Source organism: Streptomyces sp. NPDC006879, from assembly GCF_042869595.1.
Classification (GTDB): Bacteria; Actinomycetota; Actinomycetes; order Streptomycetales; family Streptomycetaceae; genus Streptomyces.
In genome coordinates, this window is record NZ_JBIAGC010000037.1 from 1 (window position 1) to 57,671 (window position 57,671).

General features: G+C 69.5%; 38 protein-coding genes and 1 pseudogene (1 of these 39 running past the window's edge). 23 read left to right on the forward strand and 16 right to left on the reverse strand.

The window, feature by feature from the left end; translation table 11 throughout:
* Nucleotides 1–224: 224 nt before the first annotated feature.
* The 3 genes and pseudogenes from ACFYMC_RS22985 to ACFYMC_RS22995 form a co-directional block, all read left to right on the forward strand.
* Nucleotides 225–359, forward strand: a pseudogene (locus tag ACFYMC_RS22985) (tRNA-dependent cyclodipeptide synthase); the annotation flags it as partial.
* 49 nt (nucleotides 360–408) lie between these two features.
* On the forward strand, nucleotides 409–945 hold the full coding sequence (locus ACFYMC_RS22990; RefSeq protein WP_388528350.1) for a tRNA-dependent cyclodipeptide synthase: 537 nt from the start codon (nucleotides 409–411) through the stop codon (nucleotides 943–945).
* Between the two features lie 4 nt (nucleotides 946–949).
* Nucleotides 950–2,167, forward strand: a complete 1,218-nt coding sequence (locus ACFYMC_RS22995; protein ID WP_388528352.1) for a cytochrome P450 — start codon at nucleotides 950–952, stop codon at nucleotides 2,165–2,167.
* Between the two features lie 64 nt (nucleotides 2,168–2,231).
* Here ACFYMC_RS22995 and ACFYMC_RS23000 read toward each other — a convergent pair whose 3' ends face one another.
* The 7 genes from ACFYMC_RS23000 to ACFYMC_RS23030 all read right to left on the reverse strand — a co-directional run bounded on the left by ACFYMC_RS23000 (nucleotide 2,232) and on the right by ACFYMC_RS23030 (nucleotide 11,791).
* On the reverse strand, nucleotides 2,232–3,416 hold the full coding sequence (locus ACFYMC_RS23000; protein WP_388528354.1) for a YncE family protein: 1,185 nt from the start codon (nucleotides 3,414–3,416) through the stop codon (nucleotides 2,232–2,234).
* On the reverse strand, nucleotides 3,416–4,207 hold the full coding sequence (locus ACFYMC_RS23005) for a polysaccharide deacetylase family protein (protein WP_388528356.1): 792 nt from the start codon (nucleotides 4,205–4,207) through the stop codon (nucleotides 3,416–3,418). The genes ACFYMC_RS23000 and ACFYMC_RS23005 overlap by 1 nt, the downstream gene beginning before the upstream one ends.
* 322 nt (nucleotides 4,208–4,529) lie before the next feature.
* Nucleotides 4,530–5,075, reverse strand: a complete 546-nt coding sequence (locus tag ACFYMC_RS23010) for an ATP-binding protein (RefSeq protein ID WP_388528358.1) — start codon at nucleotides 5,073–5,075, stop codon at nucleotides 4,530–4,532.
* Between the two features lie 171 nt (nucleotides 5,076–5,246).
* Nucleotides 5,247–6,014 carry an enoyl-CoA hydratase/isomerase family protein gene (locus tag ACFYMC_RS23015; protein WP_388528360.1) on the reverse strand — a complete coding sequence of 256 codons (768 nt, stop codon included), beginning with the start codon at nucleotides 6,012–6,014 and terminating at the stop codon, nucleotides 5,247–5,249.
* Between the two features lie 282 nt (nucleotides 6,015–6,296).
* Nucleotides 6,297–7,547, reverse strand: coding sequence for an Ig-like domain-containing protein (locus tag ACFYMC_RS23020; protein WP_388528362.1), 1,251 nt, complete (start codon nucleotides 7,545–7,547; stop codon nucleotides 6,297–6,299).
* A gap of 576 nt (nucleotides 7,548–8,123) precedes the next feature.
* Nucleotides 8,124–10,292 (reverse strand): choice-of-anchor A family protein, encoded by a 2,169-nt coding sequence (locus ACFYMC_RS23025; protein WP_388528364.1) that lies wholly within the window; start codon nucleotides 10,290–10,292, stop codon nucleotides 8,124–8,126.
* Between the two features lie 251 nt (nucleotides 10,293–10,543).
* Entirely contained in the window at nucleotides 10,544–11,791 is a 1,248-nt protein-coding gene (locus tag ACFYMC_RS23030; RefSeq protein WP_388528366.1) for an Ig-like domain-containing protein, read from the reverse strand.
* 175 nt (nucleotides 11,792–11,966) lie between these two features.
* Here ACFYMC_RS23030 and glgX point away from each other — a divergent pair, with 175 nt between their 5' ends.
* The 4 genes from glgX (at nucleotide 11,967) to ACFYMC_RS23050 (ending at nucleotide 19,018) form a co-directional block, all read left to right on the forward strand.
* Entirely contained in the window at nucleotides 11,967–14,177 is a 2,211-nt protein-coding gene (gene glgX / locus ACFYMC_RS23035; protein WP_388528421.1) for a glycogen debranching protein GlgX, read from the forward strand.
* A gap of 188 nt (nucleotides 14,178–14,365) precedes the next feature.
* Complete coding sequence (locus tag ACFYMC_RS23040) at nucleotides 14,366–16,192, forward strand: ABC transporter ATP-binding protein (RefSeq protein WP_388528368.1); 1,827 nt, start codon at nucleotides 14,366–14,368, stop codon at nucleotides 16,190–16,192.
* Complete coding sequence (locus ACFYMC_RS23045) at nucleotides 16,189–18,114, forward strand: ABC transporter ATP-binding protein (protein WP_388528370.1); 1,926 nt, start codon at nucleotides 16,189–16,191, stop codon at nucleotides 18,112–18,114. The genes ACFYMC_RS23040 and ACFYMC_RS23045 overlap by 4 nt, the downstream gene beginning before the upstream one ends.
* Before the next feature lie 163 nt (nucleotides 18,115–18,277).
* Entirely contained in the window at nucleotides 18,278–19,018 is a 741-nt protein-coding gene (locus tag ACFYMC_RS23050) for a CDP-alcohol phosphatidyltransferase family protein (protein WP_388528372.1), read from the forward strand.
* 31 nt (nucleotides 19,019–19,049) lie between these two features.
* Here the strand turns inward: ACFYMC_RS23050 and ACFYMC_RS23055 are convergent, their stop codons facing one another.
* Nucleotides 19,050–19,538, reverse strand: coding sequence for an adenylyltransferase/cytidyltransferase family protein (locus ACFYMC_RS23055; protein ID WP_388528374.1), 489 nt, complete (start codon nucleotides 19,536–19,538; stop codon nucleotides 19,050–19,052).
* 178 nt (nucleotides 19,539–19,716) lie between these two features.
* On the opposite strand from ACFYMC_RS23055, the gene ACFYMC_RS23060 reads away from it, so the two are divergent.
* From ACFYMC_RS23060 to ACFYMC_RS23070, 3 genes are read left to right on the forward strand one after another with little or no spacing between them, the layout of a single operon-like run.
* The gene (locus ACFYMC_RS23060) at nucleotides 19,717–20,922 is read left to right on the forward strand and encodes a glycosyltransferase (protein WP_388528423.1); all 1,206 of its coding nucleotides are present in this window, start codon (nucleotides 19,717–19,719) and stop codon (nucleotides 20,920–20,922) included.
* Nucleotides 20,919–22,658: a lipopolysaccharide biosynthesis protein gene (locus ACFYMC_RS23065; RefSeq protein WP_388528375.1), complete on the forward strand. Its 1,740-nt coding sequence runs from the start codon at nucleotides 20,919–20,921 to the stop codon at nucleotides 22,656–22,658. The genes ACFYMC_RS23060 and ACFYMC_RS23065 overlap by 4 nt, the downstream gene beginning before the upstream one ends.
* The gene (locus ACFYMC_RS23070; RefSeq protein WP_388528377.1) at nucleotides 22,655–23,896 is read left to right on the forward strand and encodes a hypothetical protein; all 1,242 of its coding nucleotides are present in this window, start codon (nucleotides 22,655–22,657) and stop codon (nucleotides 23,894–23,896) included. The genes ACFYMC_RS23065 and ACFYMC_RS23070 overlap by 4 nt, the downstream gene beginning before the upstream one ends.
* Before the next feature lie 115 nt (nucleotides 23,897–24,011).
* On the opposite strand, the gene ACFYMC_RS23075 is transcribed toward ACFYMC_RS23070, so the two are convergent.
* Nucleotides 24,012–25,493, reverse strand: coding sequence for a hypothetical protein (locus tag ACFYMC_RS23075; protein WP_388528425.1), 1,482 nt, complete (start codon nucleotides 25,491–25,493; stop codon nucleotides 24,012–24,014).
* A 193-nt stretch (nucleotides 25,494–25,686) separates the two neighbouring features.
* Between ACFYMC_RS23075 and ACFYMC_RS23080 the strand changes: the two genes are divergently transcribed.
* The gene (locus tag ACFYMC_RS23080; RefSeq protein WP_388528379.1) at nucleotides 25,687–26,226 is read left to right on the forward strand and encodes a WcaF family extracellular polysaccharide biosynthesis acetyltransferase; all 540 of its coding nucleotides are present in this window, start codon (nucleotides 25,687–25,689) and stop codon (nucleotides 26,224–26,226) included.
* Nucleotides 26,223–27,344, forward strand: a complete 1,122-nt coding sequence (locus tag ACFYMC_RS23085) for a glycosyltransferase (RefSeq protein WP_388528381.1) — start codon at nucleotides 26,223–26,225, stop codon at nucleotides 27,342–27,344. Before ACFYMC_RS23080 ends, ACFYMC_RS23085 begins: the two co-directional genes overlap by 4 nt.
* Nucleotides 27,345–27,430: 86 nt before the next feature.
* Here the strand turns inward: ACFYMC_RS23085 and ACFYMC_RS23090 are convergent, their stop codons facing one another.
* The 3 genes from ACFYMC_RS23090 to gmd form a co-directional block, all read right to left on the reverse strand.
* The gene (locus ACFYMC_RS23090) at nucleotides 27,431–28,117 is read right to left on the reverse strand and encodes a hypothetical protein (RefSeq protein ID WP_388528383.1); all 687 of its coding nucleotides are present in this window, start codon (nucleotides 28,115–28,117) and stop codon (nucleotides 27,431–27,433) included.
* 81 nt (nucleotides 28,118–28,198) lie between these two features.
* On the reverse strand, nucleotides 28,199–30,943 hold the full coding sequence (locus tag ACFYMC_RS23095) for a DNRLRE domain-containing protein (RefSeq protein ID WP_388528385.1): 2,745 nt from the start codon (nucleotides 30,941–30,943) through the stop codon (nucleotides 28,199–28,201).
* Between the two features lie 259 nt (nucleotides 30,944–31,202).
* A complete protein-coding gene (gene gmd / locus ACFYMC_RS23100; protein WP_388528387.1) occupies nucleotides 31,203–32,216 on the reverse strand; it encodes a GDP-mannose 4,6-dehydratase in 1,014 nt (337 codons plus the stop codon).
* A gap of 89 nt (nucleotides 32,217–32,305) precedes the next feature.
* On the opposite strand from gmd, the gene ACFYMC_RS23105 reads away from it, so the two are divergent.
* Complete coding sequence (locus ACFYMC_RS23105; protein ID WP_388528389.1) at nucleotides 32,306–33,250, forward strand: GDP-L-fucose synthase family protein; 945 nt, start codon at nucleotides 32,306–32,308, stop codon at nucleotides 33,248–33,250.
* A gap of 19 nt (nucleotides 33,251–33,269) precedes the next feature.
* Here the strand turns inward: ACFYMC_RS23105 and ACFYMC_RS23110 are convergent, their stop codons facing one another.
* Nucleotides 33,270–34,715 (reverse strand): sugar transferase, encoded by a 1,446-nt coding sequence (locus tag ACFYMC_RS23110; protein WP_388528391.1) that lies wholly within the window; start codon nucleotides 34,713–34,715, stop codon nucleotides 33,270–33,272.
* A gap of 408 nt (nucleotides 34,716–35,123) precedes the next feature.
* Here ACFYMC_RS23110 and ACFYMC_RS23115 point away from each other — a divergent pair, with 408 nt between their 5' ends.
* Nucleotides 35,124–37,394, forward strand: a complete 2,271-nt coding sequence (locus tag ACFYMC_RS23115) for a M4 family metallopeptidase (RefSeq protein WP_388528393.1) — start codon at nucleotides 35,124–35,126, stop codon at nucleotides 37,392–37,394.
* A gap of 299 nt (nucleotides 37,395–37,693) precedes the next feature.
* Here the strand turns inward: ACFYMC_RS23115 and glgP are convergent, their stop codons facing one another.
* Entirely contained in the window at nucleotides 37,694–40,342 is a 2,649-nt protein-coding gene (gene glgP / locus ACFYMC_RS23120) for an alpha-glucan family phosphorylase (RefSeq protein ID WP_388528395.1), read from the reverse strand.
* A 439-nt stretch (nucleotides 40,343–40,781) separates the two neighbouring features.
* Between glgP and ACFYMC_RS23125 the strand changes: the two genes are divergently transcribed.
* The 4 genes from ACFYMC_RS23125 (at nucleotide 40,782) to glgB (ending at nucleotide 48,664) form a co-directional block, all read left to right on the forward strand.
* Complete coding sequence (locus tag ACFYMC_RS23125) at nucleotides 40,782–42,833, forward strand: maltotransferase domain-containing protein (RefSeq protein ID WP_388528397.1); 2,052 nt, start codon at nucleotides 40,782–40,784, stop codon at nucleotides 42,831–42,833.
* Entirely contained in the window at nucleotides 42,830–44,554 is a 1,725-nt protein-coding gene (gene treS / locus ACFYMC_RS23130; protein WP_388528399.1) for a maltose alpha-D-glucosyltransferase, read from the forward strand. Before ACFYMC_RS23125 ends, treS begins: the two co-directional genes overlap by 4 nt.
* 208 nt (nucleotides 44,555–44,762) lie before the next feature.
* Nucleotides 44,763–46,301, forward strand: coding sequence for a maltokinase (locus ACFYMC_RS23135; RefSeq protein ID WP_388528401.1), 1,539 nt, complete (start codon nucleotides 44,763–44,765; stop codon nucleotides 46,299–46,301).
* On the forward strand, nucleotides 46,298–48,664 hold the full coding sequence (glgB, locus tag ACFYMC_RS23140; RefSeq protein ID WP_388528403.1) for a 1,4-alpha-glucan branching enzyme: 2,367 nt from the start codon (nucleotides 46,298–46,300) through the stop codon (nucleotides 48,662–48,664). Before ACFYMC_RS23135 ends, glgB begins: the two co-directional genes overlap by 4 nt.
* Before the next feature lie 71 nt (nucleotides 48,665–48,735).
* On the opposite strand, the gene ACFYMC_RS23145 is transcribed toward glgB, so the two are convergent.
* Nucleotides 48,736–49,428 (reverse strand): maleylpyruvate isomerase family mycothiol-dependent enzyme, encoded by a 693-nt coding sequence (locus ACFYMC_RS23145; RefSeq protein ID WP_388528405.1) that lies wholly within the window; start codon nucleotides 49,426–49,428, stop codon nucleotides 48,736–48,738.
* Nucleotides 49,429–49,687: 259 nt separating this feature from the next.
* On the opposite strand from ACFYMC_RS23145, the gene ACFYMC_RS23150 reads away from it, so the two are divergent.
* Nucleotides 49,688–50,365, forward strand: coding sequence for an XRE family transcriptional regulator (locus tag ACFYMC_RS23150; protein WP_388528407.1), 678 nt, complete (start codon nucleotides 49,688–49,690; stop codon nucleotides 50,363–50,365).
* A gap of 29 nt (nucleotides 50,366–50,394) precedes the next feature.
* Here the strand turns inward: ACFYMC_RS23150 and ACFYMC_RS23155 are convergent, their stop codons facing one another.
* Entirely contained in the window at nucleotides 50,395–51,420 is a 1,026-nt protein-coding gene (locus ACFYMC_RS23155; protein ID WP_388528409.1) for an ATP-dependent 6-phosphofructokinase, read from the reverse strand.
* Nucleotides 51,421–51,709: 289 nt separating this feature from the next.
* Between ACFYMC_RS23155 and pta the strand changes: the two genes are divergently transcribed.
* The 4 genes from pta to ACFYMC_RS23175 form a co-directional block, all read left to right on the forward strand.
* Nucleotides 51,710–53,800, forward strand: coding sequence for a phosphate acetyltransferase (gene pta / locus ACFYMC_RS23160; RefSeq protein WP_388528411.1), 2,091 nt, complete (start codon nucleotides 51,710–51,712; stop codon nucleotides 53,798–53,800).
* 33 nt (nucleotides 53,801–53,833) lie between these two features.
* Nucleotides 53,834–55,033, forward strand: coding sequence for an acetate kinase (locus ACFYMC_RS23165; protein ID WP_388528413.1), 1,200 nt, complete (start codon nucleotides 53,834–53,836; stop codon nucleotides 55,031–55,033).
* A gap of 62 nt (nucleotides 55,034–55,095) precedes the next feature.
* Nucleotides 55,096–56,520, forward strand: coding sequence for a pyruvate kinase (pyk, locus tag ACFYMC_RS23170; RefSeq protein ID WP_388528415.1), 1,425 nt, complete (start codon nucleotides 55,096–55,098; stop codon nucleotides 56,518–56,520).
* A 546-nt stretch (nucleotides 56,521–57,066) separates the two neighbouring features.
* On the forward strand, nucleotides 57,067–57,671 hold the start of the coding sequence (locus ACFYMC_RS23175) for a hypothetical protein (RefSeq protein ID WP_388528417.1). 2,113 nt of this gene lie beyond the right edge of the window; 605 of the gene's 2,718 nt are visible here — the first part of the coding sequence; its start codon is at nucleotides 57,067–57,069; its stop codon lies off the right edge, out of view.

A 57,671-nucleotide genomic window follows, 5' to 3' on the forward strand; every position in this document is an offset into this window, starting at 1 on the left:
CCCACAGATCATCAGGAACCAGCCGCTGCGACAAATCGGCACCCACGAAGAGACATCATGCCGCACCGGCGTCACACCACGTGAGACATCCTCTTAGTTATTCCGGCCGCATTCCCAGAGAGCACTTGTCGCGCTGAGGCATCGGCGACAGTTTATCCGTCACCGCCGCCACACCAGGAGCACAGGGCTCCCAGGGACATGCTGCCCCAAGGGCGTTCAAACAGGTGACCATCACATCTGACGCACAGTTCGAAGTTCTGCCCTTCACACGAATCTGCCGACTCATCTGGGAAGACGGCGACCACGTCCTCATCGGCGTCAGTCCTGGAAACAGCTACTTCACCGCCGAACGGATAGCGCGCCTCGCCCGCTGGACGAAGGACCACTTCGCGCAGGTCGACTTCGTCGATGCGGACCTCCACGTTGACCGCGTTTTTCGCCGCCTTCGGGTACGACCCGGGCCATGCGGAAAGACGGGCGAACAAGGAGGTCAAAGCAGTACGCAGAAGGGTCCTCAAAGGAGTCGAGGAAGCCGGTTCGCCACTGGGTGAAATACGCGTGCGTCCCCTCTCCGCGTTCACGGAGAACGAGGTGTACCAAATCCACCGTAGACGCGTTGAGCACTTTTTCGCCACGGGCGACGAATTCCGCAAGGGCGCCGAAGAAATGGCACTGTATTTCCTGGGTCCGAAACTACCGGAAGGCGCATGCGTATCGGACGAACAACTCCAGGTGTGCTACGACTACATCGCCGCGGAGCTACCGTTCTTTCTCGACACACCCGGAATTCTGGGCGTCCCCTCCTCCGTCTCCGCTTATCACACGCACATGCCAATCACCGAGGTCCTCTACGGGCGCGGAGGCGGCCTGCGCGCCAACCGCAACCAGGCCTACGCGGTGGTGCGACCGGAAGGGAGCGAGCACGTTGAGAACCGGGCAGCCTGAGACCGTGGCCACCCACGCGCCCCGGCCGGGCGGCCAGGACGAGCCGGTCCTCGACTTCCCGCTCTCCCGCCGCGGCGACGCACTCCCCGCACAGGGCTCCTGGCTGCGCGAACGGGTACCGGTGGCCAAGGTGCGCACCCTCACCGGCGATACCGGCTGGCTGGTCAGCAGCCACGCGTTGGCCAAACAGGTGCTGGAGGACGAGAGGTTCAGCCTCAAGGACACCGCGAACGAAGGGGCGCCCCGCCAGTACGCCCTGACGATCCCGCCCGAGGTCGTCAACAACATGGGCAACATCACCAGTGCCGGTCTACGTACCGCGGTTGTGCAGGCGCTCAACCCCCGTCAGCCAGGACTCCAAGCGTGGTTGCGTGAGCGGGCCCACGAACTGCTCGACGAGTTCCTCAGCGAGGGGGCTCCGGTCGACTTCCGAGCGGGGTTCGCCGACCCGTTCTCGGCCGCCTTGCACTGCCGGGTGCTCGGTGTGCCCTTCGCCGACTGGCGGCGGCTGATGTCCTCGCTCGACATCGCCTTCATGACGCCGGCCGCGCCCTTCGAGGACTCCGCTCTCAACTGGTACAAAGACGTCGGCTACATGACCGAACTCCTCAATGCGCCCGCGGCGCGGCGCAGTGGGCTCCTCGGGCGGCTCGCCGAGCTGCGTGCGGAGCCGGAGTCGGCGCACCTGAGCGAGGAGATGCTGGCCACCGTCGCGGTGTCACTGTTCGGCGCGGGTGCGGTCTCCACCTCGTCCTTCCTGGTGCTCGCCGTACTCGCCCTGCTCCAGCACCCCGGGCTCGTCGACTACCTGCGGGCCCGTCCCGAGCGGACCGGCGCGGCCGTGGACGAGCTGCTGCGCTGGAACCTGTCCATCGGCGACGGGCTGCCCCGGCTGGCCCTTCAGGACGTACGGCTCGGTGACGTACTGGTGCGCAGGGGCGAGTTGGTGCTGGTTCTGGTCGAGGCCGCCAACTTCGACCCCACGGTGTTCGAGCAGCCCGAGCGGCTGGACTTCGAGCGGGCGCGGAATCCGCATCTCTCCTTCGGAGCTGGGCGCCACTTCTGCCCCGCCTCGGCGCTGGGTCGGGCTCAGGCCGAGATCGCCCTGTCCGCCCTGGTGGAGCGGCTTCCCCGGTTGCGGCTCGCCGTTCCCGTGGAGCAGTTGGTGTGGCGGACCGGTTTCATCAAGCGGCTTCCGGAGCGGCTGCCCGTCGCCTGGTAGCAGGTACCTGCCCGCGTGGGCCCGGAGGCGGAGCTCCTCGGGCCCGCGCGGCGACCGATGCGGTTCAGCGGAAGATACCGGTGTGTCCCAGCGAGTAGCGCCCGGGCTGGGGGTAGACCGCCAGGCCGTGCGGGCCCCCACCGACCGGGATCCGAGCGAGCTGTTTGCCGCTGGTGGTGTCGATGGCGTACACCTCCGAGTCGTAACGGCCGGAGAGCCACAGCACCCGGCCGTCAGCGGAAACCCCACCCATATCGGGGCTGCCGCCGTCGGGTAGCGTCCACTTCTTGGTCAGTTTGCCACTGGGGAAGTCGAAGACCGAGATCGTGCCCTCACCACGGTTGGAGATGTACATCTCCTTGGAGTCCCGGCTGATGTACAGGCCGTGGCAACCCTTGCCGGTGGGCAACAGCCTGGGCTCGGTGAACTTCTCCCCGTCCAGGACCCACATGCCGTGCGCCATCATGTCGGCGATGTAGAAGGTCTTGCCGTCCGGGGAGATCTTCACGTCCTGGGGCATGGCCCCCTCGAAGGGGAGCTTCTGCTGGCCCACGACCTCCATCTTCTCGGTGTCGACCTTCAACAGCTCGCCCGAGAACTCGCAGGAGACCACGAAGTAGCGGCCGTCGGCGCTGAAGTCGGCGTGGTTGACGCCATAGCAGGTGACCGGCACCGTCTTGACCCGTTCCATGGTCCGCGGGTCGCGGAAGACCAGCTCACGGTCCATGGAAGCCATCACGACGGCGTACTTGCCGTTGGGGGTGAAGTACAGGTTGTAGGGGTCGTGGACCTCGACGGGCGGGCCTGCCTGCCCGGTGGCGGGGTCGATGGGGGTCAGGGTGTGCCCGCGGTTGTTGTTGACCCACAGCGTCTTCAGGTCCCAGGAAGGAACCACGTGCTGGGGTTGGACGCCCACCGGGATGGTGTCGACGATCTGGTACGTGGCCGGGTCGATCACCGTGACCGTGTTGGAGTTGGTGTTGGGAACGTAGACCCGGGGTGGGAAGTCCTTGACCACCGGGGAGAGTTTGCCCGGTCGGTCCGCGGCGTAGACGTCGTTGGGGTCGAGCAGTGGCGGCATCCCCGCCAGTCCCGGCGGGACTGCCGGGACCGCCTTGCGGGGCGGCGCGGCGCCGGCGGATCCCAGGGCCTCCGGCTTCCCCTTCTCCGCGGGGGTGCCGCAGGCGGCGAGCATCGCGGCCAGGGTGAGGCCGGCCAGGGCCGTGGTGGTGTTTCGGTAGGCGTTCATCAGGTCAGCAGCTCCGTGGTGGTGACCGCGCGGAGTCGGCGGCGGGCGAGTTCTTCGAGGAGTGCGGGCAGCGCGTCGACGGTGTCCGCGTAGCCGAAGTGCAGGCTCACCACGGAACCGGGTCGGATCTCGCCCATCACGTTGCGGACGACGGCCGGGGCGCCGGGTGAGGTGAAGTCCCGGGAGTCCACGTCGTAGGCCAGGACATGGGGGTAGCCGACCCGTGCGGCCAGCCGTTCGACGAGGGGGGTGGCCCGGCGGGCCCGCGAGGGACGGAACCAGCTGCCGATGGAACCGGTGAGGCGGCGCAGTCGCTTGGCGCAGGCGTCGATCTCCTCGTACGCCTCAGCTTCGGGCATGGTGCAGACATCGAGATGACGCTGGGTGTGGTTGCCCAGTTCGTGGCCGCCGTCCAAGATCCTGCGGGCCAGTTCCGGGTACTCGTCCAGCCAGCTGCCGACGGCCAGCACGCTCACCCGGGCGCCGGCCCGCTCCGCTTCCGCGAGCACGGACCGCGCGGTGGCGGGGTCTCCGTTGCCGTGGAAGGTGAGTGCGACCTCGGACGAGTCGGTCCGGCCGTGTTCGATCTGGACGGGCTGGCCGGGGAAGGTGCGGGGAGCGGGGGCGGGTACGGGCCGTGGCACGCTGCGGGCCGCAGCCGGGGCTGGCCCCACCCGTGGTCGGTCGGGGTCAGGCGGAGTGGTTCGGGCACCACAGGCGGTCAGGTGGCCCGCGACGGTCGCGGCGGCGACCGTTCGCAGCAGTCCGCGGCGGTCGGGATGTCTGGGCACGGGCCCATTTAAGGGGCAGTGCGCCCTATATATAACGATTGACACATTTTACGGGGTGCATGACATCCCGTTGGCCTAGCCCATCCACACGGTCGATCAACGAATCAACCGGCGGAGGCCATACCTATTCACTGAAAGTGAGGCACGTGGCCGAGATCACCTAGGATTCAGTGGAGAACTTTTAGCATTTGAACCCTTATGTCCAAGTTGGGACTTTTGGCGGCAAGCGTCGTGTCTGACATAGTCGTGGCATACGGCTTCCCGTTGACCCGAGCGAAGCCCTCCCGCCGGGGACCACACCCCACCAACGGTCCTCGGCGCACTACTGAAGCCCCCGCGGCGCCCCATCCCGGCGCAAGGGGGCTTCCGTGTAGTCCGACACCCGCATCTCGAACCAAGTGGTCTTGCCCCGGGGAAGCAGGTCGGCTCCCCACCGGTCCGAAAGCTTGTCGACCAGGAACAGACCGCGCCCGCTGACGTCCAGCTCACGCACGGGTAACAGACACGGTAGTCCGCGCGAGGGATCACGCACCTCGATCCGGATCCAGCCCCGGCGGCGTAACATCCGCAACCCGAACACCCTGGCACCGGTGTGCCGCACCGCGTTGCCCACCAGCTCCGAGACCAGCAACACGGCATGCTCGGCGATCTGCGTGGAGAGCCCCCACTGACGCACCACCACACACTGGGTGAGTCGGCGGGCCGCGCCCGCCGACTCGGGACGGGAGGGCAGACACACCTCCGCCTCCGCGGGATTCCCGAAGGACTCAAAAGCGGCAAGGGCACGCTCGTCCTCCAGCGCCGACGTCCGTAATGCGGCGGCGCCGACGCGCTGCCGTGGTTGCTCCACACCCTCAAGGCCCGCCATGGCCCCATCATGGCGAACTGGGGTGGCCCGTGGTGGCGTTCTGCGGCAATGCGATCCCACATACCCGCCGGTAGCCGGGCCTTAAGGCCTCCTTAAGGCCCGGCTAATGCACCCGCACGGGTGGCACGGAAATCCGGAGGACCGGAAATTCCGGCTTCAACCACCCATCCCTCAAACGAACTTGGCCTTACCAGGACCTTCCTCCACGAAACTGCGCATGCCCCGCTCCCGGTCCTCGGTGGCGAACAGACCCGCGAACCAGTTGCGCTCGATGGCCAGCCCCGTGTCAATGTCCGCTTCCAGGCCCGCGTCAACGCACTCCTTGGCCGCGCGCAACGCGATCGACGGTCCCTGGGCCAACCGGGCCGCCCAGGCGTGCGCTTCCTCGTACACCTTCTCCGCCGGCACGAGTCGGTCCACCAAACCCAGCGAGAGCGCCTCCTCGGCCTTGACCATGCGTCCGGTGAAGATGAGGTCCTTTGCCCGGGAGGGGCCGATCAATCGGGACAACCGCTGGGTACCACCGGCGCCGGGAATCAGCCCCAGCAAGATCTCCGGCTGCCCGAGCTTGGCGTTCTCGGCGGCGATCCGGTAGTCGGCGCAGAGCGCGAGTTCACAGCCACCCCCCAGGGCATAGCCGGTGATGGCGGCCACCACGGGCTTGGGGATGCGGGCGACCGCGGTGAAGGCGTCCTGCAGGCCACGGGACCGGGCGACCATCGCCGCGTGGTCCATGACCTGCATCTCCTTGATGTCCGCGCCAGCGGCGAAAACCTTCTCGCCGCCGTACAACACGACCGTCCGGACATCGGTGCGGTCGGTGGCCTCGTGTGCCAGCTCGCGGAGCGCGTCCTGGGTTTCGATGTCCAGCGCGTTCATGGGCGGGCGGTCCAGACGGATGGTGCCTACGCCTTCGGAGACTTCCAGAGAGATGGTCATGGGGGAAGGCTAGTGGCGCCGGTCCCGGAGGTGAGCCCCTGCCATGACGCCACCTGCACGAGGGCCCGGTGCCGTGCGTCACAGCACCGGGCTCCGTCCATCCGGTCGAGCTGCGTCCACGGGCGCTCCCGTAGTCCGCGGTGGATCGGCGTGAGGCATCGGATGCGGTGCCCCGCGAGGCGGCGGGGCACCTCCGTACCGGGCACATCCAGGTGGTCCGACAGTGCGGCGAGGTACCGAGGCCGTCGCCCTGCGCGCTCGCCGGGAACTACGGGAGGGCCCTCAGGCGATCCACTGCGCCCAGGGCATGTTCCAACCGTTGAGACCGTTCTCGGGGGTGATCTGCTTGTCATGGGAGTTCTTCACGATCACCACGTCACCGATCAGCGAGTTCTCGTAGAACCAGGCCGCCGGAGACTGCGGGTCCCCGGCTCCGCGTACGTCGCGCAGGCCCACACAACCGTGACTGACGTTCGCAGAACCGAACGTGCCGGCAGAGGCCCAGTAGTTGCCGTGCACGAAGGTGCCCGAGTTCGAAAGCCGCATCGCGTGCGGAACGTCCTTGATGTCGTACTCGCCGCCGTAGCCGACGGTGGCACCGTTCATCCGGGTCACCCGGTACTTCTCGCTGATGACCATCTGCCCGTTGTACGTGGTGGTGGAAGGGGCACCCGCGGTGATCGGCAGGTCCTTGAGCACCCTGCCGTCACGGACCACCGCCATCCGGTGGCTGGACGCGTCCACGGTGGAGACCTGCGAACGCCCGATGGTGAAGCGCACCGTCCGGGTCTGCTTGCCGTACACACCCGGTCGTCCCTCGACACCGTCCAGGCCGAGCTTCAGCGTCACCTTAGTGCCGGGGGTCCAGTACTTCTCCGGACGGAAGTCCAGGCGGTCGTTGCCGAACCAGTGGCCCTCGATCGGCACGGCCGGCTCGGCCGTCACGGAGATGGCCCGCTCCACGGCAGCGGGATCGGTGATACCACGGTTGAAGTTGATGGACACCGGCATGCCCACGCCGACGGTCGAGCCATCCTCGGGGGTGTAGCGGCCGATGAACGTGTTCTTCGGAGTCAGGGTGGTAAAGGTGACGTCCTTCGCCGCCTCACGGCCCTCGGTGTCCTGAGCCACCACGTGCACCTTGTACTCGTTGGCAGCGCCCAGATGGCGCTGCGGCTCCCAACGCGAGCGGTCCGCGTTGAACACGCCCTCCACCGTGTTGCCCTTGGTGTCCACCACTGCGACCGTGGTCAGCTTGCCACCGACCGCCGTGATCTTCAGCGCGCCGCTGGTGGCGACCTCCTTCGCGCCGTCAGCCGGCACGATCGTCACCATCGCCTTCGACGCCTCAGTGCCGACCGGCTTGCCCGGCGCCGGATTCTTGTCGCTGACACCACCGGCCGGCACAGTCGAGTTGCACGCCGTCACGAGCAGGAGCAGCGCTCCCACCAACAGCGCGAGCAGGCCGGTGGCACCCTGCGGACGGCGGACCGATATCGCCGCCCCCGCCCCCGAATTACGCAGCCCGTCCACGATGCCTCTTCTCCCCTCGCACGGCCCGGACCCGCCCGGTCCGCCCCCGCTGCGCGACCGAACGCGCGCACGGCGAAAGGTAACCATGCCGATACGCGCGGATACGGCACGGATTTGTCACCGTTCCGTTCCAACTGGCTGGTGAACGGGGGATGAGCTGCGGACTCCGGGCAGGGAGAGGAACTGGGCAGGCTCAGGAAGGAGCCCGCCCAGTCCTTCATGCCCGGCTTGACGCCCAAGTCGGGGGCCTCGTCACCGACCCCACCGCCTCGCGGTGCCCGAGACTCGAAGGATCACGCAACCCGCCATGCCGCCACCGCCGAGGAGGTCGCCGGAACGTGCCCGCAGGGCCTGCCCTTTGTCGAAGCACGAGACGTGGGGCGCGGGGCGCCCTTGACACTCTCCCCCGACGCGGAACAAAGAGTCCGGGGCGGGAACCACGCGCCGGGCGCGGCCAGGGCCGCGGGGCCCGGACCGTCCGGCCGCACCCGCACAGCCGGCCACCGCCCCGAACCAATGGGTCCAGGACGGCGGCCAGTACGCACGAGCACCAGGGCGCCGCGCTCCTGAACGGCGCTAGAACCTCTCGCGGGGCTTGCGGGGCTTGTCCTTGTCTCCCTTGCCGGACTCGCCACGCTTGTTGCTCAGCTCCACCAGCAACGCGCCGTCGTCGCCCGAGACGGTGAGCGGGCCGGTCACCCGGTCAGCCGGCGGGAGGTAGCCCTCAGGGGTGTCCGTCTCCACCAGGTAGTACGAACCGAGGGGCAGTTCGGCCCACGTGCAGCCACCCCTCGCATCAGTGGCACACGCGGCGCCGGCACGGCGGTCCGGAGTGGAACCGCCGGTCTGCAAGCCGGGCACGTTGTTGCTCTCCGCCCACAGCTCGAACACCGCTCTGGGCAGCGGGCGGCCGGTCTTGTCGTCCTTCTTGAGCAACTCGATGGCACCGGTCACGGGCGGACGGGGCGTACGCGTGTTCCTCATCGTGATGGTGGCTCCCCGAACGGCGTTCTCCTCGGTGAGCCGCACCTCGCGCACGGTGTCAGCGGGCAGGTCATACCCCTGCGGAGCAGCCGTCTCCCGCCAGTAGTACGTCCCCAACTCCACCATCCGCGAGCACACACCATCCGCGCCCGTCACACAGTCCTGCCCCACCTTCACATCAGCATCAGACCCCTCGGCCTGCAAACCATCCACACCATTCGACTCACGCCACAACTCAAACCGCGCACCCGACAACTCCACCCCCTCCCCATCCGTCTTACGAACCCGCACCTCACCCGTGGTCTCCACCGGCGTCATCGCATTGACCGCCTCAACCACCACACCCCCATCCGCATTCTGATCCGACAACACCAACGGACCGAACACCGGATTCACCGGCAGGTCATACCCCTGCGGAGCAGCCGTCTCCCGCCAGTAGTACGTCCCCAACTCCACCATCCGCGAGCACACACCATCCGCGCCCGTCACACAGTCCTGCCCCACCTTCACATCAGCATCAGACCCCTCGGCCTGCAAACCATCCACACCATTCGACTCACGCCACAACTCAAACCGCGCACCCGACAACTCCACCCCCTCCCCATCCGTCTTGGTGACGGAGACGGCTCCGGTGACCGGGACCGTGCCTCCGCAGTCAGGCAGGTCACCGTTGAAGGGGTAGGCGTGCATCTCCTGCCCGCCGCCCCCGGTGGCCAAGCTGGTGTGGGTGAGGGTGCCGGTGGTGAAGAAGCGCCCGTTGATACCGGGCAGGGTCACCGTGGACCGGGAGGACTGTTGGCCCACCAGCACGCTGCCCTGGAACTGTCCGGTGCCCTGGAAGGCCACCGAGGTAGCGTCGGGGAAGTTCCACAGGAGGTGTTCGCGGTAGCGGTTCAGCGGGTCGGTGTCCGCGATGCCACCGCTGTAGGTGCTGATGGCGCGGTCGGTGCCGAACACGTTCACCAAGATCGTGGCGCCCTCGGGAATCCCTGCGAACCTGATGCCCTGCTGGGCGCGGTTGGCCCCCGCGATGTCGGCGTCCACGTTGAACACCTGCAGTGGGGACCGGCCGTCGCCCGTGAACAGCGTCTCACTCCCGCTGTTGACTGCCGTGCCAGTGGGGGTACGGGGCTGCCCGCCGACCCGTGCGTAGCACTGGCTGGCGTCGCTGAGCTGCTGGCGCAGTACGCGGTAGGGGGCCGCGGCGTCGGCGTCCGCTCGCAGGGTGGAGCGGACGTCGCCGGTGGCGCTCCCCGCGTGGTGGACCACGCCCCTTTCGGCGAGCAGGCGTTCGCCCTGGGCCACCGAGACGTCCGCACCGGTGATCAGCCAGTCCGTACCGACCGGCGGTGGGACCCGGGAGCCGGCGCCGACCTCGCCCAGGTTGTACGCCTGGCCGGCGTCGTCCCGCTTGTCCTGGTCGAAGGAGCCGAGGACGACGACCCGACCCTCGGCCTCTGCCGCCGCGCCGCGCACCAGGAAGTCGCCGCCCGCGAAGATGTTGATCGCCTCATCGGTGGCCGTGATGGGGTCACTGTTGATGGGCGGGAACGGGTCGGGGCAGTTGCCCGGCAGGCAAGGCCCGAGACCGCCGGGCAGGGGTGCGCGCACCGCGGTGGCCGCCCCGGTCGCGGTCTCTCCTGCCGCCCCAGCTCCGCTGAACGCGGTCACGGGGGCCGCGGCAGCGAGGACGACCCCGGCTGCCAGGCCGACGGCCCAGGCTCGGCGCCGGTTGCCCCGACGCTCCTTCCACCCAGTCATGACACTCCATCCGCTCCTGTCGTGGCCCATCGGCTGGACGTTGGGCCCTGTCGGGAGTCAGGTTCGGGCGGGAGCCGGGCGAAGATGTCATGACACTCCCAGCCAACGCCATTCCGGTCCGACAATCACTCGAATGCGTGCCGGGATCGCTCTGCGGATCGACGCGCGGTGGCACGGGCACCTCCACCCGTGCCACCCGCTCCGGCACGTGGGTCGACCAAGTGGGCCAGGCAAGATCAGAGCGGGGTGGTCTAGCGCCCGGCCAGCGCCGAACCCGCCTTCCAGTCGCTCCAGGACATGTTCCAACCACCGAGCCCATTGCCCGGGGCCACCGTCTTGTCCTGGGAGTTGACGACCTCGACGACGTCCCCGATGAGCGTCCGGTCGAAGAACCAGCCCGCCGGGGTGTCCGAACCACCGCCCTTGTCGTCCCTCAGCCCGATGCAACCGTGGCTGACGTTGGTGGAACCGAAGGTGCTCGGCGGCGCCCAGTAGTTGCCGTGCAGGAAGGTGCCCGAGCTGGTCAACCGGATCGCGTGCGGTACGTCGGGGATGTCGTACTCGCCCTTTCCGTCAGCATCCTTGAAGCCGACGGTGGCCCCGTTCATACGGGTCACGTCGAACATCTCACTGACCACCATCTTGCCGTTGTAGGTGGTGCTCTTCGGCGCGCCCGCAGTCACCGCGATGGTGGACAACAGCTTCCCGTCGCGGCGCACCTCCATGGTGTGCTCGGCCGCGTCCACCGTGGAGATCTGGTGCCGACCCACCGTGAAACGGACAGTCTTGTTCTGGATCCCGTACGAGCCCGGGGCGCCCAGGACGTCACGCAACCGCATGTCGACCGTCACCTGCGTCCCCGGCGCCCAGTACTCGCGGGGCCGGAAATCGAGCCGCTCCTTGCCGAACCAGTGCCCGGAAACCTCCGTCTCCGGTTCCGCCCGAACAGTGATGGCCCGCTCGACCTCCGCCCGGTTCTCGATGGGACGGTTGAAGTTGAATGTGACGATCATGCCCGTGCCCACGGTGGAACGGCTCTCCGGCTTGAAGTAGCCGATGAAGCGCTCCTCCGGCACGAAGGTGGTGAAGGACGTGTGCCGGGCCTGGCGTCGGTCATGGCCGTCCACCGCCACCGCGTCCACGGTGTACTTGGCGGCCAGCGCCAGCTTGGCGGCAGCCGGCTGCGGACTCCAGCTCAGACCGTCGGGCGCGATCGTGCCCCGCACCTCCTCCTCCTGCGCGTCCTCCACCTTCATCACCCTCACGCGCTCCAGCCGCCCCTCCGGCACGGTGACCTGGATCCGGCTCTGGGCGGCCACACCACTGGCGCCGTCCTGTGGCATGACCCGGATGGCCTCGCTCGCGGCCCGCGGCTTACCCGGCAACTCCACCTCCACGACTTCGCGGAGCTCCGTCCCACAGCCCGCTGCCCCCGCCAGCAGCGCCCACGTCATCGCGGCGGCCAATCCCGCCCCTGTCCGCCTTCTCACGTCTCTCACGACCGTCCCAACGACCACGCCCCTCCAGGGGAAACGTGAGTGCGGGCGCACTTGCGGGCAGAACACAGGGAAGGGCCGGCCGGGGCGGGCCGCCGATCGAGCCGCAGACGGATAAGGGGCCACATTGTCGAGCGCAGCGGAACAGGAGGCGTTGGCGGAGGTGAGGGGCGCGCTGATCGCTCCGGCACCCCACTCCAGCGAGCAGGGCACGGGCCGGCGTCCCGCTCCCACCCCGCCGGCCGCGCCGGTGTGGCCGGGGGCCTCGATGCCGCTCGGCGCACGGTTCCGGGTCGGGCCGGACGGTGTGGCCGGCACCAACTTCGCGCTGTGGGCCGGCGGAGCCGAAGCGGTGGAGCTGTGCCTCTTCGACGAGCGGGGCGCCGAGACCCGCTGTCCACTGACCGAGCTGACCCATGAGATCTGGCACGGCTTCGTACCAGGGGTGCGGCCCGGTCAGCGGTACGGATTTAGGGTGCACGGTCGCTGGGACCCGTGGACGGGAGCCCGGTGGAACCCGGCCAAGCTCCTGCTCGACCCGTACGCCCGGGCGGTGGACGGCGACTTCTCGCTACCGCCGGAGGTGTACGGGCACGTTCGGGACTGGCCCCAGCAGTCCGTGGCGGACACCGTGCGCGACGACCGGGACTCGGCCCCTTTCGTCCCCAAGGGGGTGGTCGTCCACGATGACGACGACTGGGCCGACGATGTCCGCCCCAAGACGCCCTGGGCCGATTCGGTGATCTACGAACTGCACGTGCGCGGGTTCACCCGACTGCACCCCGGCGTACCACCGGAGCTGAGGGGCACCTACGCCGGCCTGGCACACCCGGCAGCGATCGAACACCTGAGGAAGCTCGGCGTGACGGCGGTGGAACTCCTGCCCGTCCACCAGTTCGCCCATGAGGACCACCTGCTCAGCAGGGGGCTGCGCAACTACTGGGGTTACAACTCCATCGGCTACTTCGCGCCGCACGCGGCCTACTCGGCCTCGGGCAGCGCGGGGCAGCAGGTCGGCGAGTTCAAACGAATGGTGCGGGCCCTGCACGCCGCCGGCATCGAGGTGATCCTCGACGTGGTCTACAACCACACCGCCGAAGCGGGCGAGCTCGGCCCGACCCTGTCCCTGCGCGGGATCGACAACCGCGGCTACTACCGGCTGCCGTCCGACGCCCGGCGGTACGCCGACTACACCGGATGCGGCAACACGTTGCACGCGGCGCGGCCCAACGTCCTACGGCTGATCACCGACTCCCTGCGGTACTGGGTCACGGAGATGGGAGTGGACGGCTTCCGCTTCGACCTGGCGGCGGCCCTGGCCCGTTCGATGCACGACGTCGACATGCTCTCCCCGTTCCTGGCGGTCATTTCGCAAGACCCGGTGTTGCGGCGGGTGAAGCTGATCGCCGAACCCTGGGACGTGGGCTCCGGCGGTTACCAGGTCGGGGCCTTCCCCCCGCTGTGGACCGAGTGGAACGATCGCTACCGGGATGCGGTCCGGGACTTCTGGCGGGGCGCCCTGCCCGACGTCCGGGACCTGGGCTACCGCCTGTCCGGATCAAGCGACCTCTATGCCTGGGGCGGACGCCGCCCCTACGCCTCGGTCAACTTCATCACGGCACACGACGGCTTCACCCTGCGCGACCTCGTCTCCTACGAGCACAAGCACAACGAGGCCAACGGAGAGTCCAACCGTGACGGCACCGGCGACAACCGGTCCTGGAACTGCGGCGCCGAGGGGGAGTCTCAGGACCCGCAGGTGTTGGCGCTGCGCCGGCGCCAGCTCCGCAACCTCCTGACCACTCTGCTGCTGTCCACCGGGGTTCCCATGCTCGTCGCCGGTGACGAGCTGGGCCGCACCCAAAACGGCAACAACAACGCCTACTGCCAGGACAACGAGACCAGTTGGCTGGACTGGTCGATGCTCGACGATCCCCAGTGGCGCCCACTGTTCGAGCTGACCTCACGGCTGATCGCGCTACGTCAGTCGCATCCGGTGCTGCGGCGCCGGGCCTTCTTCTCCGGGCGCGCCCAGGCCGCGGACGGACTGCGGGACCTGGCATGGTTCACACCGCAGGGCGCGGAGATGACGGAACGGGACTGGTACGCCCCGGCCGGGGCGCTGGGCCTCTACCTCTCGGGCCGCGACATCCCCGGCCGCGACAGCCGGGGCGCTCCGGTGACCGACGACAGCTTCCTGGCACTGCTGCACTCCGGGCACCAGCCACTGCCGTGGCGACTCCCCGGCCCGCCCTGGGCTCGGGAGTACGAACTCGTGGTGGACACCTCTTTGGAGGACCAGTCCACGGAGCCGGGCACGGGGCACCGGGGCGGCGAAACCGTGACGGTGGCGGCCAGGTCGGTACTGCTCTGGCGCGTCACCGGCTGAGGGCCCTCGCTGCGCTCCCGCCCCGCCCACGGAGCCGCGGGGTACGCCCAGTGCCGCCCATTGCACGGACAGCGCCGCTCACCTCCGGCACGCGGGTGGCGGGACGGGAGCGGGCGCCTGGAGCGAACCTGCTCGGCACGGCGGGAATTCACTTGCCTTGTCAGGGGCAATTCGTAGGATCGCCCCTGATGGCCCTCACCGAGAACCCCCCGACGCCACCAGAGCAGCAGGAACCCAAGGCAGTTCGAAGCCTCCTGCGCCTGTGGCCCTATGTCCGACCGGTACGCACCCGTTTGTCGATCGCCGCGGTGGTGGCGATCGTCGCCTCCTGCCTGAGCCTGGTCATTCCGCTGGTACTGAAGTGGTTGGTGGACGGGCCGGTGGCAGAAGGGGACACCGGCGGGGTCTGGCTCGGGGGCTTGGTGGTGCTCGGGCTCGGCATCGCCGAGGCGCTGCTCTTCGGGCTGCGCAGGTGGCTGGTGGCCCGCCCGCTGGCGGGAGTCGAAGCGGCGATGCGGGCCGACCTCTTCCGTCACCTCCAGCGGGTTCCGGTGGCCTTCCACGACCGTTGGGCTTCGGGCCAGTTGCTCTCCCGCGGCACCACCGACCTGATGCTGCTGCGGATGTTCCTGGCCTTCCCCCTCACCTTCCTGCTGGTCAACGGCGTGACGATCCTGGTGGGTTGTGCCGTACTGCTGCACCAGCAGTTCACCCTCGGGTTGGTGCTGCTCGCGCCGGCACTGCCGTTGGTCATGCTCTGTTCCCTCTTCGAGTCCCGCTACGCGCTCGTCGCCCGCCAGGCCCAGGACCAGGTCGGTGACCTGACCACCGTGGTCGAGGAAAGCGTCTTGGGCATTCGCATCATCAAGGGCTTCGGCCGCCACCGCAGCCAGGCACAGGCCTTCCGTGACCTCTCGGGCCGGCTGCGCGGCACCGAACTGGCCAAGGCCCGCCTGCTCGCCGGCATCTGGGCACTGATCACCGCGCTGCCGGAACTGGCGATCGGGGCCGCCCTGGTCCTCGGTACCGTGCAGGTCGCCGACGGCGACCTGTCCGCCGGCACCCTGGTGGCCTTCCTCTCCACGGCTCTGGCCCTGCGCTGGCCGGTGGAGTCGATCGGCTTCCTCCTCGCGATGAGCCAAGAGGCCGCCTCGGCGACCCGGCGCTACTTCGAGGTGCTCGACACGAGCCCCGAACAGCAGACCATCCAGGCCGGCGCCAGGGCGCCGGGCGCACCTGGCGGCCTGGTCTTCGAGGCGGTGCGCTTCCGCTACCCGGACGAGCCGACCACGGGCGTGCCCGTACTGGACCACATCGACCTGCACGTCCGCTCGGGCGAGACGGTGGCCCTGGTCGGAGCGACCGGCAGCGGCAAGACCACGCTCACCGCGCTGGTGCCGCGGCTGCACGAAGTGACCGACGGACGAATCCTGTTGGACGGCCAGGACATTGCGGCGCTGCCCCGCGAGCGGGTGCGCGAGCTGGTCGCGGTGGCCTTCGAGGAGCCCACCCTCTTCTCGGCGAGCGTGGCCGACAACGTCCGCATGGGTGGTGGTGAATCGGCTGCCGACCTGGAGCGCGCCCTGGGCGTCGCGCAGGCCGACTTCGTGAACCGACTTCCCGCTGGCGTCGAAACCCAGGTGGGCGAGCAGGGTTTGAACCTGTCCGGGGGGCAGCGCCAACGCCTGGCGCTGGCGCGGGCGGTGGCGGGCCGTCCACGGTTCCTGGTCTTGGACGATCCGCTGTCCGCGCTGGACGTGCACACCGAAGCCCTCGTGGAGGCCGCCTTGCGGCGGGTCCTGAAGGACACCACGGCCCTGATCGTCGCCCACCGGCCCTCGACGGTCCTGCTGGCCGACCGGGTGGCTCTGCTGTCCGGCGGGCGGATCACGGCAGTGGGCACCCATCAGGAGCTGATGGGGCAGAGCGCGGAGTACGCCTGGCTGATGTCGGGTTCCAAGGACGCGGACGCGCCGGGCGCGGCCGTGGTCACAGCGGCGAAGGACGGACGTTGACCACCAAGGACACGGTGACCGGGGAAGCAGGCGGCGAGCAGGCGGCCGGCACGCAGACCCCTGGCGATGTACCGACCACGGCTGCCCCCGCTGCCGCCGCCACGGCGGCCAGGGGCGCGGAGGACGAGGCCTTCGACGAGGACCGGCTGCCCGCCCCACCAGGCGCCACCGGCCGACTGTTGCGCTCGCTCCTCGCCCCGCGGCGGGCCCGCGTCTTCGGAGCCTGCCTGACCCTGCTCGCCCAACAGGCAGCCACACAAGCGGGCCCGCTGCTCGTGGCGTACGCCATCGACCGGGGGGTGCCCGCGCTGCGGGCGGAGGACTACGGCCCGCTGATCGCCGTCGCGCTGGGCTACCTGGCGTGCTCGGTGGCGGCCGGCGTCTTCCAGTACCTCTTCATCCGCACTTCGGCACGGGTCAACCAGGACGTGCTGTTGGACCTGCGTGGCCGGATCTTCCGCCACGCGCAGGCGCTCAGCCTGGACTTCCACGAACGCTACACCTCGGGGCGGCTGATCTCCCGCTCCACCACGGACGTGGAGTCGCTGCGCGAACTGCTCAGTGAAGGACTCCAGGAACTCCTCGCGGTGGTCCTGTCCTTCGTCTACATCTGCGCCCTGCTGCTCTGGCTGGACCTCGGCATGGGTGCGGTGGCGGCCCTGTCCTTCGTCCCGCTGTACGGGCTGATCCGGCTCTACCAGCGGCGGGCGGAACGGATCTTCTCGGTTCGCTCCAGCGCGATCGCGGCGGTCATCGTCAAGTTCGCCGAGACGATGAACGGCATCCGGCCGGTGCGTGCCTTCCGACGGGAACGGGCCAACGACGAGGAGTTCGCATCCCTGAACCGCCACCACGAGCGGGTCAACGGGGACTCCATCTTGGAGATGGCCCGCTACGTGGTGGGGTCGCGACTGGTGGCCAACACCGCGGTCGCGGCGATCGTGCTCTGGGGCGCCTACCGGGTGGCCACCGGCACGCTCGCACTGGGCGTCCTGGCCGCGTCGGTGCTGTACCTGCGGCGGTTGTACGACCCCATCGACCGGCTGGGCATGTTCCTCAACTCCTACCAGTCGGCGAGCGCCTCCCTGGAGAAGATCGCCGGCCTGCTCTTCCAGGTCCCCTCGGTGCCGGAACCCGCGGTGGCGCGGGAGCTGCCGGAGCGCACCGGGTCGCAGCCCGGCCGCGAGGTGGTCTTCGAGGAGGTCCGCTTCGCCTACCGGACCGGTGGTGAGGTGTTGCCCTCCTTCTCGCTGCGGCTGCCCGCCGGGCAGACCGTGGCGGTGGTCGGGTCCACCGGGGCGGGCAAGTCCACTCTGGCGAAGCTGCTCGCCCGGTTCTACGACCCGACCGAGGGCCGGGTGTTGCTGGACGGCGTGGACCTGAGGGAACTTCCGGTGCCGGAGCTGCGACGAGGGGTGGTGATGGTCACACAGGAGGCATTCCTGTTCTCCGGTACCGTCGCCGAGAACATCGCCATCGGCCGCCCCGACGCGTCGCGGGCGGAGATCGAGGGCGCGGCGAAGGCGATCGGCGCCCATGACTTCATCTCCTCGCTCCCCGAGGGCTACGACACCGACGTACGCAAACGGGGTGGCCGGATCTCCGCCGGTCAACGCCAACTGGTCGCCTTCGCGCGGGCACTGCTCGCCGACCCGGCAGTACTGATCCTGGACGAGGCGACCAGCTCACTGGACGTGCCCGGGGAGCAGGCGGTACAGCAGGCGATGCACACCGTGCTGGCCGGGCGGACCGCGGTGGTCATCGCGCACCGCCTGTCCACCGTGGAGATCGCGGACCGCGTGCTGGTGATGGAATCCGGCCGCATCGTGGAGGACGGTGCCCCGGCCGACCTGATGGCGGCACCCGGCGGCCGGTTCGCGGAACTGCACCGCACCTGGCGGGAGAGCCTGGCGAAGACCTGAGGGCTCCCGCGCGAGGGTGACCTGCCGCGAGCGGGCCGCGATCTGAACGCTCACAGTAGTTCCTGTCATGATGTGCGGCATCCCCGGCCGCTCGCCTCTGGTGTCACCGGTGGCGTTGCCGGGGGGTCAGATGACGAGGCTGAGAACAGGGAGTCGGTTGCACATGGGGACCGTGGGAACCGCGTTGACGGAGCTGCGAGGGGCACAGAAGTCCGCGAAGGGCGTGTCGCTGTACTCGCGGTTCGTGAACCGTCCGGTGGGCAGGTATCTCGCCGCCGGTTCGTATGCCGCGGGTCTCACGCCGAACCAGGTGACGCTGATCAGCGCCGGCTTCAGTTTCGCCGCGATCGCCGCGATCGCGCTGACCGGCCCCTCGTGGGTGCTGGGCCTGGCGGTGTGGGCGGCCCTGGCCGTCGGATTCGCCTTCGACTCGGCGGACGGCCAGTTGGCAAGGCTACGCGGGGGCGGCAGTCCGGCGGGCGAGTGGCTGGACCACGTCGTGGACTGCGCCAAGATCACCGCCCTGCACAGTGCGGTGCTGATCGCCTTCTACCGTTTCCCGGCGCAGTACGGCATAGCCGGCGCCGATGGTGCGGCCGATGCGGGTTGGCTGCTGGTGCCCATCGGATTCCTGTTCGCTGCGATCGTGACCTTCTTCGGCGGCCTACTGACGGAGAAGCTCAAGCCGAAGCCGGCTGCCGGCAGCGCGGCCCCGACTCCCTCGACGCTGCGCGCGGTGGCGCTGCTGCCGGTGGACTACGGGGTCTTCTGCCTGGTCTTCCTGCTGCTCGGGGGCGGGGACTGGTTCCGCTGGGCGTACGCGGCGCTGGGCGTGGTCGCGGGCCTCTTCCTGCTCGCCTTCACCGCCAAGTGGTTCCGGGAGCTCAACGCCGTCGTGCGGTGAGTGGGCACGTCCCCGCCTCGCCCCGATGCGTTCAGCGGCGTTCGGCCACCGCGGTCTGTGGTTCTGCCAGCGCATCGAGGGCCCGGCGCAGTTGGGTGCTGGAGGTGTGCACGGTGTACGGGAAGTACACGATCTCCACGCCGACGGTGGCGAAGTCGCGTTCCAGCTTCTCGCCCTTGGGGGTGCCCCGCCAGTCGTCACCCTTGAACAGGACGTCGAAGCGGACCTGTTGCCAGGTGTCGAGCTTGTCAGGAACGGTCTCGACGAAGGCGGCGTCCACGTACTTGATGTTGCGGACGATCTCCAGCCGCTCGACGAGGGGGATCATCGGGCGGCGCCCCTTGGCCAGCTCGGCCATCTCGTCGGAGACCACCCCGGCGACGAGGTAGTCGCACTGGCTGCGGGCATGGCGGAGGATATTGAGATGTCCGATATGGAACAAATCATATGCTCCAGGCGCATATCCAACGCGATGCGCTCTACGCGCGGGGACATCACGCCCGGCCTGCTTGTCAGACATTCGAAAGTCACGCTCCGTCATCAATACCCCCCACAAACCGCACCCCCCGGTGCGGCGGATTATCAGACGATAGCGTGCACATTCCGTGCCTCGCGGGTGAACTATTAGGGTGTGCGAGGTCTCGCTCGCGGGGAAAGGGAACGTTCCGGTGTCGATATCCGGTCACAGAACACTACTACTGGTCTCGACCAACTACGCTCCGGAGCATGCCGGAATCGGTCCATATGCGACACAAATTGCCGAGCATTGGGCACAACTCGGCCATGACGCCCATGTGTTCGCAGGGATGCCGCACTACCCCTCGTGGTCCCTGGACCCCGAGTACCGGGGCGCCTTGCGGCGCACCGAGGAGCGCGCCGGCGTGACCGTGCACCGGCGGCGCCACACCGTCCCGCCGAAGCAGACGGCACTACGGCGCGCAACGTTCGAAGGATCGATACTGCTGCACGGTGCGCTGACCCCACCGCGCATGCCGCGACCCGATGCGGTCATGGCCCAGATGCCGAGCCTGGCCGGTGGGGTACTGGCTGCACGGCTCGCCTCCCGGTGGCGCGTGCCCTTCGTGCCGGTAGTCCAGGACCTGATGGGCGCCGCGGCGGCGCAGAGCGGCATCAGCGGAGGCGACAAGGCCGCCGCGCTGGCGGCCCGGGCCGAGCGCTACGCACTGGGCCGGGCCTCGCTCGTGGGCGTCATCCACGAGACGTTCGTCGACAAGGTCGCCGCGATGGGCGTGGACCCCACCCGGATCCGGCTTGTACCAAACTGGTCACATGTTGCGCTGCCTTCCCGACCTCGCGCCCAAATGCGGGCAAAGCTGGGCTGGGCCGAGGGCGAAACGGTCGTGTTGCACTCCGGAAACATGGGCCTCAAGCAGGGACTGGAAGTCCTCGTCGAGGCGGCCCGCCTCGACCCGGGGACCCGGTTCGTACTCATGGGGGACGGCAGTCAGCGCGCCGCTTTGTCCCAACTCGCGGCAGACGTCCCAAACCTTCAAATCATCCCCCCTGCCGCCGACGACGAGTTCCCGGATATCCTCGCGGCGGCCGATGTTCTCGCGGTGACGCAGCACGCGGCCGTCCTGGACATGAGCGTCCCTTCGAAACTCACCTCCTACTTCGCGGCCGGCCGGCCCGTCGTCGCGTCCGTCGCGGCAGAGGGCGGCACCGCACAGGAGGTGGAGCGTTCGGGCGCTGGGGTACTGGTACCGCCGGAAGACCCGGGGGCTCTGCTGAAGGCCATACAGGCCCTGGCGGAAGACCCCGCGGCGGCCGAGGAACTGGGCGCCGCGGGGCCCCGCCACGTGGCGGCGCACCTGAGCCGGGACGCGGGCCTGGCCCGCATCGACGCATTGATGGACGAAGCACTTGGGGGTCCCAGGCCGTGACGGAGACGCAGCGCACCGCCGCGGCGGGCGAGGACGAACCGGATCTCCTCCGGGATCAGTTCCGACAACTCACGCGCTACCGCCGGCTTCTCGCAGCGGGCATAGCCGTCGGCCTGCTCGGCGGGGTCTGGCTCGCCGTCAGCTCGGCCGACACCTACGTCTCGACCGCCGAGGTGGTGCTGCGCACCCCCACGGACGACCCCTTCAACCCCAGCATCTCGCCGGACAAGGCGGTCAACATCGGCTCGGAGCGCCTGACCGCCCTCTCCAGCTCGGTCGCCAAGACCGCCGCCAAGGAGCTCGGGGTGCCCTCGGCCCAACTGGCCGAACTGCGCCGCGGCCTGCAGGTGACCAACCCCCCGCAGAGCCTGGTCCTCAAGTTCACCTACACCGCCGATGACGCACAGGAGGCCGCCACCCGCGCCAACGCGCTGAGCGAGGCCTACCTCTCGCGGCGCGAGGAGTCCATCAAGGACACTCGCGACAAGGTGATCAAGCAGAAGGAGGCGCAGCGCGACCCCATCGCCCTCCAGCACGACAAGTTGGACAAACAGGTCGACGGCATGGCGGACGGCTCCGCACGCGACGCCGCGCTGAGCACCAAGAGCGACCTGCTGAGCCGGATCTCCTCCCTCCAGGGGGACATCGACCGACTGAAGGCCCTGGACCTGACCCCCGGACGGATCACCAGCGTCGCCACCCCGCCGACCCAGTCGGACGGGCCGGGCCTGCCCATGTCGCTCGCGCTGGGCGCCGCCGTGGGCCTCGCCCTCGGCCTGCTCGCCGCCTGGGTCCGCCTGGTCTTCGATCCCGCCTGCCGTTCCGAAGGCGATGTCTCCCGGGCCCTGCGGGCCCCCGTGTTGGGCTCCCTCCCCCGGGACCGGACCGGCGGCGGCCCCCTCCTCGCGGCCGGCGAGGCCGATCCGCGCCTCGCCGAGGAGTACCGCTCGGTCGCCTTCCGGCTCGCCTACGACCAGCGCTTCGCCGACCGGCGCCGACTGCTGGTCGCCGCCCCGCGCGGCAGCAGCGAAACGGCCGCCGCGGTCGCGGTGAACATGGCCGCCTCCTTCGCGGAGACCGGCAAGGACGTGCTCCTCATCGAGGCGGACCTGCGTACCCCGGTGCTGGCCAGCCAGCTCCCCACCGACACCGCCGGAAAGTCCCGGTGGAGCCAGTCCGGCCAGGGGGACGAGACCGAATGGCCCGATGGCCGGCAACTCGCCGTCGACGCCGGCGAATCCGGCTCCTTCGACCTGATCCCCGGCGAGCGCGCCCGCAACGTGGCCCGCGCTCTGACCTCACAGCGCGCCACCCGGTTGATCTCCGAAGCGGACTCCCCGAACTCCACCGTGGTGGTGCTCGCCCCGCCGGTCCTCAGCTACGCCGACGCGCTCGCCCTCGTCGACCGCGTCGACGGCGTACTGGTGGTCTGCGACCCGCGAGCGGTACACCGCACCGACCTGGTCCGCATCCGGGAACTGATCAGTGGAGCCGGCGGCACCGTGCTGGGCGCCGTCGTGCACGGCGGCGAGGCCAAGGAGGGCCGTGGACGCCGCGGCGCGAAGGCCGGACGTGCTCCCGCCCCGCAGCTGTCCACCAGTGTGCAGCCGCCCCGCCAGACCCCCCGGCCCCAACCTCCCCAGCAACAGCGAGCCGTGCCCGACCCGGGTCAGCACATCCCGGGGGACGGAACGGACACCGTGGCGCTGCGTACGGTCCGCACGGGTCGCCGGTGACGCCCAGGCGCTCCCTTGCCCTGTTGGCCTCGGTGGGCGACCAGGCGGCCTCCAGCCTGACCAACATCCTGGTCCTGGTGCTCGCCGCCCGGCTGTCCTCGGCGGCCGGCTTCGCCGCCTTCTCGATGGTCTACGTCGCCTTCAGCGTGCTCCTCGGACTCAACATGGCCTACGTGGGCCAGACCGTCGTCCTGACCCGAAGCGAGGACCGGCCGGTGGGCGAGGCCTGCCGGTCGGCGGTGGCCTTCACCGCGGTCGCGTCGACAGCCGCCGGCTCCCTGCTGGTCCTGGCCGGGCTGGTCATTCCGGCGGCCACCGGGTCGGCCGTGCTGGCGCTCGGCCTGGTACTGCCCTTGACGCTGTCCCAGGACGGCCTGCGCTACTGCTTCTCCGCCCTGCGGCAACCGCACCGGGCGCTGGCCGCCGACCTGTTGCGGCTGGGGTGCGTGGTCGGGGCCCTCACCGCCCAACCGCAGGGCGCCGGACCGGGCCGGCTGGTCCTCACCTGGGGGCTCTCGGCGCTGCCCGCGCTGCTGCTGGGTCTGTGGCTGCTGCGTCCCTTCACCACCGGCACCCGCGCCGACCTGCGCCCCTATCTACGGCGCGGCCACCTCGGTCAGCGCTTCGTGATCGAGTTCGCGGTGGGCAACGGCTCCAGTCAGCTGGCCGTGTTCGGACTCGGCCTGTTCGCCACCCCGCTGGCGGTGGGCGCCCTACGCGGTGCTTCCACCCTGTTCGGCCCCCTGAACGTGCTGTTCAGCTCGGCCAACGCCTTCGGGCCGCCGATGCTGGCACGGTTCCCCACCAAACGCCGTACCGTTCGGGCCACGCTCGCGCTCGGCGCCCTGCTGGCGCTGCTCGGCGGCGGATGGGCAGCCGCCCTCTACGCCCTGCCCGACCGTCTGGGGCGCGAACTGCTCGGCGCCACCTGGGACAGCGCCGCCGCGCTGCTACCGGCGACCGGAGTGCAGTACGCCGTCATGGGGCTGGGGACCTGCGCCCTGCTCACCCTGCGGGTACTCAGCCCGAAGGCGACCCTGGGCGTGCAGGTGGTCTTCTCCTTCGTCTCGGTGCTGCTCCTGCTGGTGGGCTACGCACTGGGTGGCGCCGCCGGTGCCGCCTGGGGCCTGGCCGCCGGCTCCGCCCTCAAGGCGGTCGCCGCCTGGAGCCGGGTGGCCCGGTTGCGGGTTCCCGCAACCGAGGGGGCGACCGAACCGGTGGCCGCGGCGGCCCACTGACATCTGTACGACCTGAGCTGACCGCCCCGCGTCCTTACCGGCGCGGGGCGGTCAGCTCAGGTGCGGCCAGGGAGCCGGACGGGCCGGGCCCCGAAGGTGTCGGCGGGCCAGGACCTCAGCGGATCTCCTTGCCGCTGTCCTGCCGGTAGGTGGCCACCAGGGCGAGGCAGACCATGGCGATCGCGACCCGGCCGGAGGCCTGGAGCAGTGGCCCGCGCAACAGGATGAAGGAGTAACCCGCGACCAGCGGGACGACCACCGAGATCAGGCTGGCTGGTGGCGCCCTGCGAGTGGCCCGGCGGGCATAGCGCCGGTCCACCCGGGCCGCGGCGTAGCCCATGCCCATCAGTCCGGCGCTCATGCCGAGCGGCCCGAAGTCGATCCACAGCTCGGCCCAGATCGGGGAGGAGAGGTTGGTGTTGACCGTGCCCATCCACTGGCCGACCATCACTCCGGTGTCCCGGGGCTTGTCCGGCCACACCGAACGCGGAACCGCGAAGAACACCGAGCCGAGGAGCTGGCGCCCATAGGACTGGCCGGGCCCCGAGCGCGCGTAGGTGATGGTGTTGGCGAACATCCCGATCTGGTCGTAGTCCTTGAGCGCCATCGGCTCCAGTACCGAGGTCGTCTCGACCGGTCGGTAGTTCTTCTCGTCGTAGCGGAAGCGGTCCGCGAACGGGAAGATGATCAGGGCGATCACCACGCCCATGCTCAGAGCCACCCGGTACATCGCCGCGCTCACCGGGAATACGGTGAACAGCAGGGAGAACATCACGGTCAGGAACCAGTACCGCGGATTGGAGACCGGGTTGTTGACGACCAGGTTGAGCGCGGCGAGCGCCCCCCAGGTCGCGATGACCGACGGCATCCGGCGGGCCCGCGTGGAGGTGACCAGCCAACGGGTGTAGAGCAGGAGCGCCAAGAGCGCGGGGACGGTGCCGAAGCCGCGCAGGAAGGCCTGGCCGGCCTGGGAGTCACCGGCGGAGACACCGGCCTCCTCGATCCCGGCGATGATCTCCTGACGGCTGCTGAAGAAGACGGCCGGCCCGCCGAGCTTCATCACGAACAGGGCACTGCACGCGAAAGCGAACAGGGTCAGGAGTTGCAGTCGGCGCCGGTGCACCTTGACCGGCTTGGGTTCCTTGCCGGTGCCGCCCGCCCGTCCGGCGTGCCGGTGGCGGGCGATCAGGACACCGACGTCGAAGGCGATGCACCCGGCCAGGACGAGGGCGATGGCTTCGGTCAAGTCCGAACGCGGACCCACGACGGGCGTGGGCACCTGCCCGAGCACGGCCTGAGCCAGCGGTGCGACGCCCATCGCCATGTAGACGAACAGCCAGAAGGAGCCTTGGAGCAGTTTGCGCCGGCTGGTGAGAACCATGGCCGACAGGCGGGCACCCGAGTAGACGGCCAGCGCCAGCTGGAGGTAGAAGGCGGCGTCCTTGGCTCCGGCTCCGGGCTGGACCGCCACCATCAGGGGCAGGAACACGCTGAAGCCGAGGGCCAGCGGCACCGAGAGGGCGCGCGAGAGCAGCGTCCTCGGCGTGGTGACCCGGCCCCATTCGCCCTGGCCCGGCGGGAAGGGACGCAGGGGCATCCGGACCGGTCGGCCGGGCGTCTGCGCCGGCTTCGGGTCCTGTACGTCTGTTGCCACCGTGCTCCCACCCCAAGTGCTGAATCCCGGGCAGTTTAGTCGGCGGCGGCGAGGACGGCGAGGCCCGCCCGGGGACGCCTGCTCGTCACCCTCGCGTCAACCGTTAGTCTGAGCCGTCATTCCTGGGGGTGTATCGATGCGTGATCTTCCGGCCTTCACGCTGGCCGGCTACGACAAGGGCCGCGGGCTGCTGACGCAGGCCCTGTGGTTCGCGGTGATGAACACGGTGTTCATGGCGTGGTTCTGCCCGGCCCGGCTCCGGGTGGCCCTGCTCAGGGCGTTCGGGGCGAACATCGGCACCGGGGTGCTGATCCGGCACCGGGTGCGGGTGCTGTGGCCCTGGAAGCTCACCGTCGGCGACCACACCTGGATCGGTGAGGGCGCCTGGCTGCTGAACCTGGAGCCGGTGACCATCGGGGCGCACGTCTGCCTGTCCCAGGAAGCGATGCTGTGCACCGGCAGTCATGACCACCGGGCCGCGGACTTCCGCTACCGCAATGCGCCGGTGACGGTGGAGGACGGCGCCTGGATCGCTGCCCGGGCCACCGTGCTCGCCGGGGTGACGGTGGGCCGGCACGCCGTGGCTGCCGCCGGCGCCGTCATACACAAGGACTTGCCGGAACTGACCCTGCAGACCGCGGACGGCCAGCGCCGCCCGCTGGAGGAGCCCCGATGAGAGTCCTGCACGCGGTCACCCTGCACTCGCCCACCCATGCCTTCGGCGGCCCGGTGCGCGTGGCGCTGAACTTGGCGAAGGGGCTGCGCGCACGCGGCCACCAGGCAGGGCTGCTGGCTCTGGGGGAAGGATTCCCCGACCCCTGGCCCACCGAGGTCGAGGGGGTTGCGGCCCAGTTGTTCCCGGCTCGCCGGCTGCTCCCCCTGGGCTTCTCCGGCATCACCTCGCCGGCCCTGCTGGCCCGTGCCGGCCGCCTCGTGCGCGACGTCGACGTCGTCCACGTCCACCTGGCGCGCGACCTGGTCACCCTCCCGGTGGCGTTGGCGGCCCTGCGGGCTGGCAAGCCGCTGGTGCTCCAGACCCACGGCATGGTCGACCCGTCCGGTCGGGCGCTGGCGAAGGTCCTGGACGCGGTGGCGGTGCGCAGGCTGCTGCGCGGTGCCGGGGCGGTGCTGTACCTGACGGACCACGAGCGCGAGGCACTCGACGCGGTCGTGGGCGCGCCGGGACTGGACCACACGGTGCGGCTGGTCAACGGCGTGCCGGCACAGCCGGCCCGCTCACATCCGGTGGGGCCCCCACGGGTCTTGTACGCGGCCCGCCTTCAAGCACGCAAGCGGCCGGTGGACTTCGTGGACGCGGTGCCCGCGATCCTGCGCACCTACCCGGATGCCGAGTTCGTACTGGCCGGACCTGACGAGGGCGAGTTGCCCGCGGTCCAGCGGCGCATCCGGGAACTGGGACTGGCGGGCAAGGTGTCGGTTCCGGGATCGCTGCCGGGCGAGCGTGTCCTGGCTGAGCTGCGGCGTTCCCACGTGTACGTGCTGCCCTCGGTGGACGAGCCGTTCCCGATGTCGGTGTTGGAGGCGCTGTCGGTGGGGGTACCCGCGGTGGTCACGCACTCGAACGGCCTGGCGCGGGACATCGCCGCGGCCGGTGCGGGCCGCGTGGTGTTGCCGGGCCCGGCGGGGGTGGCCGCGGCCGTGACGGAGCTGCTGGACGAGCAGCACAACCAGGAGGCATCGCGAGCCGCCCACCAACTGGCTGGTGAGGCCTTCGCCATGGATGCGGTGCTGGACACGCTGCTGTCGGTGTACGGGAAGCTGGGCGCGAGCTGACCCTTGGTCCATGACCGTGCCGGTATGCCGCTGGGGCCGCCCGATCACATCGGGCGGCCCCAGCGGCATACCGGCACGGCGTCCTCTCAGGCGCGCACCCAGGCGTAGCAGCCGGTGGAGACGAATTCCACGGTGCCCGCCGGAATCTTGGCGATGATCTGGTCACCGGGCTTGGCACCCAGTTCCGGACCGGCGGCCAGGCTCTTGTCGCCGCTGCCCTTGGCCTGCCAGGTGCAGCCGTCGGTCGGCGAAAGGGCACGGTAGCTGCCGGGGGTCAGGTCCTTGTGGGTGCCGTCGGCGAAGCCGCCTTCGGCGGCCTCCAGTACGGGCTTCTGATCCGGGCACAGGTGCCGCACGGCGTCCGCCGCACCGGGGATGTCGCCCGAGATGATGGCGGAGGCGGCGGCGTCCTTGTCGCGCTTGGCGGTGCGCTCGATGCGCTGACAGGCCTCCTGGCCGGTCTGGAGTACGGCTGCGGGGTCCGTCTTCTTGGGCACCCGGCCCTTGAGGTAGTCCTTCTCCTTCTTGGTGAAGGAGCCGGTGACCGGCTTGATCTCGTCATCGGCGAGAACGGGACCAGTGGGCTTGGCATCGGTCGGTCGGGACGTCGGCGGCGCGGTCTCGGTGGCCGGGTCGGGTGCCGAGACGGCCGGAGCCGGGGTGCCCGGGGCCGCGCTGTCCTTCTGGTCGTCCCCGCCCGAGGAGCAGGCGGTGAGCGTGAGGGCGGCGGCCAGGAAGGCGGCTGCCGCGGAGCGTCGGATCGCAGGACGCATGGAAGGCTCCAGTGGTACGTGTGAGGAGTGCGGGTGGGACCCGGAACTGCTCCGGGTCCCACCCGCGCCGCGGTGACCGCGTTACTGCGGACCGAAGGTCAGGACGAGCTGCGGGGTGCCCCCCGAAGCCGAGGAGTCCTTGGACCACAGCCACATCGGGTCGCTTCCGTCACTGGTGAGCGCCAGGTCGTAGGCGCTGCCCAGGGCGGCGGTGACGGCGGACTTGTCCAACTGCACCGAGTGGATGGCCGAGTTGTTGGCGACCCCGGAGAGGGTGCCGATGGCCTCGGTGCCGACGGTGGGACGGGTGTTGTACGTGGTCTCACCCTCGGTCCAGTCACCGGTGACCGGGACCACGGAGACGGTGTCGGTGGTGCCCGCGGTGCTTGAGGTGTTCGTCTTGATCTGGAGCGTGGCGGCCTTCAGCACGGTCCCGGCCGGCGCGGCCGGGAGGTCGAACTTCAGGTAGCTCTGGTACAGCGAGCCGCTGCCCCGGACCGCCAGGGAGGTTGAGCTGCCGTAGTTGGCGGACGGCGCGCCCTGGTTGACGTAGGTGTCCGCGCTGGCGGTCACCACCGAGACGGTGTCGGCGACCGCGCTCGCCAGCTGGTAGTGCTTCTTGACCTTGGCCGCGGACAGGGCGGTCGGGTAGACCGCGGTCTCGTCGATCTGGCCGGCGAAGAAGTTGCTGGTGGGGCGGCTCGGCCAGCTGGAGAGGTTGTCCCCGCCGACGTGCCAGTAGCCGGCGAACTGCTCGTGGGTGCCGGTGCTGCGAGTGCCTTCGAGCTCACCGTCCACGTACAGCGCCATACCCGAGGGGCTCTGGGTGGCGACGACGTGGTGCCACTTGTTGTCGTTGTAGGAGTCCCAGAACCCGGTGGAGATGGTGCGGGTGGAGCCGTCGTAGACGCCGAAGACCAGACGACCGGAGTTGGTCATGTAGATCTGCTTGTCGTACTGACTGCTGTTGCGGTCGGTGTTGTTGCCGAAGCCGATCAGCTTGCCACCACGGGTGGTGTTGGTCTTGAACCAGGTCTCCAGGGTGTACGAGCTACCCACCGTGGTGCGGCGGTCGCTGTACAACTGCTCGTTGGAGCCGTTGAAGCCGATCGCCGTGCTGGCGCCGGTGATGGCTCCGGGAGCCTGCCGCAGGGACGGGCTGTTGCGGTGCAGGCCGCTGGTGTCGCCACCGTCCGAGGAGTCCGCGACAAACGGGGTCACCGCGTCGTCGTAGCGCCAGTAGAGCTGGGCGCCGTCGGCGCGGACCTGCTCCGGGTAGGCGTGCTCGGAGGTGGGGATGGTCACCGTGGCGGTGGCGGAGAGCCCGCTGGTGTTGCCGTTCGCGTCGGACGCGGTCACCCGGTAGGTGTACGACTGCCCGGCCTTGACCGAGGTGTCGACCCAGGAGGCCTGCGGGCGCAGGAACTCCAGCGAGTCGGCGGTCATGGTGTGGATCGGCGTGGATGAACCGTTGCGGTAGATCCGGTACGTCAGCTTGCTGTCGTCGAGGTCGAAGCTGGTGCGCCAGCGGACCTGGGCCTCGCCGGGCTTGGTGCTGTCGGCGCTGGCGACCGGGGTGGTCGGCGCGCCGGTGTCTCCCTTGGAGGCGAACCGGGTCAGACCCTGCTGGGCCCCGCCGTTGACGGTGGTGAACTCACCGCCGACCCACATGTACTCGGTGTCGTTCTTCGACGCGACGGTCATCACGCGCGGGCCGATGCCCTCGCCGAGGCCGTCGTTGGTGTCGGGGAACCAGCCGAGCTTGCCGGTGCTGGTGACCGGCTGGGCCAGCAGGTGACGGCGGCGGCCGTCGGGGTACTCGCCGATGCTGGAGCAGTCGTGCGCGTGCGAGGCGCTGTAGAGCACGCCCTTGTACGGCAGCACGGCCTGGGTGGCGCCCAGGCAGGTGTCCCGCCAGCGCTGGTTGAAGTCAGTCAGGTTCAGGGCGATGCGGCCGTCGAACACGCCGCCGCCGGAACCCTCGTTGCCGGTGTAGAAGCCCGTCTCGTCGGTGGCGATGTCCTTCACCACGGAGTTCGTCGGGATGAAACCGTTCGGGTAGGCCTTGGTCAGCGCGCCACTGGTGGCGTCGACCACGGCCAGCGCGTGGCTGTTGGTGCCGTTGACGGTGAAGAAGTCCCCGCCGAGGAGCACGTGCTTGCCGTCGGGGGTGACCTCGATCGCTCGACCCGGCTCGTCCGCGTTGGCGACGAAGGGCTTCAGGGCGCCGCTGGTGGCGTCGACCGCGGCGTAGCGCTGGCGGGTCTGCCCCTCCACGTTTCCGAAGTCGCCGCCGGCGTAGACGGTGTCCTCCGTGACCGCCAGCGCCCGCACGGTGGCGGGGAAGCTCGGGTGGAACGAGGTCTTGGGAGTGCAACTCGCCACGTCGATGGCCGCCAGGCTGGCGACCGGCACATCGTTGACAGCACCGAAGTAACCGCCTGCGTACAGCGTCTTCTTGTCCGGGGACAGAGCGAGCGCGCGCACGGTGGCGGAGCCCTGGCCGACGGTGAAGGACAGCTGGCAGGAGGTCGGGGCGCCGGTGGCCGCGTCGAAGGCGGCGAAGTTGACGGCGGTCTGCTCGGAGCCGGAGGCGCCCGCGGGCGGGCGCACGGCCGAGAAGGTACCTCCGGCGAATACGGTTCCCTCCGCCTCGGCCATCGCCCACACGATGCCGTTGGTCTGCCAGGTCGGCAGTTCGTCGGCGGTGAAGGCGACCGGCTCGGTTATCGCGGAAGCCTGCGGCATGAGCACGAAGCCGATACCGGCGCCGCCACCGACGATGGAGAGGACGAGGGCAGCCGTCAGCCCTCTGGATCTACGCATGAGCCCCCCAGGGCAAAGCCCGGTTGAATGGCTGGAATTGAACGGAACAGCCATATGTACTGGCGCAGAATAGGGCGCGAAAGCGACCTTGGTCACCCCTCTTGACCCTTTGGAGACCAAGGGGTTTCAGGATTGTGGCAACTGCGGGACATACGGCGACGTGCCGGCCCGCATCCGAGGACGCGGGCAGGTACACGGCAACGCTACTGCCGAATCGTAGGGCCTCTGGAGAGAAGCGGAAGCTACGACCCCGTACTGTTCAGCGGTCGATACGGACCGCTACACCGGCGAGTTGGTCCTCCACCTGCCGGATGTCGGCATCCACCATGATTCGCGCCAGCTCCTCGACGAGGACGGTGGGCTTCCAGCCCAGCAGCTCCTGCGCCTTGCTGGCGTCGCCGATCAGGGCGTCCACCTCGCTGGGGCGCTCGTACTTGGGGTCGTAGCGAACGTGCTCGTTCCAGTCAAGGCCGGCGTGGCTGAAAGCAGTCTCCACGAACTGGCGCACGGTGGCCGGAACACCAGTGGCGACGACATAGTCGGTGGGCTCGTCCTGCTGGAGCATCCGCCACATCGCGTCCACGTACTCAGGGGCGTAGCCCCAGTCACGGACCGCGTCCAGGTTGCCGAGGTAGAGGTTGTCCTGCAGGCCGGTCTTGATACGGGCCACCGCGCGGGTGATCTTGCGGGTCACGAAGGTCTCGCCGCGCCTCGGGGACTCGTGGTTGAAGAGGATCCCGTTGACCGCGAACATGTTGTAGGCCTCGCGGTAGTTCACCGTGGTCCAGTACGCGAAGACCTTCGCCGCCCCGTACGGGCTGCGCGGGTGGAACGGGGTCTGCTCGTTCTGCGGTGGCGGGGTGGCGCCGAACATCTCCGAGGACGAGGCCTGGTAGATGCGGGTGTCGATGCCGCTGGCCCGGATGGCCTCCAGCAGGCGCAGCGCGCCCAGACCGGTGACGTCACCGGTGTAGAGGGGCGCGTCGAAGGAGACGCGCACGTGGGACTGGGCGCCCAGGTTGTAGACCTCGTCGGGCTGTATGTCGCGCAGCAGGTTCACCAGCGCCACGCCGTCCGAGAGGTCGGCGTGGTGGAGCACGAAGGACCGGTTGGGTGCCTGCGGGTCCTGGTAGATGTGATCGATGCGCTCGGTGTTGAAGCTGGACGAGCGCCGCACGAGGCCGTGCACCGTGTACCCCTTGGAGAGCAGCAGCTCAGCGAGGTACGAACCGTCCTGTCCGGTCACTCCGGTGATCAGTGCCGTCTTGCTCATGCGGGTTTCCCCCAGAAAGAGATTGTCGTTCGTACATAAAAGCGGGGTGTGTCCCCGACGTCGAGGCGGGGCCTGGCATTATCCGACACATGACTGCATCGCCGCCCTACCTGCCCGACCACGCCCGGATCTTCGTCGCGGGCCACCGAGGCCTCGTCGGATCCGCCGTCGCCCGACGGCTCACCGCCGACGGCCACGAGGTGATCACGCGGGGCCGCGAGGAACTCGACCTGCGCGACCCGGCCGCCACCGCGTCCTTCCTGAAGGACGCCCGACCGGACGCGGTGGTTCTCGCCGCCGCCAAGGTGGGCGGGATCATGGCGAACAGCACGTTCCCCGTGCAGTTCCTCGAGGACAACCTGCGCATCCAGCTGAGCGTGATCTCCGGCGCCCACGCGGCGGGCGTCGACCGGCTGCTCTTCCTCGGGTCCTCCTGCATCTACCCGAAGCTGGCACCGCAGCCGATCCATGAGGACGCCCTGCTGACCGGCCCGCTGGAGCCGACCAACGAGGCGTACGCGCTGGCGAAGATCGCCGGGATCGTGCAGGTGCAGTCGTACCGGAAGCAGTACGCAGCGGCGTACATCTCGGCGATGCCGACCAATCTGTACGGACCGGGCGACAACTTCGACCTGGAGACCTCGCACGTACTGCCTGCCCTCATCCGCCGCTTCCACGAGGCGGCGGCCGAGGGTCGGGAAGAGGTGACGCTCTGGGGGTCTGGCACGCCGCGGCGCGAGTTCCTCCACGTTGACGACCTGGCCGCGGCCTGCGCCGTGCTGCTCCGGACCTACGACGGCGGTGATCCGGTCAACATCGGTTGCGGCGAGGACCTCACCATCAAGGAACTCGCCGAGACCGTTGCAGAGGTGACCGGCTTCCAGGGCCGACTGGCCTGGGACACCAGCAAGCCGGACGGCACGCCCCGCAAGCTGCTGGACGTGACCCGTCTCACCTCGCTCGGTTGGAAGCCGGGCATCCCCCTGCGGGACGGCATCGCCAGCACCTACCAGTGGTGGCGCAGCCAGAGCTGACCTCATTCGTACACCTTGCTCAGTACGCTCCGCGTCCGTCGACGACGGCGCGGAACGTACGGGCCACCACGTCGACGTCGCTGGTGAACGACCAGTTGTCGACGTACTGGAGGTCAAGCTGGACGGTCTCGTCCCAGGACAGGTCGGACCGACCGCTGATCTGCCACAGACCGGTCATTCCTGGACGAACGGTAAGCCGACGCAGCTCGACGTCGCCGTACCGAGCGACCTCCTCGGGCAGCGGCGGACGGGGACCCACCAGGGACATCTGACCGCCGAGCACATTGATGAGCTGCGGCAGTTCATCGAGCGAGGTGCGCCGCAGCAGGCGACCGATCCGGGTCACCCGCGGATCGCGGCGCATCTTGAACATCAGGCCGTCGTTCTCGTTGGAACCGGCCAGATCGGCCTTGCGGGCATCGGCGTCGATCACCATCGTGCGGAACTTCCACATGGTGAAGGGCGCTCCGTCGCGCCCGATGCGCCGCTGCGTGTAGAAGGCCGGGCCACGGGAGCCGAGCCGGATGGCGAGGATCACACCGAGGAAGAGCGGCGAGAGCAACAGCAACCCCACCCCCGCGCCGATCCGGTCGAGAAGGGACTTGAGTACCGGCTGGGCGCCGCGGCGGACCGGCGGGGCGACCCGCAGCACCGCCAGACCACCGGCGGAGAGGGTTTCCAGCCGTTTCACGGACACCTCGACCAGGCCCGGGATGACGGCCAGTTCCAGACCCGCGTCGTGCAGCGCCCACGCCACCCGACGCAGCCGCTCACCGGCGATCCGGGCGCCCGGCGAGACCAGGACCAGATCCGCGTGATGACTGCGCACCGCCTCCAGGACCGCGGTGGAGTCGGCGGCGGGGGCTTCGGGCATGGCGTCGGCAAGCCGTCCGGCCACCGGAACGCCCGAGGTGCAGCGTCCCTCCCCGACCGGGACCACTCCTACGACGACATAGGGGTGGTCGGTGCGGGAGGCCAGGTGGCCGATGACGTCATCGGCCGAACCGGGCTCTCCTATGACCAGAACCCGACTGACCACCTCGGCGGAACGCCGCGCGGCCGAAAGGTGTCGGTAGGTCAGCTTGTGGCAGGCGACGGTGACCAGCAGGGCCGGTATGAGCGCACCGAGCGAAACCAGCGGCGAGGAGCTCTCGCCGGTGGCGGCGCGGGCGACGGCGAGGACCCCGAGCAGGATCAGCCAGTCGTGGAGGACGGGCAGTACGCCGCGTGATTCGCCCAGCGCACGCATGGAGTAGCGGCGGCGTATTGCCTGCACCCCGGTCCAGGCGACCGCGGCGCCCAGGGCGCACGCGAGGGCGCGGGGTTGGCCGGCGGAGTCGAAGACCAGACCGACGGGCAGTCCGGCGCCGAGGAAGTCGGCAGCGAGGGCCGCTGGAAGGTACCAGCGGGCCTTTTCGCGAAGAGAATGCGGGATGACGCCTTGCGCAAGGCCGGTTCCGGCCATTATCGGAGCGGAAATTCGCACATGCCTCATGGGCCCCCCTGGCACGTTGGTGATCGAGAGAGGACGTCCTCCGCTTCCCCGGGCGTCGGACGTCTGTTGCACCGGGAAACAGTACGACAAACGCCCGCACGGTCGTCACGCTTTGCATGAACGAGAGCGGTCGTTGTGGGTTCGTTAACAGGCGGATGGCCTGCTTCCGGTTCTGTCCGACCTGTACCGCATCGAGATGAACACTCCGCATACCGAACGTCCCCTCTCGGACAACGGACGATTTCCGGCCAACCTTTTGACGCGCTCCTGACATGCGGGCAATCCGGATGGCACTCTCATCCCGTTCTCCGCACTGCCTGCTCTGCCCGGGCGGCCCACCCAGCCGATCCGGAACCCCCCTTGCAGAAGGAGTCTGCGTTGAGTTACACCCCCCACAAGCGCGCCACAGCGGCTGGCGCGCTCATCGCCGCGGCGGCACTACTCGCCGTCGGCGTCCAGACCGGTACCGCCTCAGCCGACGCCACCGCGTCCAAGGCACCGGCAGCCGCGACCCCCCGTGCGGGGGCCCAGAGCGCCAAGCTCAGCCCCTCCCAGCGGGCTGCGCTGATAGCCGGGGCCGAATCGGGTACGGCGAAGGCCGCCCGCTCGCTGGCCCTCGGCTCCAAGGAAAAGCTCGTCGTACGGGATGTGGTCAAGGATGCCGATGGCACCACCCACACCACGTACGAGCGGACCTACGCCGGTCTGCCCGTACTCGGCGGAGACCTCACCGTCCACGCCAAGGGCGGGGTCACCAAATCGGTCACCAAGGCGACCCACCACACCATCAAGGTCGCTGACCTGACCGCCAGCGTCGCCCCGGCGAGCGCCGAGAAGCAGGCCCTCACCGCCGCGAAGTCCGAAGGTTCCAAGGCCTCGGACGCCTCCCGCGCCCCGCGCAAGGTCATCTGGGCGGCGACCGGTGCACCGGTACTCGCCTACGAGACGGTCATCGGCGGCCTCCAGCACGACGGCACCCCGAACGAGCTCCACGTGGTCACCAACGCCAAGACCGGCGCCAAGATCGCCGAGTGGCAGGCGATCGAGACCGGGACCGGGAACACCCAGTACAGCGGCCAGGTCACACTCGGCACCTCGCAGTCGGGCAGCAGCTACAACCTGACCGACACGGGGCGCGGCAACCACAAGACGTACAACCTCAACCACGGCTCCTCCGGCACCGGCACGCTGTTCTCCGGCTCGGACGACATCTGGGGCAACGGCCAGCCGTCCAACCTGGAGACCGCTGGCGCTGACGCCCACTACGGTGCGGCCCTGACCTGGGACTACTACAAGAACGTGCACGGCCGCAACGGTCTGCGCAACGACGGCGTCGCGCCCTACAGCCGGGTCCACTACGGCAACAGCTACGTCAACGCCTTCTGGCAGGACTCCTGCTTCTGCATGACCTACGGCGACGGTGACGGCAACGCCAAGCCGCTCACCTCGATCGACGTGGCCGCGCACGAGATGACCCACGGCCTGACCTCGGTCACCGGCAACATGACCTACTCCGGTGAGCCCGGCGGCCTGAACGAGGCCACCTCGGACATCATGGCCGCGGCCGTGGAGTTCTACGGCAACAACGCCCAGGACGTCGGCGACTACCTGGTCGGCGAGAAGATCGACATCCGCGGCAACGGCACGCCGCTGCGCTACATGGACAAGCCCAGCCGGGACGGGGCCTCCAAGGACTACTGGTACTCCGGCATCGGCAACGTGGACGTCCACTACTCCTCGGGCCCGGCCAACCACTGGTTCTACCTGGCCTCCGAAGGCAGCGGCCCCAAGGTCATCAACGGCGTCTCCTACGACTCGCCGACCTCCGACGGTCTCGCCGTCACCCCGATCGGCCGCGCCGCCGCCGAGAAGATCTGGTTCCGCGCGCTGACCGTCGGCTACTTCAAGTCGAACACCAACTACGCCGCCGCGCGTACGGCCACCCTGCAGGCCGCGGCCGACCTGTACGGCCAGGGCTCGACCATCTACAACAACACCGCCAACGCCTGGGCCGGCATCAACGTCGGTTCCCGCATCGCCACCGGCGTTTCGGTCACCCCCATCGCCAACCAGAACACCCAGACCGGCGGTTCGGCCAGCCTTCAGGTCCAGGCCACCAGCACCAACCCGGGCGCTCTGAGCTACTCGGCCACCGGCCTGCCCACCGGCCTGTCGATCGGCTCCTCCACCGGTCTGATCTCCGGTACCGCGACCACCGCCGGCACGTACAACGTGACCGTCACGGTGACCGACTCCGCGAACAAGACCGGCACGGCGTCCTTCGTGTGGACCGTCGGCGCCACGCAGCCGAGCGTGTTCGAGAACACGACCGACTACCAGATCCCGGACAACGGACAGGTCGAGTCGCCGATCAACGTGACCCGCACCGGCAACGCGCCGAGCAACCTCAAGGTCGACGTGAACATCGTCCACACCTACCGCGGTGACCTGCGCATCGACCTGGTCGCCCCGGACGGGTCCACCTACCGGCTGAAGAACAACTCCGGTTCGGACTCCGCGGACAACGTCATCGAGACCTACACCGTCAACGCCTCCTCCGAGGCCGCGAACGGTACCTGGAAGCTGCGTGTGGCCGACGTCTACTACTGGGACACCGGCTACATCAACAGCTGGAAGCTGACCTTCTGATCGAGGCCCGCTACCACTGACCGGCCGGCGGCGACGGCCTCGCCGCCGGAACCGGCCGCACCGACCAAGTGAACGGCCCGGGGACCACGGTCCCCGGGCCGTTCACCCGTGTTCAGCCCGGCGGGTAGCCCGCCGAACACGGGCACAAGGGCGCATTCGGCCCACGGTCGCGTCCTCAGCCGCAGGGCCAGCCGACTGCGCACCTCACCCGCGCCTGCGACAACAGCGCCGGGAGCCCCTGGAGTGCTCCCCGGGGGCCCCGGCGCCTCGCCACCGGTCGTGCCGTGCTGACGGCGAGGTCAGCGCAGCACGACCCCGGAAGCCTCCGCGACCGCCTCAGCGGGCACCACCAACAGGCCCATCTCAGCCGGATCGGAGAGCAACCGGTGGGACGGCAGGATGCGCACGGTGTAGCCGAAGGGACCGGTCCGGTCCAGGGCGAGCGGCCCCTCGAACACCCAACGTCCCTCCAGGTTCGGTCCGGTCACCGGCTTGAGGGGGAAGGACTGGCCGTCGGCGATGACGTCCTGGGCGTTGACCCGACCCGCGACCGCCTGGACTTCCACGTCCTGCGGCGCAAGCGAGTCCAGCGTCACCTGCACCCGCAGAGTGAGCGTGGAACCGAGCTGGGCCGTGCCGTTGACCGGGGTTGCGGCCACCGCCTCCACATGGTCCACCGATACCCCCGGCCACGCTCCACGGACCTTGCTCTTCCATCCGGCAAGTGCCCGCGCGGTCGGCGCGTCGAGCTCCCGGTGGGAGCGTGCGGCCGGCGCGTAGAGGCGCTCCACGTACTCCCGTACCATCCGCCCGGCCAGCACCTTGGGCCCGAGGGAGACCAGGGTCCGGCGGACCATCTCGATCCACCGCTCCGGCAGTCCGCTGCCCGAGCGGTCGTAGAACCGAGGGGCGACACGCTGCTCCACCAGGTCGTAGAGCGCGGCGGCTTCGAGGTCATCGCGCCGGTCCTCGTCGGTGGCGGTGCCGTCCGCCGTCGGGATCGCCCAGCCGAAGTCCGGCTCGTACCACTCGTCCCACCAGCCGTCGAGGACGGACAGGTTGAGGCAGCCGTTGAGCGCCGCCTTCATCCCACTGGTGCCGCAGGCCTCCAGCGGGCGCAGCGGGTTGTTGAGCCAGACGTCACAGCCCGGATAGAGCTTCTGAGCCATCGCCATGCCGTAGTCGGGCAGGAAGACGATGCGGTGGCGCACCCGTGGATCGTCGGCGAACCGCACCAGCTCCTGGACCAGACGCTTTCCGCCGTCGTCGGCGGGGTGGGCCTTGCCCGCGACGACGATCTGCACCGGACGCTCGGGATCGAGCAGGAGCCGGGTCAGGCGGTCCTGGTCACGGAGCATCAGAGTGAGCCGCTTGTAGGACGGCACCCGCCGGGCGAAGCCGATGGTCAGTACGTCCGGGTCCAGGACGTCGTCGATCCAGCCGAGCTCGGCGTCGCCCGCGCCGCGCTGGTGCCAGGAGGCTCGTAGCCGTACCCGCACCTCCTGCACGAGTTGTTCGCGCAGGACCCGCCGCAGGTCCCAGATCTCGGCGTCGGCGATATCGGCCACCGCGTCCCACCGCGTGGAGCCGCCCACCGACAGGGCGTCCTCGGTCCGCCCCGCCCCGATCTGACGGGCCCCCAGGCGCACCACCTCCGGCGCCACCCAGGTGGGCGCGTGCACCCCGTTGGTGACCGAGGTGATGGGCACGTCGGCGCCGTCGAATCCGGGCCACAAGCCCGCGAACATGCCTCGACTGACGGCGCCGTGCAGAGTGGAGACCCCGTTGGCACGCTGGGCCAGGCGCATGCCCATCACGGCCATGTTGAAGACGGCCGGATCACCGCCCGGATAGGTCTCGGTGCCCAGCTCCAGGATGCGGTCGACCGGGACCCCGGCCAGTTCGGCGTCCTGGCCGAAGTGTCGGGCCACCAGTTGACGCTCGAACCGGTCGATGCCGGCGGGCACCGGCGTGTGGGTGGTGAACACCGTCCCGGCGCGGGCCGCTTCCAGGGCGGGATCGAAGTCGAGTCCCTGCCCCGCCAGTTCCCTTATGCGCTCCAGTCCGAGGAAGCCGGCGTGCCCCTCGTTGGTGTGGAACACCTCGGGAGCGGGGTGTCCGGTCAGGGCGCAGTAGGCGCGCACGGCCCGGACCCCGCCGATGCCCAGCAGCATCTCCTGGAGCAGGCGGTGCTCGCTTCCACCGCCATAGAGCCGGTCGGTGACCTCGCGGGCGCCCGGGTCGTTGTCCTCGACGTCGGAGTCGAGGAGCAGCAGCGGCACCCGGCCGACTTGGGCGCGCCAGATGTTCGCGTGCAGGGCACGACCGCCCGGCAGCGCCAGGGTGACCCGGGCCGGATCACCGTCCTCGGTACGCAGCAGACCCAGCGGAAGCTCGTTGGGGTCGAGTACCGGGTAGTGCTCCTGCTGCCAGCCCTCGCGGGAGAGGGACTGGCGGAAGTATCCGTGGCGGTAGAGCAGTCCGACGCCGATGAGCGGGACACCGAGGTCACTGGCGGCCTTCAGGTGGTCGCCTGCGAGGATGCCCAGGCCTCCGGAGTACTGCGGGAGGGCAGCGGTGATACCGAATTCGGGTGAGAAGTACGCGACAGCGGTGGGGAGTTCCCCGTGTCGGACGAGGTCGTCGGCATCTCTGGTCTGGTACCAGCGGGCGCCGCGCAGGTAGTCGTCCAGGTCGTCGGCCGCGGCGGTGAGCCGGCGGAGGAACCTGCGGTCCCTGGCGAGCTCGCCGAGTCGCGCGGCGGAGACGGATCCGAGCAGACGGACGGGATCTCGTCCCGATGCCTGCCAACCCTCTGGGTCGACGGATGAGAACAGTTCACGGGTCTCCGTATGCCAGGACCAGCGCAGGTTGCGCGCGAGGTCGCTGAGCGGGAGAAGCGGTTCCGGCAGGACGGGGCGCACAGTGAATCGACGGATGGCCTTCACGTGTTCCACCTTCGCAGGAGGTTGACGCAACGGAGTGGACGCACCACGCGGTGCGCCCGGGCTTCACCCCATGAAGGTAGCGGCGAAGGTGGTCACGGCGTGGCCGGGGCCGTCTTATTACGTGCCAGTAGTTAACGAAGCAGCTGATTTGGGCGCAGTGTTCACCGGGAAGGTACCTGCGGTATCCAGGGCCCTCGAACGTGGTCCGTCATGCGCCATCTGCCCCGCCACCCGGGTGAACGCGGACAGGAGCGGTCATGCACCCAGCCCATCAGCCGCCCACAGAGCGTCCAGAAACGGCTAGAAACAGAGCGCACAGATCTGCACCAAACCATGCAGAATCCGCAAAGCCCGCTCCACCCGAAGCGCGGCGCCCGACCCCCGGTTCCACGCGTTGCGCCCCACAGCCCAGCCCCAGCCCTTCTCCCAAGGTGATGCCGTGAGCCCGCAGATTGGCCGCATTCCCGTACTGGACGTCCGCCCTGCCGTCGATTCCGGTACCCGGCCCGCAAAGGCAGTGGCCGGAGAGGTGTTCCAGATCAGTGCGACCGTGTTCCGCGAGGGCCACGACGCGGTCGCCGCCGACGTGGTGCTGCGAGACCCGGTACGGCGTGAGCGCGTGCGGATCCCGATGCGGGAGCTCGCCCCGGGTACCGACCGGTGGGGCGCGGACGTGTGCGCCGATGCCGAAGGGCGCTGGACGTATACGGTCGAGGCCTGGAGCGATCCGCTGGCCACCTGGCGTGCGCACGCCCAGATCAAGGTTCCGGCGGGGATCGACACCGAGCTGGTGCTCGCGGAGGGCGCACTGCTCTTCGAGCGGGCTGCCCGTGGGGTGCCGAAGAAGGCCGGCCGCGAAAGTGTGCTGGCGGTGGCGGACGCGCTGCGCGACGAGCGGCGCTCGGCCGAAGACCGGCTCGCCGCGGCGTTGGCGGCGGAGCCGACGGCCCTGCTGGACCGGTACCCGCTGCGGGAACTGGTGAGCGCCGCCAAGCCGCTGCCCTTGCTGGTGGAGCGCCGTCGGGCGTTGTTCGGATCCTGGTACGAGATGTTCCCGAGGTCTGAGGGCGCGGTGGTCGAGGAGGGCAGACCGCCGGTGAGCGGTACCTTCCGGACGGCCGCCGGACGGTTGCCGGCGATCGCCGCGATGGGCTTCGACGTGGTGTACCTGCCGCCGATCCACCCCATCGGCGACACGCACCGAAAGGGCCCCAACAACGCCCTTTCGGCCGGTCCTTGGGATGTGGGCGTGCCGTGGGCGATCGGCTCCTCGGACGGCGGGCACGATGCGGTCCACCCCGATCTGGGGGCCATCGAGGACTTCGACTTCTTCGTGGCCAAGGCCCGCGACCTTCGCCTTGAGGTGGCCTTGGACTTCGCGCTCCAGTGCTCGCCCGACCACCCGTGGGTACTGAAGCATCCGGAGTGGTTCCGACAGCGGGCGGACGGCTCGATCGCGTACGCCGAGAATCCGCCGAAGAAGTACCAGGACATCTATCCGCTGGACTTCGATCGGGACATGACGGGCTTGGTGGAGGAGACCGTACGGGTCCTGCGGTACTGGATGGAACACGGGGTGCGGATCTTCCGGGTGGACAATCCGCACACCAAGCCGGTGGTGTTCTGGGAACGGGTGATCGCAGCGGTCAACAAGTCGGACCCGGACGTCATCTTCCTGGCGGAGGCGTTCACCCGTCCGGCGATGATGCGGGCGCTTGGGGCCGTGGGCTTCCAGCAGTCGTACACGTACTTCACCTGGCGCAACAGCAAGCAGGAGCTGACCGAGTACCTGACCGAGCTGTCGCAGGAGACGGCGGCCGTGATGCGGCCCAACCTCTTCGTCAACACGCCGGACATCCTGCACGCCTATCTCCAGGAAGGGGGCCGGGCGGCTTTCGAGGTGCGGGCGGTGCTCGCCGCGACGCTCTCCCCGACCTGGGGTGTCTACGCAGGTTACGAACTGTGCGAGAACACCGCGCTGCGGCCGGGCAGTGAGGAGTACCTTGACTCGGAGAAGTACCAACTAAGGCCCCGGGACTGGGAGTCAGCGGAGCGGTCGGGGCAGACGATCACTGGTCTGATCACCGTTTTGAACCGCTTGCGTCGACGCCATCCCGCTCTTCAGCAGTTGCGCAACCTCCGCTTCCACCACACGGACAACGACGCCGTCATCGCGTACTCGAAGACGGTACGCGGGGCCTCGGGTTCGAACATGGTTCTGATGGTCGTCAACCTGGACCCGCACCATACCCAGGAGGCTACGGTCTCGTTGGACATGCCGGAGCTCGGCCTCGACTGGCACGACTCCCTCCCCGTGCGCGACGAGCTCACCGGGGAGACCTATCACTGGGGCAGCGCCAACTATGTGCGCCTGGAGCCGGGCCGAGCACCCGCGCACGTACTCGTCGGCCGGGAGTCCGGGGGCAGCGCCCCGGACGAGCACGGAAATCTTCGGCCGTCCCCGCCGATCGGAGGGTCACCCGCATCATGATGATCAATGATCCCGTTCCGGACACCTTCGAGGACACCCCGGTCAAGGACCGGGACCCGGAGTGGTTCAAGCGGGCCGTGTTCTACGAGGTCCTCGTCCGCTCCTTCCACGACAGCAACGGAGACGGCGTAGGCGATCTCAAGGGCCTGACGGCCAAACTGGACTACCTCCAGTGGCTGGGGGTGGACTGCCTGTGGCTGCCCCCCTTCTTCATGTCACCCCTGCGGGACGGCGGTTACGACGTCTCGGACTACACGGCGGTACTGCCCGAGTTCGGCGACCTCGCCGACTTCGTGGAGTTCGTCGACGCCGCCCACCAACGCGGCATGCGCGTCATCATCGACTTCGTCATGAACCACACCAGCGACCAGCACGCGTGGTTCCAGCAGTCCCGTACGGATCCCGACGGCCCGTACGGCGACTACTACATGTGGGCCGACAACGACAAGCAGTACCAGGACGCCCGCATCATCTTCGTGGACACCGAGACCTCCAACTGGACGTACGACCCGGTGCGCAAGCAGTACTACTGGCACCGCTTCTTCTCGCACCAGCCGGACCTCAACTTCGAGAACCCCGCGGTGCAGGAGGAGATCGTCTCCGCCCTGCGGTTCTGGCTGGACCTCGGCATCGACGGCTTCCGGCTGGACGCCGTGCCCTACCTCTACGCCGAGGAGGGCACCAACTGCGAGAACCTGCCGCGTACCCACACCCTGCTCAAGCGGGTCCGGGCGGAGATCGACGCGCATTACCCCGACACCGTGTTGCTGGCCGAGGCCAACCAGTGGCCCGAGGACGTCGTCGACTACTTCGGTGACTTCTCCAAGGGCGGCGACGAATGCCACATGGCCTTCCACTTCCCGGTGATGCCGCGCATCTTCATGGCGGTGCGGCGCGAGTCGCGCTATCCGGTCTCGGAGATCCTGGCCAAGACCCCGGCGATCCCGTCCGGCTGCCAGTGGGGCATCTTCCTACGCAACCACGACGAGCTGACCCTCGAAATGGTCACGGACGAAGAACGCGACTACATGTACGCGGAATACGCCAAGGACCCGCGGATGCGGGCCAACATCGGCATCCGCCGGCGGCTGGCGCCGCTCCTGGACAACGACCGCAACCAGATGGAGCTGTTCACCGCCCTTCTGCTGTCGCTACCTGGGTCACCGGTCCTCTACTACGGGGACGAGATCGCGATGGGCGACAACATCTGGCTCGGCGACCGGGACGCCGTACGCACTCCCATGCAGTGGACCCCGGACCGCAACGCCGGCTTCTCCTCCTGCGACCCCGGGCGGCTCTACCTGCCGACCATCATGGACCCCGTCTACGGGTACCAGGTGTCGAACGTGGAGGCCTCGATGTCCTCCCCGTCCTCGCTGCTGCACTGGACCCGCCGGATGATCGAGATCCGCAAGCAGAACCCGGCCTTCGGCCTGGGCTCGTACACGGAACTGCCCTCGTCCAACCCCGCGGTGCTCGCCTTCCTCCGCGAGTACGGGGACGACCTGGTGCTGTGCGTGCACAACTTCTCCCGGTTCGCCCAGCCGACGGAGTTGGATCTGAAGGCGTTCAACGGCCGGGTCCCGGTGGAGCTCATCGGCGATGTGCGGTTCCCGCCGATCGGTGAGTGGCCGTACCTGCTGACCCTGGCCGGGCACGGCTTCTACTGGTTCCGGCTGCGCAAGGGCGCGGTCACGGCCAAGACCACCGTCAAGAGCTGACCCACCACCGACGTGCAGCCAGAAGGGGCTGGCGGAATCCGGGGCGGAGTGTTTGCGCGGCGCCGCCCCGGGAACCGGCGAATGGGTCAATCGCCTTCCCTGTACGGGCCATCCTGACCCGACACTCCCGCACGTCCTGACAGCAATTGCCGCAATCCGGGACACTCGGCGCATCTTTTGGCAGGGTCCCGGGGAAAGGACGGATGCCATGTCGGAGGCTGTATCCACGGCGGCCCCGCCCGCGCTGCTCCCCTCGCTCGACCCGCTGCTGCGGGCCTGGCTGCCGCGCCAGCGCTGGTTCGCGGGCAAGGGCCGCCCCCTCACCCACCTCAACCTGCTCTCGGCGACCGAACTCCTCCCGCCGGGCGCCGGCCCCGGCCTGATCCACCTGCTCCTCCAGGTCGGTCAGGGACCCGGGAGCACGGAGGCCGGCAGCCAGTCCCCCGCCGAAGCCGACTGCTACCAACTCCTGCTCGGCGTGCGCCCCACCCTGCCCTTCGACCTCGAACAGGCCGCGATCGGCAAGGTCAACGAGGGGCCCCTGGCCGGACACGTCGTCTACGAGGGGCTGCGCGACCCACGGCTCGCCGTCCTCCTGCTCGAACGGCTGCGCACTCCCGGGCGGCTGGGCCCACTGCGCTTCGACCGTGACCCGGCGACGCAGATCCCCGCCGGGCTCGCCCCGCGCCCGCTCTCCGGCGAACAGTCCAATTCCTCGCTCGTCTATGGAGATTCGTTCATCCTCAAGGTGTTCCGGCGAGTCGGCCCCGGCACCAACCCGGACCTGGAACTCCCCCGCGAACTGGCCCGGGTGGGTTGCACCCGGGTACCCGCGCCCGTCGCCTGGTACGAAGCGGACTCCGCAACCGAACCCGTGACCCTCGGCGTGCTCCAGCCCTACCTGCGCGGCTCCGCCGACGGATGGCAACTCGCCTTACACCGCCTGGCCGCAGGACAGGACTTCACCCCCGAAGCACGGGCATTGGGACGGGCCACCGCCGAAGTGCACACCGCGCTCGCCGAGGCGCTGCCCACCCTGCCCCTGCACCGCTCCCACACCGAGCAGCTGGCGGCCGACATGACCGCCCGACTGGCCCTCGCCGTCCGGGCCGTACCGGACCTGCAACCGTACGCCGCAGGGCTGCGAGCAGCCTTCGACGCCCTCGCCGCCCGGGGAACCGCAGCCTGCACCTGGCCCGCCCAGCGGGTGCACGGCGACCTGCACCTGGGCCAGACCCTGCGCACCGCCGGCGGGCAGTGGGCCATCATCGACTTCGAGGGCGAACCGGCCCGGCCGCTGGCCGAGCGACGCCTCCCGCAGCCGCCGGTACGCGACATCGCGGGCATGCTCCGTTCCTTCGACTACGCGGCCCGCTCCCACGACCCCTGGGACCCTGCCTGGGCTGACCGCTGCCGGGCCGCCTACTGCGAGGGCTACGCCCGCACCACGGGCCGCGATCCGCGCGAAGAACCCGAACTGCTACGGGCCTTCGAGACCGACAAGGCGGTCTACGAGGTCGTCTACGAGGCCCGCCACCGCCCGGACTGGATCCCGGTGCCGATGGCGGCGATCCACCGGCTGGCCGGGCCGGTGGGTGCCACGGCCCTGCCCCGCACGACCGGCCCCGGGCCCCGCCCCGGGCACCTGCCCGCCAAGACCTTCACCGCCCGACCCGCCGTCTCACCCCGGCCGGATTCCCGCACGTCCCCCGACCGTCCCGACCTTCCCAGGAGGCCACTCCCGTGACCGCCGCTCGACAGCCGTCCCGGCAGACCGTCGCCGAGGCACCGACCGGGGCATCGAGCCCCGAGAGGCCTCCGGCCGAGGTGCCACCCACCTTCCTCCCCGGTCCGGCTTCGCCCCCTGCGAAGCCGCGCAGCGGTCGGGCCGCCGCCCGCCGGGAAGCCGCCGGGCACGGGGTGCGCCCCGCGCCCGCGTTGGACGCCGCGGACCGGGGCCGCCTGCTGTCGGGTGAGCACCACGACCCGCACGGGCTGCTGGGAGCCCACCCGGCCCGCGGCGGGGTGGTCTTCCGGGCCCTGCGGCCGTTCGCCCGCTCGGTGACGGTGGTCGCAAAGGGGCTGCGGGCCACTTTGCACGAGGACGGTGGGGGCCTGTTCTCAGGGCTGCTGCCGTTGGCGGAGATCCCCGAGTACCGCCTGCTGGTGACCTACGGGAGCGATGTGGGCGAAGACGTCGAGATCGAGGTCGAGGACCCGTACCGGTTCTTGCCCTCCCTGGGCGAACTGGATCTGCACCTGATCGGTGAAGGCCGCCACGAGCAGCTGTGGCGGGCCCTGGGCGCGGAGCCGATGGTTCACCAGGGCACGGCGGGCACCCGATTCACCGTGTGGGCCCCCAACGCGCGCGGCGTCCGGGTCGCCGGCGACTTCTCCTACTGGGACGGCACCGGCCAGCCGATGCGCTCCATGGGATCCTCCGGGGTCTGGGAGCTCTTCCTGCCGGGCATCGGCGAAGGCACCCTGTACAAGTTCGACATCGCCCGACCGGACGGCTCACACACCCTGCGCGCGGACCCGATGGCCCGCCGTACCGAGTGCCCGCCGAACACCGCCTCCGTGGTCACCGCCCCGCACCACCGATGGCAGGACGAGGAGTGGATGGCCCGGCGTGGCGAACGCCCCGTGCACGAGGCGCCCTTCTCGGTGTACGAGGTACATCTGGCGTCCTGGCGACCGGGGCTGAGCTACCGTCAACTGGCGGAGCAACTTCCGGCGTACGTCAAGGACCTCGGTTTCACCCATGTGGAACTGATGCCGGTCGCCGAGCACCCCTTCGGTGGCTCCTGGGGCTATCAGGTCACCGGCTTCTACGCGCCTACCGCCCGACTGGGCACCCCGGACGACTTCCGCTTCCTCGTCGACGCCCTGCACCGGGCGGGCATCGGTGTGCTGGTGGACTGGGTACCGGCACACTTCCCCCGTGACGACTGGGCGTTGGCGGAGTTCGACGGACGGCCGTTGTACGAGCACGAGGACCCTCGGCGGTCCGCGCACCCGGACTGGGGCACCCTGGAGTTCGACTACGGGCGCAAGGAGGTCCGCAACTTCCTCGTGGCCAACGCGGTCTACTGGTGCGAGGAGTTCCACATCGACGGGCTGCGGGTGGACGCAGTCGCCTCCATGCTCTACCTGGACTACTCGCGCGAGGACGGCGAATGGGCGCCGAACGAGCACGGCGGCCGGGAGAACCTGGACGCGGTGGCCTTCCTCCAGGAGATGAACGCCACCGTCTACCGCCGCTGCCCGGGCGTGATCACCATGGCGGAGGAGTCGACGGCCTGGGACGGCGTCACCCGCCCCACGGACCGCGGGGGTCTGGGCTTCGGGTTGAAGTGGAACATGGGGTGGATGCACGATTCGCTCCAGTACATCGAGCACGAGCCGGTACACCGCAAGTTCCACCACCACGAGATGACCTTCTCGATGGTCTACGCGTACAGCGAGAACTACGTGCTACCCATCTCCCACGACGAGGTGGTGCACGGCAAACGCGCCCTGGTGTCCAAGATGCCCGGCGACTGGTGGCAGCAGCGCGCCAACCACCGCGCCTACCTGGGCTTCATGTGGGCGCACCCGGGCAAGCAGCTTCTCTTCATGGGACAGGAGTTCGCCCAGGGCGCGGAGTGGTCGGAGGGGCACGGCCCGGACTGGTGGCTGCTGGACCCGACGTACACGGCGGCCGATGACCACCGAGGGGTGCGTGATCTGGTGCGGGAGCTGAACACCGTGTACGGCCAGACGCCCGCGCTGTGGGAACGGGACACCTCACCCGAGGGGTTCTCCTGGGTGGACGGGGACGCCTGCGAGGACAACGTCTTCGCCTTCCTCCGCCATGCCGGCGACGGCACCCCGCTGCTGGCCGTGAGCAACTTCTCGCCAGTGGTCCGCCAGGACTACCGGCTCGGTGTGCCCGAGCACGTCACCGCGTGGGCGGAGGTGTTGAACACCGACGCCGCCCGCTTCGGTGGCAGCGGGCACCACCACGCGGGTGTGTTGACGACGCGGAACGACCCTGCGCACGGCCGCCCGGCCTCCGTGCGGTTCGATCTGCCCCCACTGGCCACCGTCTGGTTGCGCCCGGCCTGAGCCCCCGCAGGACATCGACACCCTCCCGGTGGGCACGCGGCCACCGGAGGGCGTCGGTCGCGGCCGGCCGGTCAGGCCGACCAGTGTGGATCTCGGCCGAGCATGCCGAGCAGCCTGTCCGGTAGCGGTGCGTCGGCGGGGACGAGGACCTCGGGACCGAAGACGATCACGCCGGGACCGAAGGCTTCGGGGGTGCGGAGCTGGTCGAGCTCCTCCGGGGGCATCTGGGAGGTCGCCTCCCAGATGCGCCGGACGTCGCCCGGGTGCATGGCGGAGTCCTGGCCGGTGGCGCGCGCGAGATCCCAGCCGTGCACCACCAGGTCGTCGCTGACCACCTGGTCGATGTGTTCGGCCGCGGTCATCCCCTCGACGGGTGCGTCGGCAGGGGTGGCGGCGAGGACCGGGTTCTCCAGGACGGCCTCGACGTCGGCGCGGGCCGCCCGGAACGCGCCGAGCGGGTCCGTCTTGAGGGAGGGGGCCGGGCTCAGGCCGCGCCGGAAGGGGCGCAGCATCACGCCGTGCATGTCGATGACGTGGCCGACCACGTCCCGGGCGGTCCAGTCCGCGCAGGGTGAGGCACGCTGCCAGAGTGCGGGGGCACTCACTGCGGCGATCTTGGCTTCGAAGTCGTCGGCGCGGCGCCGGTAGCGGTCCGCGATGCTCTCGTGGGTGGGCGGCTCCGCCGAGGGGGTGGGGGCCCCTGGACGCGGCCCTTCGGGCTGCCGGGCGGACCGCCCGGTTTCGTCTCCCGGTGCTGCGTTCATGATCGCGGACCTTACCCGCCGACGGCTCGGACGGGGCGTGGACACCACGGGTGCGAGCCGCTTCTCCGAGGCACCACCGACCCGGCCGCCAGCATCTCGGCCGGTCCCGGTTCACGCCCTCCGACAGGCCCCAGCGGGTTACCGAACGGTCGTACGGGCGCCAGCCGGACAGATCGGGAATCCTAGGACGTTCCTACGAACAGTCACATTGTGAGAACAACTTGTAGTCGATCGGTCCGGACACCTCTACGCTCGGCTCGTGCAATCGAGCCCCCCTTTCAACGCCCTCGCCGCCCGCCGCCTGAGGGCGGCCCTGGGAATGGCGCCCGGACACGTCGCCTACGGACTGCGCGCCCAGTACGGACTCCTGATCGCACCGGAGACCGTGATGGCCTGGGAGCGCGGTGACCAGAGCCCGAACTCAACGGAGCTCACCGCACTCGCCGGGGTCCTGTGGTGTTCGCCCTCGGAGCTACTGACCCAGGCCACCACCCTGCGCGAACATCGGATCGCACAGGGGCTGAGCATCGATGACCTGGCTCGCCGGATCGGGCTGGACGTCCGCTCCTACACCAAGATGGAGGAATCCAACCGCTGGCGCGGCAACGAACGGCAGTCGGCCGCGCTGGTCCAGGCGCTCTCCCTGTCGCTTGCCGAGTTCGTCACGGCCAGCGGCCGTGAGGAGGAGGTCGGCGAGTTCCTGCGCAGCGCCGCCACCACCCGCTGGCAGGCCTACGCCAAACCGCTCGCCAAGTTGGTGCCCCTCCCCCGGGAGCAGTTGGAGCGCATCCTGCACCGCCTGCACACCGAGTACCAGTCGCGGATGGTCTCCACGCTGAGCTGGGGCGGCTCGGCCGAATCCGGCAACGGTGACGCGGGACGGGAGTTCCTCGCCGCAATCACCGTGCGCTTTTGGGAACTCGCCCGGATGAGTTGAGCCCCGGCCGCCCGGCCACGGCATCCGGATCAGAAGACGGACTCGGCCTCGTACATCCGGGACTCGGGAACGGTCTTGAGCTCGGTGACGGCGTGCGCCAGTGGTGCCATCACCACGTCGGTGCCGCGCAGCGCCGTCATATTGCCGAAGTCCGCGCGGTGCACCGCCTCGACGGCGTGCCAACCGAAGCGCGTGGCCAACACCCGGTCGTAGGCGGTCGGGACGCCGCCACGCTGGACGTGTCCGAGGATGACCGGGCGGGCCTCCTTGCCGAGCCGGTGTTCGAGCTCGACGGCGAGCCTGTTGCCGATGCCCGCGAAGCGCTCGTGCCCGAACTGGTCGATGGCACCCTTCTCGTACGGCATGGACCCCTCCGCCGGATGCGCCCCCTCGGCGACGCAGATCACCGCGAACTTCTTGCCCCGGGCGAAGCGCTCCTCGACCATCTTCACCAGGTCGTCGACTTCGAAGGGCCGCTCGGGGAGGCAGATTCCGTGTGCACCACCGGCCATGCCGGACTCCAGGGCGATCCAGCCCGCATGGCGCCCCATGACCTCGACCACCATGACGCGCTGATGCGATTCGGCGGTGGTCTTCAGACGGTCCATCGCTTCGGTGGCCACCGTGACGGCGGTGTCGAAACCGAAGGTCCGGTCGGTGGCGGAGATGTCGTTGTCGATCGTCTTGGGAACGCCGACCACCGGCATTCCGGCGTCCGCGAGCATCCGGGCCGCTGTCAGGGTCCCTTCGCCGCCGATCGGGATGAGCGCGTCAATACCGTAGGTCCGGGCCAGCTCGGCGCAGTTCTCGGCGGCCTCGCGGAGCCGGGCGCGTTCCAGTCGGGCGGAGCCGAGGATGGTGCCGCCACGAGCCAGGATGCCGCTGACCGCATTGAGGTCCAGTGGCCGGAAGTGACCGTCGAGCAGGCCCTTGAAACCGTCTTCGAAGCCGATGACCTCATCACCGTGCCCTGTCAGGGCGCGGTGCACGACCGACCGGATCACTGCGTTCAGGCCCGGGCAGTCGCCGCCTGCGGTGAGAACTCCGATACGCATCGCGCTGTGTCTCCTGTGTTGCTCGTCGTGCCCGTGGTGCGGGTGGTCCTACAGATACGCCTGTCCGATTGTTCCATGCGTACACCAGGAGTCGCGCTTTCTACTGCACCACCCACCCAGCCCCCGAGCCACTTCTGCGGGCCCGGGCTCCGGCGGGCGCCCTACCCAGCGAGAGAGGTATTGTCAAGAGGGCAGGCCCACCCCAAAGGGATTTTTCGATATTTTGAGCCGGGCGCCGCACACACGAGCGGTCGGGCGAGTAGCCAGCGAACAGGAACGGAGAGCACGCGTGACGCGCTGCGTGTACGTGACCGGGATCGAACGCGGGGACGGCCGCCAGGTCGTGGAGCTGGGCATCATGGAACTCCTGGCTCGCCAGACGGGCCGGGTCGGCCTCTACCGCCCCCTGCTCCACGACGGACCCGACCAGATGTTCGAGCTCCTGAAGAGCCGGTACCGACTGGAACAGGCCCCGGCGACCGCCTACGGCATGGAGTACCACCAGGGCGCCGCACTGCTCGCCGAACAGGGCACCGACGAGCTCGTCTCCCGCCTCGTGGAGGGCTACCACCGCATCGCCCGGGACTTCGAGGTCATCCTGGTCCTGGGCACCGACTTCTGCGACACGAGCCTCCCCGACGAGCTCGCCCTCAACGCCCGGCTCGCCAACGAGCTCGGCGCGCTGGTGGTCCCCGTGGTCGGCGGCACTGCTCAGGACGCCGACGCGGTGCGCTCCGAAGCCCGCAACGCCTACCGCGCCTACGAGGGCCTGGGCTGCCACGTGGCCGCGATGGTCGTCAACCGGGTGGCCCCCGAGGACCGCGACCACATCGCCGACCGCCTCTCCGCCCGGCTCCCCGTCCCCTGCTACGCGATTCCCGACGACAAGTCGCTGGCCGCGCCCACGGTGGACCAGATCACCCGGGCCCTGGGCGGTGAGGTGCTGCTCGGCGACGAAGCGGGACTGGCCCGCGACGCCATGGACTTCGTCTTCGGCGGCGCCCACCTGCCGAACGTCCTCAGCGCGCTGACCCCGGGGGCCCTGGTCGTCACCCCCGGCGACCGCTCCGACCTGGTGGTGGGCGCCCTCGCCGCGCACGCCTCCGGCACCCCGCCCATCGCCGGCATCCTGCTGACCCTCAACGAACGCCCCGGCCCGGCCATCCTCACCCTCGCCTCGAAACTGGCCCCCGGCACCCCGGTCGTCTCCGTACCCGACAGCAGCTTCCCCACCGCCGCCGAACTCTTCACCCTGCAGAGCAGGCTGAGCGCGGCCACCCCCCGCAAGCTGGAGACGGCCCTCGGCCTCTTCGAACGGCACGTGCACACCGAGGAACTACGCGACCTCATATCCGTGGCACGCTCCGAGCGCGTCACCCCGATGATGTTCGAGCACGAGCTCCTGGAGCGGGCCCGCGCGGACCGCCGGCGCGTGGTCCTGCCGGAGGGCACCGAGGAGCGGGTGCTGCGCGCCGCCGATGTGGTGCTTCGCCGTGGCATCTGTGACCTGACACTGCTCGGCAAGGAACTGGCCGTCCTAAAGAAGGCCGCCGACCTCGGCATCGACCTGGGCAACGCGCAGATCATCGACCCGTCCACCTCCCCCCTGAGGGAACGGTTCGCCGAGTACTACGCCCAGGTTCGCGCCCACAAGGGCATGACCGTGGAACTGGCCAACGACGTGGTCACCGACGCCAACTACTTCGGCACCCTCATGGTGCAGCAGGGCCTCGCCGACGGCATGGTCTCGGGAGCCGTGCACTCCACCGCCGCGACCATCCGACCAGCTTTCGAGATCATCAAGACCAGGCCCGGGGCCTCGATCGTCTCCTCCGTGTTCTTCATGTGCCTGGCCGACCGGGTCCTGGTCTACGGGGACTGCGCAGTCAACCCGGACCCGGACGCCGAGCAACTCGCCGACATCGCCGTACAGTCAGCGGCCACCGCCGCCTCCTTCGGAGTGGAGCCGCGGATCGCGATGCTCTCCTACTCCACCGGAACCTCCGGCACCGGAGTGGACGTGGACAAGGTCCGCAAGGCCACCGAACTCGTCCGGGCCCAGCGCCCCGACCTCGCCGTCGAGGGGCCCATCCAGTACGACGCCGCCGTCGAACCCACGGTCGCGGCCACCAAGCTGCCGGGTTCCGAGGTGGCCGGCCGGGCCACGGTGCTGGTCTTCCCCGACCTGAACACGGGCAACAACACCTACAAGGCAGTGCAGCGTTCGGCCGGCGCCGTCGCGGTCGGACCCGTCCTTCAAGGCCTGCGCAAACCGGTCAACGACCTCTCCCGCGGCGCCCTGGTGCAGGACATCGTGACCACCATCGCCATCACCGCCATCCAGGCGCAGGACACCCGGACCGCGCAGCCGAGCGCCTGAACTCTTCCGCTTCCGACCCGAAGGCCCTCCCCCGTGACCGCATCGCGCGTACTCGTCCTCAACTCCGGCTCCTCCTCGCTCAAGTACCAACTCCTCGACATGGCCGACGGATCCAGGCTGGCCGTGGGGCTGGTGGAGCGGATCGGCGAGGAGACCTCCCGACTGGTGCACAGCCCGACCGGCAGCGGGACGCGGGAGCGACGCGGCGCGATCGCCGACCACCAAGCGGCGCTCAAGGCCGTGGCGAGCGAACTGGCCGCCGACGGAACCGGCTTGGACTCCCCCGAGCTGGCGGCCATCGGCCATCGGGTGGTGCACGGCGGGACCCGTTTCACCGAGCCGACGGTGATCGACGAGGAGGTGCTCGCCGAAATCCGGGCCCTGGTGCCACTGGCCCCGTTGCACAACCCGGCCAACATCACCGGGATCGAAGAGGCGCGGGCCCTGCGCCCCGACCTGCCACAGGTCGCCGTCTTCGACACCGCTTTCCACTCGACCATTCCGGAGCACGCCGCCCACTACGCCATCGACGCCGCGACGGCCGAGGCGTACGACATCCGCCGGTACGGCTTCCATGGCACCTCGCACGCCTACGTCTCGCGGGCCGCCGCCGCCCTGCTGGGCAAGGCCCCGGCGGAGGTCAACGTGATCGTTCTGCACCTGGGCAACGGCGCTTCCGCCTCGGCGGTGCGCGGCGGGATCTGCGTGGACACCTCGATGGGACTGACCCCGCTGGAGGGGTTGGTCATGGGCACCCGCTCGGGCGATCTGGACCCGGCGGTGGTGTTCCACCTCTCCCGGGTGGCCGGCCTTGGCATCGACGAGGTCGACACCCTGCTGAACAAGCGCAGCGGCCTGCTCGGCCTGTGCGGGGACAACGACATGCGGGAGATCCTGCGTCGGGCGGGCGAAGGGGACGCGCGGGCGAAGCTGGCCTTCGACGTGTACGTTCACCGGCTGAAGAAGTACATCGGCGGTTACACAGCCGTGCTCGGGCGGGTGGACGCGGTGGTGTTCACGGCCGGGGTCGGCGAGAACGCCGCGGCCGTGCGGGAGGCTGCCGTCGACGGGCTGTCGGGGCTCGGCCTGGTGCTCGACGGCGCGGCGAACGCCGCACGCTCCAGCGAACCCCGACTGGTCTGCGCCGAGGATTCCCGGGTGGCGATCGCGGTGGTGCCGACCGACGAGGAGTTGGAGATCGCCGCACAGGCCTACGACCTGGTTACTCGGTAGTCACTTGGACTTTCCACCAGACGGAATATTCCGCTACGAAACAAACCGATAGGATCCGCCTCATGCGCCGTTCCAAAATCGTCTGCACGCTGGGCCCCGCCGTCGACTCGTATGAGCAGCTGAAAGCTCTCATCGAGGCAGGCATGAACGTGGCCCGATTCAACATGAGCCACGGGTCCCACGCCGAGCACGAGGAGCGGTACCACCGCGTCCGTCAGGCCGCGCAGGACACGGGCCGAGCCGTCGGCGTCCTCGCCGACCTCCAGGGACCGAAGATCCGACTGGAGACCTTCGCCGAGGGCCCCGTCGAGCTGGTGCGCGGTGACGAGTTCACCATCACCACCGAGGACGTTCCCGGCGACAAGTCCATCTGCGGCACCACCTACAAGGGCCTGCCCGGAGACGTCTCCAAGGGCGACCAGATCCTGATCAACGACGGAAACGTCGAACTCCAGGTCACCGGAGTGGACGGCCCCCGGGTCCAGACCATCGTCATCGAGGGCGGGGTCATCTCGGACCACAAGGGCATCAACCTGCCCGGTGCCGCCGTCAACGTCCCCGCCCTGTCCGAGAAGGACATCGAGGACCTCCGCTTCGCCCTGCGGATGGGCTGCGACCTGGTCGCCCTCTCCTTCGTCCGCGACGCGGACGACGTCAAGGACGTCCACAAGATCATGGACGAGGAGCGCCGCCGGGTTCCCGTCATCGCCAAGGTCGAAAAGCCCCAGGCGGTAGAGAACATGGAGGCCGTGGCCATGGCCTTCGACGGCGTCATGGTGGCCCGCGGTGACCTGGCGGTCGAGTACCCGCTGGAGCGGGTGCCGATGGTGCAAAAGCGCCTCATCGAGATGTGCCGCCGCAACGCCAAGCCGGTGATCGTCGCGACCCAGATGATGGAGTCGATGATCACCAACTCCCGGCCCACCCGCGCCGAGGCCTCCGACGTGGCCAACGCCATCCTGGACGGCGCCGACGCGGTCATGCTCTCCGCCGAATCCTCGGTGGGCGCCTATCCGATCGAGACCGTCAAGACCATGTCCAAGATCGTGGTCGCGGCCGAGCAGGAGCTCCTCTCCAAGGGCCTCCAGCCGCTGGTCCCGGGCAAGCGCCCGCGCACCCAGGGCGGTTCCATCGCCCGCGCCGCGTGTGAGATCGCCGACTTCCTCGGCGGTAAGGCCCTGGTCGCCTTCACGCAGTCCGGTGACACCGCCCGCCGACTCTCCCGCTACCGCGCGGCCCAGCCGATCCTGGCCTTCACCACCGACGACAACACCCGCAACCAGCTGGCGCTGAGCTGGGGCGTCGAGTCCTACGTGGTGCCGCACGTCAGCAACACCGACGCCATGGTCGACCTGGTCGACGCCGAGCTGCTCAAGCTCGGCCGCTACAACAAGGCCGACACCATGATCATCACGGCCGGCTCCCCGCCCGGCGTCCCCGGCACCACCAACATGGTCCGCGTCCACCACCTGGGCGGCCAGGACTGACCAGGCGCTGCCACCACCGGTGGGCCGCATCCCCGAGCCCGGGGGGTGCGGCCCACCGGCGTTTTCGGGGCAGCGCGGTGACGCGCAGATGCGCGCCCAACTCGCCGCAAATCAAAGGGATTGCAGTAACAAAAGGCTGTGGCGCGACACCGTGAGGCACTCCGGAAGATTTCGCGAACAGCCCCTCATCCCTTACTGATACGGGGCTGGAAATCCCCATAAGGCCAACACGCATGACGAGTATCCAACTTTATTGAAGAACGACCGTTTTGCGGCCCATGCAGCTTCCTGCAATCGATCCCGGCGACGGGAAATCCACCTGCCCCGAGACCTAAAGGTCAGTTAAAGTGCCATGCGGGGCCCGGGGAAGGCTCCAGACCAGCAAGGCTTCGGGGGAACCTTGCACCAACCGGGGTGGATATGTTTTTCAAAGAGCGGAGGGCGCCTCGTCGCGCCCTGACCGCCGCATTGGCAACTCTCTTTCTCTCCGCGGGAATAGCGCCCGCACACGGTCTCGATGGCCACCGCGGAGAACGATCCGATGGCGTGGAGCGGGGGACCCCGGAAGGGCAGCGCGCACTGTCCGAAGCAGCGGGAGCGGGAAAACGGGTCGAGGTCCTCGGCGAACGCACCGAGTACACCACGACCTACGCGAACCCGGATGGGGAATCGTTTCAGCTAGAGCAGTCCGTCGTCCCCGTCCGGGTCAGGAATGGCCCAGACCGATGGGTGGAGCCGGACGCCACACTGGTCGTCCGCCCCGATGGCGGCATCGGGCCCAGGGCCGCGGTAGTCGGTGTGACCTTCTCCCCCGGCGGACCGGGCACGGGGCTCGTGGAGCTCAAGGGGAGGGGCGGACGGTCCCTGACCCTGGGGTGGCCCGGTCGACTACCCCAGCCGGTACTGGAGGGAGACGACGCCACCTACCGGGAGGTACTGCCAGGGGTAGACCTGCGGATGACCGCCACCACCGAGGGCTTCCGGGAGGTGCTGGTCGTCAAGACCCCACAGGCCGCGGCCAACCCGGCATTGAAGCGGGTGGAGTTCTCCCTGAGCACCAACGGGCTGACCGTCTCCGGAAGCAAGGAAGGCGGCTTCTCGGCCGCCGACAGCGACGGCAACGACGTTTTCGTCGCCCCACCCGCACTGAT

Excerpts from the sequence above, each read along its gene's own strand:
- ACFYMC_RS23155 (WP_388528409.1), bottom strand. The coding sequence starts at position 51,420 with ATGCGTATCGGAGTTCTCACCGCAGGCGGCGACTGCCCGGGCCTGAAC.
- ACFYMC_RS22990 (WP_388528350.1), top strand. The coding sequence starts at position 409 with ATGCGGACCTCCACGTTGACCGCGTTTTTCGCCGCCTTCGGGTACGAC.
- ACFYMC_RS23000 (WP_388528354.1), bottom strand. The coding sequence starts at position 3,416 with ATGAACGCCTACCGAAACACCACCACGGCCCTGGCCGGCCTCACCCTG.
- ACFYMC_RS23110 (WP_388528391.1), bottom strand. The coding sequence starts at position 34,715 with ATGGCCGGAACCGGCCTTGCGCAAGGCGTCATCCCGCATTCTCTTCGC.
- ACFYMC_RS23055 (WP_388528374.1), bottom strand. The coding sequence starts at position 19,538 with ATGTCTGACAAGCAGGCCGGGCGTGATGTCCCCGCGCGTAGAGCGCAT.
- ACFYMC_RS23010 (WP_388528358.1), bottom strand. The coding sequence starts at position 5,075 with ATGGCGGGCCTTGAGGGTGTGGAGCAACCACGGCAGCGCGTCGGCGCC.
- gmd (WP_388528387.1), bottom strand. The coding sequence starts at position 32,216 with ATGAGCAAGACGGCACTGATCACCGGAGTGACCGGACAGGACGGTTCG.
- ACFYMC_RS23145 (WP_388528405.1), bottom strand. The coding sequence starts at position 49,428 with ATGAACGCAGCACCGGGAGACGAAACCGGGCGGTCCGCCCGGCAGCCC.
- ACFYMC_RS23080 (WP_388528379.1), top strand. The coding sequence starts at position 25,687 with ATGCGTGATCTTCCGGCCTTCACGCTGGCCGGCTACGACAAGGGCCGC.
- ACFYMC_RS23085 (WP_388528381.1), top strand. The coding sequence starts at position 26,223 with ATGAGAGTCCTGCACGCGGTCACCCTGCACTCGCCCACCCATGCCTTC.
- ACFYMC_RS23105 (WP_388528389.1), top strand. The coding sequence starts at position 32,306 with ATGACTGCATCGCCGCCCTACCTGCCCGACCACGCCCGGATCTTCGTC.
- ACFYMC_RS23050 (WP_388528372.1), top strand. The coding sequence starts at position 18,278 with ATGGGGACCGTGGGAACCGCGTTGACGGAGCTGCGAGGGGCACAGAAG.
- pyk (WP_388528415.1), top strand. The coding sequence starts at position 55,096 with ATGCGCCGTTCCAAAATCGTCTGCACGCTGGGCCCCGCCGTCGACTCG.
- ACFYMC_RS23075 (WP_388528425.1), bottom strand. The coding sequence starts at position 25,493 with ATGCCCCTGCGTCCCTTCCCGCCGGGCCAGGGCGAATGGGGCCGGGTC.
- ACFYMC_RS23040 (WP_388528368.1), top strand. The coding sequence starts at position 14,366 with ATGGCCCTCACCGAGAACCCCCCGACGCCACCAGAGCAGCAGGAACCC.
- ACFYMC_RS23025 (WP_388528364.1), bottom strand. The coding sequence starts at position 10,292 with ATGACTGGGTGGAAGGAGCGTCGGGGCAACCGGCGCCGAGCCTGGGCC.
- ACFYMC_RS23090 (WP_388528383.1), bottom strand. The coding sequence starts at position 28,117 with ATGCGTCCTGCGATCCGACGCTCCGCGGCAGCCGCCTTCCTGGCCGCC.
- ACFYMC_RS23135 (WP_388528401.1), top strand. The coding sequence starts at position 44,763 with ATGTCGGAGGCTGTATCCACGGCGGCCCCGCCCGCGCTGCTCCCCTCG.
- ACFYMC_RS23015 (WP_388528360.1), bottom strand. The coding sequence starts at position 6,014 with ATGACCATCTCTCTGGAAGTCTCCGAAGGCGTAGGCACCATCCGTCTG.
- treS (WP_388528399.1), top strand. The coding sequence starts at position 42,830 with ATGATGATCAATGATCCCGTTCCGGACACCTTCGAGGACACCCCGGTC.
- ACFYMC_RS23095 (WP_388528385.1), bottom strand. The coding sequence starts at position 30,943 with ATGCGTAGATCCAGAGGGCTGACGGCTGCCCTCGTCCTCTCCATCGTC.